The sequence below is a fragment of the Buttiauxella sp. JUb87 genome, from assembly GCF_004361975.1.
Classification (GTDB): domain Bacteria; phylum Pseudomonadota; class Gammaproteobacteria; order Enterobacterales; family Enterobacteriaceae; genus Buttiauxella; species Buttiauxella ferragutiae.
On sequence record NZ_SNVY01000011.1, the window covers coordinates 1 to 57,671 of the forward strand.

Here is a 57,671-nt window from a genome sequence, read left to right on the forward strand (position 1 = left end):
AGTCAAGCGTTTATTTTCGCTTTTCATCTGGCTGACGGGCCGGTTTGTAAGCCGTTGTGCCGTGTCAGTGGAGGCGCAGTATAGGGATTTTCTGGAGGCTGACAACCCCTATTTTCAATTTTTATTTCAACCGTCGATTTTTTATTCAAAATTGCTATGAACAGCCAGTTTTTCTAGTCTTGGGAAGCCATAACGCTGCAAAACGGGTGTTAATTGTGCAATCTCAGGAGTCAGCCCCATACAGAATGCAATATTCTCATCAGAAGATACAGCATGCGGAGATTCATGCTCTAAAAGCCATACAGTACGGCGAGCAATCGCAGCACCGGAATCTATCAGCCTTGTGCCTTCGGGTAAGACTTGTAGCAACTCTTCTTCTAATAGAGGGAAATGGGTGCAACCTAATACCACGGTATCTGGCGGCTCCTTCATTCGCAGCCATGGACGAAGAATCTTGCGTAGTTCCTCAAGATCTACAGGCTGACCATGCAGCTTGGCTTCCGCTAATTCCACCAGCTCTGCCGAACCGAGCATTTCGATTTTGCATTCCGACGCAAAGCGTGCGACCAGTTCGTGAGTATAAGGGCGGCGAACAGTGCCGCGAGTCGCCAGCAAACCTACAACGCCGTTAGTCGTCAAACGCGCTGCCGGCTTAATAGCAGGAACGACGCCCACCACAGGGAATGCGAATTTCTCACGCAGAGCGGGAAGTGAGACGGTACTTGCCGTATTACAGGCGATGATGGCGAGTGCGAGTGGGTAGCGTTCCTGAACCGCAGTAACAATTTCAACTACGCGTTCAACAATGAACTCTTCGCTTTTCTCGCCGTAGGGGAATGCTACGTTGTCGAAAGCATAAATGTAGTGCAGGTCAGGCAAAAGCTGCCGGACTTCATCATACACAGAAAGCCCACCGACACCGGAGTCAAAAACCAGTACGGTGGGACGTGTATTAGAAGGTATAGCTGCCAGAGAGATAGTATTCCCGTCCTGGGGTTTGATAGCCATAAACCGTCTCGTAATCTTTATCGAACAGGTTGGCGATTCTACCACGAACAGTGAGATGAGAGGTGACCGGATATGAAGCCGCTACATCAACTGTGCTATAACTCGGCAAAATTTGCTGAGTCGGGTTATAAGCAGAGGTGTTGTTGTCGTAGCGTTTGCCGTAATACTGCCACGCTACATCCATATTCACGTTAAACATCACCCAGTCGAGCTGGTACTTAGCCTGGCGCTTAGCGCGGCGAGCCAGCACTTCATCACTCTGGTCATCACGCGGATCCATATACTGCAACGTTAGCTTATGAGTAAAGATGCCAGTATCCACGCTACCGACCCATTCCAGTCCTTTGATAGTCGCAGATTTGATGTTGTCATAAGACCCGTCATAAGTGACCGGATCGGAGTAGTAGGTAATCAGATTTTCAATCGTGTAGTGATAAGCAGACAAACGCCAGTCCACAGGACCGGTTAATCCTTCAAGCCCAGCTTCCCATTGCTTGGATTCTTCTGGTTTCAGATTTGGATTGGAGTCGATGCCAAAGCGCGTGGAGCCATATTGTTGCCCGAGGGAAGGTGCAAGGAAACCCGTGCCATAAGAAACTGTCGCACGATACCCTTCAACGAATTCCCATCCAGCCGCGGTTTGCCATGTACCGTGCCAACCGAATTGCTCGTCGTGGTCTTCACGACCTGAAGCTTCCAGGGTCACATCGCCAAACTGCTGCTGACCACTCAAGTAGACGCCCGTGTTATCACGGTTATAACTGTCAGACATGACTGTGTCAGAAGAAGTCAGACGCTGTTGCTGCCAGTCAATACCTGCGCTGATCGAGCCATTCCCGACAACAAAGTTGTTACCCCACTGGACGTTGCGTTGGGTCATATAGTCGAGCGTCGTACCGTCGTTATAGCGGCCATACACGCTGCTATAGTTATAGTCCTTCACTTTTTGATAGCTCGCCAACAGCTGCGAAGAGTAGATCCCGGAATGGAAACGCAGGCCCGCATCGTAGTTCTGGTTATAGAGTTGATGCTCGTCTGCGCTATACGCCGGAGTATAAGGAGGCGCACCTAAATCGTAATCGCTGTTGTTGGAATAGCCATAAGTACGGAAGAAGCCGTCAAACTCCTCGCTAAACTTATGCTCCAGGCCAGCCCAATAGCTTTTGCTACGGTAACCATCTCTATCGTTATCACCGCTATAAGTAGAATGCGGCTGAACGTTAAAACCCTTAGTGGTTTCGTATGAGCCAGACACTGTCGCTACCGTATCGCCAAAACGCTGGCGCCAGGTACCGTCATATTGCTGATAGCTATCCGAACCCACACCCGCATTGATTTGCGACTTTTCTTCATCGCTCTGCGTGATGATGTTAACCACGCCGCCAATCGCGCCAGAACCGTAAACCGCGGAACGTGGGCCACGAATGTATTCCACGCGCTGCACTAAAGAAATCGGGATTTGGCTAACATCCGAGGAGTTGGAAATGCCAGGGCGGGCAAGCGGAATACCATCCACCAGCACCAATACATGGCTGGCGCTGGTGCCACGGACAGACATTGAAGAACTCTGCCCAAGACCACCATACTGAGCAATATCGACGCCAGGTAAACGACGCATGACATCGTTCATCGATTTTGCCTGCCATTGGTCGATCTCTTCCCGGGTCACAATATCAGTTGGCGCCAGAACGGTATTGACGGGTTGCTGAAAACGGTTGGCCGTTACCACCAGAGTATCGTCAGAATTGCTGTCTTGCGCCCAGCCTGAAAAAGCCGTTACGGACAGAGCCGTAAGCAGCGAAAGTTTTTTTACCATCATTTTAATAAGCATCCGCTTTCCAATAAGGATGCCGCAGACATAACCGATAGCACGCGATAGTTATGCAGATTGCGACGTATACCGGCAGGTCTTCGGGCTTGGAGGTGTGTGACTACTGGATGATGACTTCCCGCTTTGTTTAGCAGTGTCTGCACTTGGCGCTCATCCCACCGTTCCTTACCGCTGCGCGTCAGCCCCAGAGTTGCACTGGGTTCCCTTTTAACTCATGTAAAAAGGCCGGAAGTGCTATGCTACGATTTTGTTAATAAGATTGTCCAGACACATCAAAATGCAACAGCACTGGACATCATCAACCTATTCCCTACAATCGCCGCGTAGTTTGACTTTATTAACAGGTAGCAGATCATGACTCCCGAACATCTCCCAATTGAACAGTACGACGCGCAACTGGCCGAAAAAGTCGCCCGCTTGCAAAGCATGATGGCCCCTTTTGCAGCACCAGCGCCGGAGGTGTTCCGTTCGCCAACCAGCCACTATCGGATGCGTGCTGAATTTCGTATCTGGCATGATGAAGACGACCTGTACCACATCATGTTTGACCAGGAGACAAAGCAGCGCATCCGGGTTAACACCTTCCCGGCAGCCAGCTCACTTATCAACGCGTTGATGCCTGCGATGCTCGACGGCGTGCGTGATATTCCCGCCCTGCGCCACAAACTCTTCCAGATTGATTATCTGACGACGATGAGCAACCAGGCGGTTGTCTCGATGCTTTACCACCGGAAATTGGGTGAAGAGTGGCAGCAACACGCTGAAGCACTGCGCGACAATCTGCGGGCTCAGGGTTTCAATGTTCATTTAATTGGCCGTGCGACCAAAACCAAAATCGAGCTGGATCAGGATTTCATCGATGAGCGTTTGACTGTTGCCGGTAAAGAGATGATTTATCGCCAGGTGGAAAACAGTTTCACGCAACCCAACGCGGCGATGAATGTTCATATGCTGGAATGGGCGCTGGATGCCACGCACGGTTCAAAAGGCGACCTGCTGGAACTGTATTGCGGTAACGGTAACTTCTCGCTGGCACTGGCTCGCAACTTTAATCGCGTGCTGGCAACTGAAATCGCCAAGCCGTCTGTTGCTGCCGCGCAATACAATATTGAAGCGAATGAAATTGAAAACGTGCAAATCATTCGTATGGCCGCGGAAGATTTTACCCAGGCGATGAATGGCGTGCGCGAGTTTAACCGCCTGAAAGGTATCGACCTGAAAAGCTACCAGTGCGAAACCATTTTCGTCGATCCACCACGCAGTGGTCTGGATGCTGACACCGTGAAAATGGTGCAGGCGTATCCGCGCATCCTTTATATCTCCTGCAACCCGCAAACCCTTTGCGAGAACCTGGAAACATTAAGCGAAACCCATAACGTGTCACGGCTGGCGCTATTTGACCAATTCCCGTACACGCACCATATGGAATGCGGTGTGTGGCTAACACGCAAATAGCAAAACGGACGCCTCGGCGTCCGTTTTTGTTTTAGAGCAGGCTGCTATTCCGTCACCTGGGATTTACGAGCGCGGATTTTAATACCAATCCAGAACAACAATGCGACCGAAAGTACCGCTGGCAAGAAGTTGGAGCCAATAGCTGGATATTCAGCGCGTACAACTGCGCTATACAGCAACACGCCCAACACGAAACAAGCCGCTGCGATACTTGGCAAACCCACCGGCATCGTGCGGTTTTGGTAGCGTTGATGCAAACAGTACACCGTCAGCACCAGCGCGATAATTGGAAAAATGGAAAACGGCACAACCGAGCTGAACACTGCGGCAAACGTTCCGTTGATCGCAAGGCCTGCAATAAACGCTAACCCGAGCGTACCTCTATCTTGTAACTGTTTCATTGCCCTTCCTTCATTCACTCTTCAGATATTTGAGCCAATGCCATTTTTTCTTGCTCCCGGCGATACCAGTAATACGCACCTTTGGAAATCATGCGCAACTGAAGTACCAGACGCTCTTCAAGCTGACGACGCTGATCGGCATCGACGTCTAACGCTTCGGCACCAGCACTAAAAACAATCGTCACCATCGCTTCTGCCTGCGCTTCAGTAAAGCTGCGCGACATACGATTTTCGAGTTCCAGATAATCAGCAAGTTCCGCAATAAAGTGCTGAATTTCACGCGCGACGGCGGCACGAAATGCGGCTGACGTTCCAGAACGCTCACGTAAAAGCAAACGGAACGCGTTGGGATTATTACCGATAAATTCCATAAATGTTGAGACGGAGGTACGAATTACGCTTCCTCCTTTGGCAATTCTTTGGCGGGCCTGGCGCATTAACTGGCGCAGCATCAGTCCACTCTCGTCGACCATTGTCAGCCCAAGCTCATCAACGTCACGGAAATGGCGATAAAACGATGTTGGCGCAATACCAGCCTCACGAGCGACCTCGCGCAAACTCAGGCTGGCAAAACTTCGTTCAGCACTTAACTGGCTAAACGCGGCTTCTACCAGAGAACGCCTGGTTTTTTCTTTTTGTTGCGCTCTTACACCCATCATGTTGCCTGAATCCCTTAAATCGAGCCCGCACTATACCAGAGAATAACTTAACTGCTTTTATACAGGATTGTGAATGATTGTTTACGCGACCCTCCTCGCGTTACGCAGTAAAAAGCACAACGACAATTGGGTTATCCCGGCGTTGATGTTACCATCGTGTTGCTTTTATGTATAAGAACAGGTAAGCCTTACCATGTCACACACCTACGATTATGACGCAATAGTAATTGGTTCCGGTCCTGGCGGCGAAGGCGCTGCAATGGGGCTGGTGAAACTTGGAGCAAGGGTAGCTGTCGTCGAGCGCTACCATAATGTGGGTGGCGGTTGTACCCACTGGGGAACCATCCCCTCGAAAGCCCTCCGCCACGCCGTCAGCCGCATTATCGAATTTAATCAAAACCCTTTATACAGCGACCACACCCATCTTCTCCGTTCTTCCTTCGCCGACATTCTTAATCACGCTGACAGCGTTATTAACCAACAAACTCGCATGCGCCAAAGCTTCTATGAACGCAACCGCTGCGAGATGCTGCAGGGCGATGCACGTTTTGTAGATGAACACACCATCTCGCTGGAATGCCACGATGGCTCGGTAGAAATGATCACCGCCGATAAATTTATTATCGCCTGTGGTTCACGCCCTTATCGTCCACCAGAAGTCGATTTCAGCCACCCACGCGTGTACGACAGCGATTCCATTCTTAACCTGCACCACGAACCACGCCACGTCATTATTTATGGTGCTGGGGTAATTGGTTGCGAGTATGCGTCGATTTTCCGTGGCATGAACGTTAAGGTTGATTTGATTAACACCCGCGATCGCCTGCTGGCGTTTCTCGATCAAGAGATGTCCGATTCGCTCTCTTATCACTTCTGGAATAGCGGTGTCGTTATTCGCCACAACGAAGAGTTCGAGAAAATCGAAGGTGTGGAAGATGGTGTAATTGTCTCGTTGAAATCAGGCAAAAAAGTGAAAGCTGACTGCCTGCTTTATGCCAACGGACGCACCGGTAATACCGATTCATTGTCACTGGAAAATGTCGGGCTGGAAGCGGATGGCCGTGGTCTGTTGAAGGTCAACAGCATGTACCAGACTGCACAGCCGCATATTTATGCCGTGGGCGATGTGATTGGTTATCCAAGCCTGGCATCTGCGGCCTACGATCAGGGGCGAATTGCCGCGCAAGCGATGGTCAAAGGCGAAGCGACTGCTCATCTGATTGAAGATATTCCGACCGGTATTTATACCATTCCGGAAATCAGCTCCGTCGGCAAAACCGAACAGCAATTGACCTCGATGAAAGTGCCGTACGAAGTAGGACGGGCTCAGTTCAAGCACCTGGCTCGTGCACAAATTGTTGGCATGAACGTGGGTACGCTAAAAATTCTCTTCCATCGCGAGACAAAAGAGATTTTAGGTATTCACTGCTTCGGTGAGCGCGCGGCTGAAATTATTCACATCGGCCAGGCGATTATGGAGCAGAAAGGTGGCGGCAACACGATTGAGTACTTTGTTAACACCACCTTCAACTACCCGACCATGGCGGAAGCCTATCGGGTTGCGGCACTAAACGGCTTGAACCGCTTGTTTTAACGCTGGCTCAAAATGGCCATCCATGTGTGTACGGATGGCCTCTGCGAGTTGCTCATAGCGACCACGCAGCGGAGAACCCGGACGATAAACCAGGCCGATAGTCCGGCGCGGTTCTGGTTTATAACATGGCAGATAGACGACACCATCACGGCAACGCTCATTCGGCACGGCCAGCGCAGGTAATAATGTAATTCCACTGCCTGCCGCAACCATGTTACGCAGCGTTTCAAGGCTAGTTGCACGGAAATGCGTATCTTCGTCTGCACCCGCTTCAAAACAGAAACCCAGCGCCTGATCGCGCAGGCAATGCCCGTCTTCCAGCATCAGCAGCTTTTCACCCGCTAAATCAGACAACGGGACGCGATCGCGCTCGGCCCATGGGTGATCCTGATAAATCGCCAGCATCATCGGCTCGTCGAATAACGGTACTTCAATAAACGCTTCGCTCTCTTTCACCAAAGCCAGAATCGCACAATCAAGCTTGCCGCTATCAAGCTGCGCAAGCAGTTGATGGGTTTGCGCTTCGTGAAGATACATTTCTAGTTTGGGGAAAGTTTTATGCAGCATCGGGATAATCTGCGGCAGCAGATAAGGCCCAACGGTTGGGATCAAACCAATGTGTAGCGGCCCGGACATCGCTTCGCCTTGTTGGCTCGCCATCTCTTTCAGGACTTTAACTTCGCGCAACACAGTACGCGCCTGATCCACCAGCAGTAAACCTGCCTGAGTGAACAATACTTTTCGGCTAGTGCGCTCAAGCAACATTACGCCGAGCTCATCTTCAAGTTTACGAATCTGGCCGCTCAGCGTTGGCTGACTGACGTGGCAGGCATCCGCTGCCCGGCGAAAGTGACGATGTTCAGATAACGCCACCAGGTATTCAAGATCACGAATATTCATTCTCTATCCTCCGGCGCCATGATAGACCATGGCGATAGAAATCATAGCAACGAACGATTATCCCTATCAACCATTGATGTTCAATAATAGCCATCAACAGCACAAACCATCTACGACTCTGGAATGTGTTGTGAGAACTCAGTTCTCCGAATGACCTACTGAAGCCAACGTGAATCATTTAGCGGACATTATGTCCGCTCTTTTTTTATCCCTTATAAACAAACAAGCCCGGCACAAGGCCAGGCTCTTCTTATCTTGCAGATAACGTTAAACCAGACGCTGTTTCGCGTCGACAATCGCCTGTGCTACCTGTTTCGGAGACACGCCGCCTTTGGCTGAACGTTTATCCAGGCAAGATTGCAAAGACAGAATCGGGTAAACATCGTCACCAATCGTCGCACTGAATTTTTGCAAATCGGCGAGCGACAAAGCTTCCAGCGCCTTGCCCTGACGAATCGCTTCCACTACGGCCTCACCCACAATGTGGTGCGCTTCACGGAAAGGAACCCCCTTCGCGACCAGGTAATCAGCCAGTTCAGTTGCGTTGGCATAACCCTGCTCGGCAGCTTCTTTACAACGCGGGCGCTTCACCTGAATGCCATCCAGCACCAACACGGACATATGCAGGCAATCGAGCCAGGTATCAAGCGCGTCAAACAAGCCCTCTTTGTCTTCCTGCATGTCTTTGTTGTACGCCAGCGGCAGACCTTTCAGGGTCATCATCATGCCAGTCAGCGCACCCTGCACACGGCCACATTTGCCACGAATAAGCTCCAGCGCATCTGGGTTTTTCTTCTGCGGCATCAGGGAAGAACCTGATGTCACGCGGTCAGATAACTCAACAAAGCCCGCTTCACCCGTGTTGAAGAAAATCAGGTCTTCAGCAAAACGCGATAAGTGAACCATGCCGATAGACGCGTCAGAAAGCAGTTCCAGGACGTGGTCACGATCGGACACGCTATCGAGGCTGTTACGGGTGGCCGAGGCAAAACCTAACCAGCCCGCCAGTTGATCACGGTCGATTTCATAAGCCGTGCCTGCCAGTGCGCCGCTACCCAAAGGGCTAACGTCCAGGCGTTCGAGCGTGCTCTGTAAACGGCTTTCGTCACGCGCCAGCATTTCAACATAAGCCAGGCACCAGTGCGCAAACGTCACTGGCTGCGCACGTTGCAAGTGCGTGTAACCCGGCATCACGGCATCTTGGTTGTTTTCAGCGGTTTCAATCAGCGCCTGTTGCAATTGGCGAGTCGCCCCCAGCAATTCGCTGATTTGCATTTTGCACCACAGTTTAAGATCGGTGGCGACCTGGTCATTACGGCTACGGCCCGTGTGGAGTTTTTTACCAAGCGCACCGACTTTATCGATGAGCTTCCCTTCCACCCAGCTATGAATATCTTCCGCATCGCTCTCAAGAATGGCTTGCGGATTCGCCTGAACTTCTTCAAGCAGGAAATTAAGCGCTTGCTCAAGCTCCTGTTGTTCAGCAACGGTCAGAACACCAACGGTAACCAACGCTTTGGACCAGGCGACAGAACCGACAATGTCTTGCTCAGCCAGTCGGTAGTCAAAACGTAATGAGTCATTGAACGATTTGAACCGCTGATCTGCTGCCTGAGTAAAACGTCCACCCCAAAGTGCCATATTGATGCTCCATTAAATTCTTTTGTTCCCTTCTCTGAATGAGAAGAGTTAAACCATTCTGATCCCCTCTCCTAAGGGAGAGGGTTAGGGTGAGGGGAAATTTTGACTACAGACGCCCTCACCCCGGCCCTCTCCCCCAGGAGAGGGAGGCTATTGATTACTTCTTCAGTTCGTTCAGTGCACGAATACGTGACGACAGCGAGAACAGACGGATAAAGCCGCCCGCGTGGCTATGGTCATACACTTCGTCTTCACCAAAGGTCGCGAACTCTTCGCTGTACAGGCTGTCAGGAGATTTTTTCTGCGTCGCGGTGACCTGGCCTTTATACAGCTCCAGCACCACTTCGCCGTTCACTTCTGCTGCCAACGATTCAGCAGATGCCTGCAAAGATTTACGCAACGGCGCGAACCAACGGCCATCGTAAACCACGTAAGACATTTCCAGGCCCAGTTGCTCACGCCATTTGAAGCTATCGCGATCCAGAACCAACTGCTCAACACCACGCAGTGCCGCCATCATAATGGTGCCTCCTGGGGTTTCGTAGCAGCCACGGGATTTAATCCCCACCAGACGGTTTTCTACGATATCGATACGGCCAATGCCGTGTTTAGAGCCAATCTTATTCAGCGTTTCCAGGCACTGATAAGGCGTCATGGTTTCGCCGTTAACCGCAACCACTTTGCCTTGCTTAACAGTAACCGTCACTTGCTCTGCCTGGTCTGGCGCTTCTTTAGGGTCAACAGTCCACACCCAGCAATCTTTGTTTGGTGCATTCCATGGGCTTTCCAGCACGCCGCCTTCAGTGGAGATGTGCCATGCGTTTTCATCACGGCTGTAGATTTTCTCAAGTGACGCGGTGGTCGGAATATCACGCTCTTTCAGGTAATCCAGCAACGCTTCACGGGAACGCAAATCCCACTCACGCCATGGTGCAACCACTTTCAGATGTGGAGCCAGTGCAGCCCAGGTGGATTCGAAACGGACCTGGTCGTTACCTTTGCCGGTCGCACCGTGGCACAGCGCATCGGCGCCCACTTTAGTGGCGACATCAACCAGTGCTTTCGCAATCAGCGGACGCGCCATAGACGTACCCAGCAGGTAGCTGCCTTCGTACAGTGCGCCAGTCTGCAATACTGGATAGACGTAATCGCTGATGAATTCTTCACGCGCATCAACGATATAACACTCAGTTGCGCCAGAGCGCAGTGCTTTTTGCTCAACACCTTTCAGGTCTTCACGATCCTGGCCGATATCCACCACACAAGCGACCACTTCACAGCCGCCGTAGTTTTCTTTCAGCCATGGAATGATGGCTGAAGTATCAAGGCCGCCAGAATAAGCGAGAACGATTTTTTTGATGCCGTGATTTTGCATTGTCTTATCCTTTCAAAACTAAGCCAGAATACGGGTGCCAATGGCCACGCCGTTAAATAAAGAAGGTAACTGCTCCGCGTGACGCCATGACGCAATATCCACCGGGCGACCCAGCGTACGTGCTGCATCCAGCGCCGCGTTAACCTTAACAATCATGCCGTCGGTAATAATGCCTTGAGCGATCAACTGCTCGGCTTTTGCCGCCGTCATTTCCGCAATACGTTGCCCTTTGCCATCCAGAATACCGCTGACGTCTGACAGCAGAATGAGATCCGCGCCGAGCGTGGCAGCCAGTGCCGTAGCGGCCTGATCGGCATTGACGTTCATCAGCTCGCCTTCAGCGGTAACGCCAATAGAGCTAACAATCGGCAGGAAACCGGAATCCAGCAGCGTGGTAATCAGCTTAGCTGAACCTGGCTTTGCAAGGCCGACATGGCCCAATGCTTCATCGAGTTTGGTCACCGTGACGCTGTCGCCATCGCCGAGGCAAAGACCGACACCATTGATGTCATGTTTTTTGGCCCACGCCAACAACGTTTTGTTCGCCGTACCCGCCAGCGCACCGGTAATAATGTCAATCTGGTCAGCAGGCGTAACACGTAGGCCGTTTTTCTTGGTCACCGGTAAGGAGAGCTTTTTCATCAGCTCATCAACCACACAGCCACCACCGTGAACAATCACCAGCGGACGTTGATGGGACTGACGATAGTTCACCAGCGCGGTAAACAAGCGCTCCAGCGCTTCTTCGCTATCCAGCAGTACGCCGCCTAATTTGATAATTAATGGATTCATCATTCACCCAGCCGATTAAATAAGAGACTGCGTTTCGGCAAAGCCAAAACGAATATTCAGGCACTGCACAGCCTGGGCCGACGCGCCTTTCAGAAGGTTATCTTCGGTCGCGACGACAATCAGATGCTCGCCCTGCACTGCGAAACCAATATCGCAGAACGGCAGGCCAACCACGTTTTTCAGTGCTGGCACGCCTTTGTCATACAGGCGCACTAACGGTTTATCTTGATAAGCCTGATTAAACACCTCGACGACTTGCTGCTGGGTCACCCCGGCTTTCAGGCGGCAAGTAATGGTCGCCAGAATCCCGCGCGGGAAATTGCCCAAGTGTGGAGTGAAAATCACTGGAGTCCCGAGATGCGTGACAATTTCTGGATGATGGCGATGATTAAAAATGCCATACGGTTGCAGGCTCACTTCGCAGAAACTGTTAGAGATCGCCGCTTTGCGCCCTGCACCGCTCACACCGCTGGTTGCGTTAATCACCGGCCACTGGTTTAAATCCAGCAAACCCGCTTCAATCAGAGGTTTTAACGCCAGTTGGGAGGCCGTTGGATAGCAGCCTGGCACAGAAATTAAACTGGTTTCTTTTATTCTGTCGCTCTGCCATTCCGCGAGGCCATAAACCGCCTGCTCAAGCAATTCAGGGTGCTGATGCGTAAAGCCGTAATAGAGTTGATAAAACTTAGCATCGTTGACGCGGAATGCACCGGACAAGTCAATGACAACGCAGCCTTTCGCAAGAAACTGCGGTGCCAGGTCATGGCTGACTTCATGGGCTGTGGCAAGAAAAACAACATCCACACCATCGGTAAATTCGCTGATATCCGACATTGGCAGTAACGGCATGTCCACGATACCTTTTAATTGCGGATGCAAATCAGATATCAATTTTCCTGCGTCATTACTTTGCGCTGAAACCGTCAAAGCGGTTATGTTCATATGAGGATGGCGATTCAAATAGGTCACAAGCTCTGCGCCTGCATAACCGCTGGCACCAACAATCAGCGTATTCAACATCTCGGCTGTACACCTTCTTAGGTTGTGTCTGCTAAAGGTGTCAGCTGAAAGCCATCACCCAACGTACAACGACGTGGTTCAATCCACCGGAACCAGGGGTTCCATCGCGGCAGGTAATAATGTATTTTTATTCAATATTACTGCATGATTATGTATACCAACCTGAGCTAAGGCCTGTCAACAGTGAAGATGAAATTACCTCCTTTTATCGAGATTTACCGCGCATTGATCGCCACCCCTTCCATCAGCGCTACCGACAGTGCGTTGGATCAGAGCAATCAGTCTTTAATCAATTTGCTGGCGGGCTGGTTCCGCGATCTTGGCTTTAATGTCGAAATACAACCCGTACCAGGTACACGTAATAAATTCAATATGCTGGCGAGCACCGGTACCGGTGCCGGTGGGTTGTTGCTGGCGGGTCACACGGATACCGTTCCGTTCGACGATGGCCGCTGGACACGCGATCCGTTCACGCTGACCGAACATGAAAATAAACTGTACGGCCTCGGCACTGCCGATATGAAAGGTTTCTTCGCCTTTATTCTCGATGCGCTGCGCGATGTGGATGTGACGACGCTTAAAAAGCCGCTCTATATTCTGGCGACCGCCGATGAAGAAACGACTATGGCGGGCGCACGCTATTTCTCTGAAAACACCAGCATACGCCCGGACTGCGCCATTATTGGTGAGCCGACTTCGTTGCAGCCAGTGCGCGCCCACAAAGGCCATATCTCTAACGCGATTCGCATTCTAGGCCAGTCCGGTCACTCCAGCGATCCCGCTCGGGGCGTGAACGCTATCGAACTGATGCACGACGCAATCGGCCACATCATGTCGCTGAAAAACACGCTGAAAGAGCGTTATCACCACGATGCCTTCACCGTGCCGTATCCAACGCTAAACCTCGGCCATATCAGCGGTGGCGATGCCGCCAACCGTATTTGTGCCTGTTGTGAACTGCATATGGATATTCGCCCGCTTCCGGGCCTTACGTTAAATGATCTTAACGGTTTGCTTAACGAAGCGCTGGAACCGGTAAGCCAGAAATGGCCAGGCCGCCTGACGGTTTCTGAACTTCACCCGCCGATTCCGGGCTATGAGTGCGCCAAAGACCACCAACTAGTACAAGTGGTCGAAAAATTATTGGGCGCGCAAACAGAAGTGGTGAACTACTGCACCGAAGCGCCATTTATTCAGACCATTTGCCCGACGCTGGTTCTGGGGCCAGGTTCTATAAACCAGGCACACCAGCCGGACGAATACCTCGAAACACGGTTTATCGAGCCAACTCGCAAACTCATTACACAGGTTGTGCATCATTTTTGCTGGCATTGAAAAATAGCGATTCAGGGGGTTTTGCCCCCTTTTTCAGCTGCTTTTTAGCGGATCCTCATAAGAAACGCTTATCCACGAAGTTAGTAATTAAATTTCATGAATTAGCGCCATTTATTCGTTTGCTGAAACGATTTCGTAGCAATTGACGAATGATAACTTACGTGGCTTTATAAAGACGGTGTTGAACCTTCACGGGTGAAATTAAGTTACATAAAAAGATGGGGTGTGTGGGACTACAATGAACGAACAATATTCCGCTTTGCGAAGTAATGTCAGTATGCTCGGCAAGTTGCTCGGGGATACCATCAAAGATGCATTAGGTGAAAACATCCTTGACCGGGTAGAAACAATCCGTAAGTTGTCGAAATCGTCACGAGCGGGCAATGAAGCGAACCGTCAAGAGTTGCTCACCACGTTACAGAACCTGTCTAATGACGAACTACTCCCTGTAGCCCGTGCATTCAGCCAGTTCCTGAACCTGGCCAACACCGCCGAGCAATATCACAGTATTTCCGCTAATGGCGAAGCCGCCAGCAATCCCGAAGTTATCGCTAAGACACTCCAAAAATTAAAAAATCAGCCGGATATTAGCGAAGATGCCGTTCGTGATGCTGTTGAATCGCTGTCATTAGAATTAGTTCTGACCGCACACCCAACCGAAATCACCCGCCGCACCCTGATTCACAAGCTGGTTGAAGTAAACAGCTGCCTGAAACAACTCGACCATAGCGACATTGCCGATTACGAACGTAACCAGATTATGCGCCGTCTGCGCCAACTGGTGGCACAGGCCTGGCACACCGATGAAATCCGTAAATACCGCCCGTCCCCTGTAGATGAAGCGAAATGGGGTTTTGCGGTAGTTGAAAACAGCCTGTGGGAAGGGGTTCCTAACTACCTGCGCGAACTGAACGAGCAACTCGAAGACAATCTGAATTACAAACTGCCGGTCGATTTCGTCCCGGTACGATTCACCTCCTGGATGGGCGGCGACCGCGACGGCAACCCGAACGTGACCGCCGATATTACCCGCCACGTGCTGTTGCTCAGCCGCTGGAAAGCCACCGACCTGTTCCTGCGCGATATTCAGGTGCTGATTTCTGAGCTTTCGATGGTGGAATGCACGCCTGAACTGAGCGAACTTGCAGGCCCGGACGCCGCACAAGAGCCGTACCGTTGCATCATGAAAGGCATTCGTCAGCAATTAATGGTGACTCAAGCCTGGCTGGAAGCACGCCTGAAAGGCCAGCATCTGCCAAAACCAGAAGGTTTACTGACGCAAAACGAACAGCTTTGGGATCCGCTCTACGCGTGTTACCAGTCGCTACAAGCTTGCGGTATGGGCATTATCGCTAACGGTCAGTTACTCGACACCTTGCGCCGCGTGAAATGCTTCGGCGTTCCGTTGGTGCGCATTGATGTCCGCCAGGAAAGTACTCGCCATACCGAAGCGCTGGGCGAGATGACTCGCTACCTGGGCATTGGTGATTACGAAAGCTGGTCCGAGGCGGACAAACAAGCCTTCTTGATCCGTGAATTGAACTCTAAGCGTCCACTTTTGCCGCGCCAGTGGGAACCGAGCGAAGAAACTCGCGAAGTGCTGGATACCTGCAAAGTCATTGCCGAAGCTCCACGTGGTTCAATCGCGGCTTACGTGATTTCGATGGCAAAAACGCCGTCGGACGTGCTGGCGGTTCACCTGTTACTCAAAGAAGCGGGCTGCACTTTCGCGCTGCCTGTGGCTCCACTGTTCGAAACCCTCGACGACCTGAACAACGCCGACGACGTAATGACTCAGTTGCTGAATATCGACTGGTATCGCGGCTTTATTCAGGGCAAACAGATGGTCATGATTGGCTATTCTGACTCGGCAAAAGACGCAGGCGTGATGGCGGCATCCTGGGCGCAGTATCAGGCACAAGATGCGCTGATCAAAACCTGCGAGAAAGCCGGAATTACCCTGACGCTGTTCCACGGACGCGGCGGTTCTATTGGTCGTGGCGGTGCGCCAGCGCATGCAGCTCTGCTTTCTCAACCTCCGGGCAGCCTGAAAGGCGGCCTGCGCGTGACTGAACAAGGCGAGATGATTCGCTTCAAATACGGTCTGCCGGAAATCACTATCAGCAGCCTGTCGCTCTACACCAGTGCGATTCTTGAAGCTAACCTGCTGCCGCCGCCAGAGCCGAAGAAAGAGTGGAAACATATCATGGAGGATCTGTCTGCGACCTCCTGTGATATGTATCGTGGGTATATCCGCGAAAACGAAGACTTCGTGCCGTATTTCCGTTCAGCAACACCAGAGCTGGAACTGGGTAAACTGCCGCTGGGTTCACGCCCTGCGAAACGTAAACCTAACGGTGGCGTTGAGTCTCTGCGAGCCATTCCATGGATTTTCGCCTGGACGCAGAACCGTCTGATGCTTCCAGCCTGGTTGGGCGCGGGTGCCGCGTTACAAAAAGTTGTCGAAGATGGCAAACAAGATGTGCTGGAAACGATGTGCCGCGACTGGCCATTCTTCTCGACACGCCTTGGGATGCTGGAAATGGTATTTGCCAAAGCTGACTTGTGGTTGGCGGAATACTACGACCAACGTCTGGTGAAACCGGAACTGTGGAAGCTAGGTAAACAGCTACGCGACCAACTGGAAGCGGATATCAAAGTGGTGCTGGATATCGCCAACGATTCCCATCTGATGGCCGACTTGCCGTGGATCGCCGAATCTATCCAGTTACGTAACATCTACACCGATCCGTTGAACGTATTGCAGGCTGAATTGCTGCACCGTTCTCGTCAACTGGAAGAGAAAGGTGAGGAACCAAATGCGCAGGTAGAACAGGCGCTGATGGTGACCATTGCCGGTGTTGCGGCAGGTATGCGTAACACGGGTTAAGCCCGAAATCAGGCAGTTTTCAAACCCCGCGCAAGCGGGGTTTTTGTTTTTACCCCTATGCGGTGCCACCCACGATATTAACTGCCAGTCTGCGAAACGATCACCCTGCCGTTAGATGTAGCTCAACAAATACTCAACACCCCTACGGTAGAGTCAGTAGTAGTGAAGTTCGGGCAAGACTCGACTCACGGACTTGACCCTATCCACTTATAAGGGAAATAAAGTATGGATCGCATCATTCAATCACCGAGTAAATACATCCAGGGTGCCGATGTCATTACAAGACTAGGAGAATATCTGAGCCCACTGGCCGAACGTTGGCTGGTCGTGGGTGATAAATTTGTATTAGGTTTTGCGCAGGAAGCATTAAGCAAAAGCATGAAGGATGCCGGATTAGCGCTAGAAGTCGCGCCATTTGGCGGTGAATGTTCGCAAAATGAAATAAATCGTTTACGCGCCGTGGCAGAAAAAATGCAGTGCAGTGCAATACTGGGTATCGGTGGCGGAAAAACGCTCGATACCGCAAAAGCACTGGCGCACTTTATAGATGTTCCGGTCGCGATAGCTCCGACCATTGCCTCCACAGACGCTCCATGTAGCGCCCTTTCCGTTATTTATACCGATACCGGCGAATTCGACCGTTATCTGCTGCTCCCCAACAACCCCGAAATGGTTATTGTCGACACTAAAATCGTCGCCGGTGCGCCAGCTCGTTTACTGGCTGCAGGGATTGGTGATGCTCTGGCGACCTGGTTTGAAGCCCGCGCCTGTTCCCGAAGCGGAGCGACGACCATGGCGGGTGGCCGTTGCACTCATGCCGCGCTTGCTCTGGCAGAATTGTGCTACAACACACTGCTCGAAGAGGGTGAAAAAGCGATGCTTGCAGCAGAGCAGCATGTTGTTACGCCAGCACTGGAACGCGTCATCGAAGCCAACACCTATTTGAGCGGCGTCGGTTTTGAAAGCGGCGGCCTCGCGGCGGCTCATGCAATTCATAACGGTTTGACCGCAATTCCAGATGCGCATCATTTCTATCATGGCGAAAAAGTGGCTTTCGGTACGCTGACCCAGTTAGTGCTGGAAAACGCCTCGCAAGAAGAGTTCGAAACCGTTGCCGCACTGTGTCACTCGGTGGGTTTACCGCTCACGCTGGCACAGCTGGATATCAAAACTGAAGTTGCAGAAAAAATGCGCATTGTTGCGAGAGCTGCCTGTGCAGAAGGCGAAACTATCCACAATATGCCTGGCGGTGTGACAGTTGTTCAAGCCATTGCCGCGCTGTTAGTTGCTGACCAGTACGGTCAGCGCCTGTTAGAAGCCTGGGAATAATACCCATAAAAAATCCCCGCACTTACGCGGGGATTTTCATGTCAGATAGCAGATTATTTCAGGTCAAAGCGATCCAGATTCATCACTTTCACCCAGGCTGCAACAAAGTCTTTCACAAACTTCTCTTTAGCATCGCCACTGGCATACACTTCCGCCAGCGCACGCAGAACCGCATTGGAACCAAAGACCAGGTCTGCACGAGTCGCCAGATGTTTCACCTCACCCGACTGACGATCGCGGCCTTCAAACAACTCAGAAGAGTCATCGGTCGCTTTCCATTCGGTGCGCATATCCAGCAGGTTGACAAAGAAATCGTTACTGAGCACGCCAAGACGATCGGTGAATACACCTTGTTTACCGCCATCAAAATTCGCACCCAGCGCACGCAAACCACCTACCAGCACGGTGAGTTCTGGTGCGGTCAGCGTCAGTTGCTGTGCTTTATCAATCAGCAGGGATTCTGTTGTCGCCGCATCCACGCGAGCACGGTAGTTACGGAACCCGTCTGCCGCTGGCTCAAGCAGGTTGAACATCTCGATATCGGTCTGATCCTGGCTGGCGTCCACACGCCCCGGAATAAACGGAACACGTACGCTGATGCCAGCCGCTTCCGCTGCCTGCTCAACACCCACCACACCGGCCAGTACAATGATATCGGCCAAAGATACTTTACCAGAGGCTTTCTGAATCGCTTCCAGCGCTGGCAGAGCACGCGCTGCCGTCGCATTCACATCCCAGCTACGCTGAGGTGCCAGTGCCAGGCGCGCACCATTAGCACCGCCACGTTTATCGCCGCCACGGAAAGTAGAGGCCGATGCCCAGGCGACAGACACCAGTTCACTCACTGACAAACCGGAACGGGCAATTTCTGCTTTCAGGTGGTCGATATCTGCTGGTGTTGGGCTGAATGTCGCTTTCGGCAACGGATCCTGCCAAATCAGTTCTTCTCTTGGCACTTCCGGGCCGATATAACGCGCTACTGGCCCCATATCGCGGTGAGTCAGCTTGAACCATGCGCGGGCAAAGGCTTCATTGAATGCCTGAGGATCATTAAGGAAACGACGTGAAATTTTCTCGAATTCTGGGTCAAAACGCAGCGTCAGGTCGGTAACCAACATTGTTGGCTTACGTTTTTTCGAGGGGTCAAAAGGATCAGGAATGATTTCTGGCGCATTTACAGCTTCAAACTGAATGGCACCAGCCGGGCTGCGCGTCTGTACCCATTCAAATTTGAACAGGTTCTCGAAGAAGTAGTTACTCCACTGCGTTGGCGTTTGTGACCAGACGACTTCCAGGCCAGAAGTAATCGCATCAGCACCTGCACCTGAGCCGTGGCTGCTCGTCCAGCCTAAACCCTGCGCTTCAATTGGCGCGGCTTCCGGATCGACGCCCACATGGGTTGCTTCCGCCGCACCGTGGGTTTTACCCAGCGTATGACCACCCGCGATAAGCGCGACAGTCTCTTCGTCGTTCATCCCCATATTGCCAAAAGTCGCACGAATGGCAGCGGCCGCGGAGAGCGGTTCACCACTGGCATTTGGCCCTTCCGGGTTAACATAAATCAGCCCCATTTCGGTCGCGGCCAATGGGCGTTTGGCGAGCGCTTCAGGATCACGATGCTCAAGCCAGGCTTTTTCATTACCCCAGTTCACATCAAGGTCTGGCTCCCAAACGTCTTCACGCCCAGCGCCAAAACCGAAGGTACGGAAACCGGAGTTTTCCAGCGCCACGTTCCCCGCTAACACATAAAGATCGGCCCAGGATATTTTCTGACCATATTTCTGTTTAATAGGCCACAGCAGGCGACGGGCTTTATCAAGGCTAACGTTATCCGGCCAGGAATTAAGAGGAGCAAAACGCTGCTGACCACGGCCTGCGCCACCACGACCATCGACTGAACGATAGGTGCCAGCACCATGCCAGGCCATACGAATGAACAGCCCGGCATAGCTGCCCCAATCAGCAGGCCACCATGGCTGAGAATCGGTTAACAGGGCTTTGAGGTCGCCTTTCAGAGCAGAATAATCAAGTTTGCTGAATTCTTTGCGGTAGTCAAAATCTTCGCCCAGGGGGTTTGAACGGTTAGAGTGCTGATTGAGGAGGTCAACACGGAGTTGTTTTGGCCACCAGTCACGAGTGCTTGTACCCGCTCCTGCGCTTACATCCTGACTGCCCTGATGAAACGGGCACTTTCCTGCTGACAACGTATTATGATCGTTTTCGTTCGTACTCATCTTCCTGCTCCCTTTCACTGTTGTAGTACCAGGATATACATCTCTGCAGATAAGTTATAGATGAAAAAAACTACAGATTTGATAGTTATTACCTTCTGACCAGAGGCAAGGTAGCAAAAGTTTTTTTAACAAAACGTCGACAACCCCATAAACTTTCAAAATTAAGAATTAAAAGTTCGAAGGAAATCAGGAGAATGGATGTGAGTTTACTGCGGAGAAAGTCATGGCCCTTGCGGGCCATTTTCTTCAATCAGATAGTCGGGCGAACACCCAGCGTGTGGCAAATTGCGTAACTCATCTCTGCGCGGTTTAGCGTATAGAAGTGGAAGTCTTTCACGCCTTCACGGCTGAGAATTTTCACCATATCCATCGCAATATTAGCACCGACCATTTTGCGAGTTTCCGCGTCGTCATCCAGGCCTTCAAACATTTGCGCCATCCAGTGCGGAACGCGCACATTGGTCATGGTGGCAAATTTGTGTGCCTGCTTGTAGTTACTGACCGGCAGAATACCCGGCACGATTTCAACGTCGATACCCGCAGCGGCGCAGCGGTCGCGGAAGCGTAGATAACTTTCTACATCGAAGAAGAACTGAGTAATAGCGCGGTTTGCACCGGCATCAATCTTGCGCTTCAGGTTGATAAGATCAGCCTGCGCACTTTTCGCTTCAGGATGAACTTCCGGGTAAGCGGCGACAGAAATATCAAAGTCACCGACATCTTTAAGTAACGTCACCAGATCAGAAGCGTACATATCCGGTTTGCCGCCGCCCGGCGGTAAATCACCGCGCAGAGCCACGATATGACGGATACCGTTATTCCAGTAATCCTGCGCGATAGCACGCAGTTCATCGCGCGTTGCATCAATACAAGTGAGGTGCGGTGCCGCTTCCAGACCGGTGCGGTCTTTAATGCCTTTGATGATGCTATGCGTGCGGTCACGTTCGCCCGAGTTTGCGCCGTAAGTCACGGAGACAAATTTTGGCTTCAGGCTGCTGAGTCGATCAATTGAGCTCCACAGGGTTTGTTCCATTTCACTGGTGCGCGGCGGGAAAAATTCAAAGGAAACGTTAATTTGCCCGGCGACTTCGGCCAGACTCTGATTCAGTGCTTCCCGCTGGTTGGCGTGAAAAAAGCTCATACCCTTACCTCATTAATCGCATTTTATTATGTGATGTTGTGTTTTGTTGCTATCCAGACGTTTAGACGTCCAGATAGCAAGATGAAGGAAAAGCGTGACGTCGTCAACAGAAAATTCAACACAAGAAATGAGGATTTCTCACTCAAGTTGAAATTTATTCATGTTCGAGGAGGAGGATGAAAAAAGGCCAGCTAAAGCTGGCCTCGGTATTTCTGTCACTGCACCGTTTACAGCAACTGCGCCAAACGGTTGAGATCCGACTGAATAGCGCCAGCCGTCACATCCCGACCAGCGCCAGGCCCACGAATCACCAGCGGGTTATCGCGATACCAGCGGCTTTCGATGGCGAAAACGTTATCGCACGGCAGCAGCGAAGCCAACGGGTGCTCAGGGCGCACCGCCTCCACGCCGACACGCGCTTTACCATTGGCATCGAAACGCGCTACGTAACGTAACACCAGACCCATTTCCTGAGCCGCTTCAAAACGCTGAACCATCTGTTCGTTCAGCTCATCGCCATTTTCAAAGAAATGGTCAATTGAACCAGTTTCACTACCGTTTGTTACCAGCGATTCAACGCGCACCTGATCTGGCTCGATGTCATAACCTGCTTCACGGGCAAGAATCACCAGCTTGCGCATCACGTCTTTACCGGAAAGATCAACGCGCGGGTCTGGTTCAGTCAACCCTTGCTGCCAGGCCTGGTCCACCAAATCGGTAAACGGCACCGTGCCATCGAATTGCAGGAACAGCCAGGAGAGCGTACCGGAGAAAATACCGCTGATGGCAAGAATTGAGTCACCGCTTTCACGCAGGTCACGAACGGTATGGTTGACCGGCAAACCTGCACCCACGGTGGCGTTATACAACCAGTGGCGGCCTGTCTTGGTAAAGGCGTTGCGAATTTCACGGTACTTCTGGCTGTTGCTGGCACCGGCCAGTTTATTGGCGCTGATCACGTGGAAACCGTGGCTGGCGAAATCAAGATACTGATCGGCCAATTGCTCACTCGCCGTCACATCCAGAACCACCAAGTCGTCATACGGATGCGAACGCATCCACTGGAACAGGGATTCTTCATCCTGCTCTACCGCTTCGTCGTTAAAGAAAGCGAGCGCGCGGCTGGCATCCAGCCCTTCGTAATTCAGCAAACTGCGGCGGCTATCTACAACACCCGCCAGAACGAATTCAAAACCGGTACGCGCAGAAATAGTTTCTTGCTCACGGGCGAACAATTCCAGCCAGCGAGAACCAATATTCCCTTTACCGAAAAGCACCAGACCAACACGTTTTTCAGCGCGGAACAGGGACTTATGCAGACCCTTGATGAGATTTTCAGTTGGGCCAACACGCAGTACCGCAACCAAACTAATTCCGTCTTCAGACTGCCAGATAAACTCAACAGGCTGGTCTTTCAACTGCTGCCAGAAGCGGTGGCTATGCAGCGGGTTACGACATACGCCTGCGCCCACCATCGCCACCAGCGCCAGGCCTTCACGCAGACGTAATTCGCCCGGCAGGTTAGCTTTCGTGAGCGTTTCTAACACGCTGCCGGCAACTTCTGAGGTATAGCAAAGTTGCAGCAGGTTACGATCGGGATGAACGCCAACAGACAGCGGGCGAATCTGGGCACGTTTTAACAACGTATCCAGCTCTTTGTGTGCCAGCTTAAAATCTTGCTGCGGGGAAACCTGCAGTTCAATCAGGCAGACATCATCGTGGCTGGTGACGATACGTGCGCCAGTACCGGAAGCCAGCACACGCTCGATACGTGTTGAACCTTGTTCTGGTGAATAGCTGCAACGTAATTGCAGGTCGATATCGCTACCGGAAACAGGCTGCAAGGTACGGGCGTGTAGGACAGGAGCGGCCAGGCGAGCCAGCTCACTCGCTTCATCCAGGCGCAAAAGAGGCAGCAAGCACGCATCTTTCACTTTACGTGGGTCAGCGCTGTAAACCCCGGCAACGTCACTCCAGATGGTCACGCGGGAAACCCCAGCCAATGCACCAATTTGAGTGGCGGAATAGTCAGAACCATTACGGCCAAGCAGCACGGTTTCACCCGCATCATTACGGCAAATAAAGCCGGTAACGACGAGGCGCTTATGCGGATGTTGCGCCATAAGTTCTTGCAGCAAAGGCCAGGATAAGCCTTCGTTAACTTGTGGTTGAGCAGCACGTTCAGCGCGCATAAATTCACGCGCATCCAGCCATGCAGCCGGGTGACCTAACTGATTCAGCACCGCAGACATCAGGCGTGCAGACCAAATTTCACCATGCCCTACGACTTCGGCATACACTGCGTCAGTCATTTTGCCATCCAGCAAAGCCGCCAGACGCTCAAGATCCTGAATGAATGCACCGATCAGAGCATCAGCAACCTCAGGAGCCACAAGGCCGCTAATCAACTCGCTCTGATAACGACGCAGCGCTTGTTGAACCTGATGAGCAGAAAGACGATCGCTTTGGCTCAATTTTAGCCAGTTAATCAACTGGTTGGTCGTGCTACCGGCGGCGGAAACCACCATCATGTCGCCAGGATGAGAATACTCGGACATGATCCCTGCAACGCGCAGGTAACACTTCACATCTGCCAGACTACTGCCACCAAATTTATGCAGTTGGCGAACCGGCGCCGCTGCTGGTGCTGAAACACTCATGCTTACCCCTCGGCTGCAACCCGGAACGCATTTTCCAGGTCAGCAATTAAATCTTCACTATCTTCAATGCCAGTCGAAATACGCAGCAAGGTTTCTGAAATCCCTGCTGCTGCACGCGCTTCTGGCGCCATGCCCGCATGGGTCATCGTCGCCGCGTGTGAAATCAAACTTTCTACTCCACCCAGCGATTCCGCTAACGTGAAGAGAGTCAGGCTACTCAGGAATCGACGCAGCGTTTGCTCGTCGCCATTAAATTCAAAACTCAGCATCGCGCCAAAACCTTTTTGCTGACGAGCAGCAATTTCATGGCCCTGGTTTTCTGGCAGCGAAGGATGATACAGCTTTTTCACCAGCGGTTGCGTTTGCAGGAAATCGACAATCGCCTGGGCATTTCGTTGCGCCACTTCCATACGTGGTGAAAGTGTACGCAGGCCACGCAGCAGCAAGTAGCTATCGAAAGCACTGCCGGTTACGCCAATGTTGTTTGCCCACCAGGCAAGCTCGGTGACGGTTTCCGCGTCTTTCGCAATCACCACACCGGCAACCACATCTGAGTGACCATTCAGGTATTTAGTACAAGAGTGCAGAACCAGATCTGCGCCCAATGCCAGCGGGTTTTGCAACGCCGGGCTCAGAAAGGTGTTATCCACTACACTGATTGCCCCGGCTTCACGCGCGGCGGCGCAGATTTTCGCAATATCTACCACTCGTAACAAGGGATTACTTGGGCTTTCGACCAGCACGAGTTTTGGGTTTTCGTTAAGTGCTGCCGCTAAAGCAGCTTCATCACCTTGATCGACAAACAAAACACGGTATGCACCGCGTTTTGCCAGGCTGTCAAACAGACGATAACTGCCGCCGTAACAGTCATGCGGAGCCACCAGCAGATCGCCAGGCTTCAGGTAAACAGTCGTCACCAGATGGATTGCTGACATGCCGGTATTTGTCAGCACTGCGCCCGCACCACCTTCCAGTTCGGCCAGCGCACGCTGTACGACATCACGCGTAGGATTGCCACGGCGCGAGTAATCATGCGCGCGCGGTTCATTAAATCCGGTGAAATTATAAGTACTGGAAAGATGGATAGGGGGTACAACGCAGCCGTATTGCTCGTCATCGTTCAAACCGCTACGTACTGCGATAGTTGCCTGTTTACGCGTCATGGCTCTCGAATCCTTGCTGGTCGAATAAAAGTCAGAGACCAGAGTAAACACTGCCGAGTTAGACGTCAATACATCTGGACATCTAAACTTCTTTGCGTATAGATTGAGCAAACGCGCAATAGCCGTTAAAATTATACGCTTTAGGGTGATAGCGCCGCAGACCGCGGATCAATAAACGCTGTACACTACGTCCAGAAAATCGCTTCTGTCGTGTGTTGTCCGATTGAAGCACATTTATATTGATAAGAGGATTAAGTATCTCATGGCTGAATGGAGCGGCGAATATATCAGCCCTTACGCTGAGCACGGGAAGAAGAGTGAGCAAGTAAAGAAAATTACGGTTTCCATTCCTCTGAAGGTGTTAAAAATCCTCACCGATGAGCGTACCCGTCGCCAGGTGAATAACCTGCGTCACGCAACCAACAGTGAGCTGCTATGTGAAGCATTTCTGCATGCGTTTACTGGCCAACCGCTGCCAAACGATGCGGACCTGCGTAAAGAACGTAGTGATGAGATTCCTGAAGCAGCGAAGGTGATCATGCGCGAGTTGGGGATTGATCCAGAGACCTGGGAATACTAGTTACAGAAATTATCCTTATTCCCTATAGCATTCGAGTCGTAGGTAGGCGGCAAGGGAGCAAATCCCCGGGAGCTTACTGAAGTAAGTGACTGGGGTGAGTGAGTGCAGCCAACACCCCTACGGCTTGAATGATGACGGGAATAACAAAAAAGGCGCCGTTAGGCGCCTTTCTCTTACCGTCGGCGAATTACTTCTTCGCGCCTGGAACGCTGAAACGCTTGTTGAAGCGGTCAACGCGGCCACCGGTAGCAACATCACGCTGCTTGCCAGTGTAGAACGGGTGGCATTCGCCACAGACGTCCAGGTTCAGATCATGACCCACGGTAGAGCGAATCTTGATAGAATTACCACATGAGCAGTTTGCAGTAATTTCTGCGTAGTTCGGGTGAATATTCTTTTTCATGGAAAACCTCTGTATAAGGCCGCGTCGCTCTTCCAGCCCTAACGCCAGACACCACGCGAAGTTGATAAATTAGGTTTTTTGATACCAAAAACTGCGCATCAAAGGCGGCGAATCATACAGAACCCCGCGAATGGATGCAAACTGATCCGCATTTTCTGGAACACACAGTGTACACTATCTCGTCATTTTTATCAGCCTGGATGCATTCATGCCTGTCGCCCACGTCGCTTTGCCGGTTCCCCTTGCCCGTACTTTTGACTATTTCGTTCCTGATGGAATGCAGGTGGAATCAGGCTGTCGCGTCATGGTGCCGTTTGGTAAACGCCAGGCTGTCGGGATTGTTGTCGCCGTTAGTGAACACAGCGAATTGCCGATTAATGAACTAAAACCTGTTGCTGAAGTTCTGGATGGCGCTTCGTTGTTTCCTGTTTCACTGTGGCGCGTTCTGCTGTGGGCTGCTGAGTATTATCACCATCCGCTTGGCGATGTGCTTTTCCACGCGCTGCCCATTTTGCTGCGCCAGGGGAAACCCGCACACCACGCGCCGTTGTGGTACTGGTTTGCCACTGAAGAAGGTAAAGCCACCGATCTTAATAGCCTGAAACGTGCACCTAAGCAGCAACAGGCTTTGGCGGCAGTTCGACAAAATATCATCTGGCGGCATCAGGTGAGCGAGCTGGAAATCAGCGAAACAGGGCTACAAGCGCTGCGCGCTAAAGGTTTATGCGGCCTGAAAAGTGCCGCGCCTTCAACGCAAGACTGGCGCGATAGCTATTCCGTCGAAGGTGAACGTTTACGCCTGAACACCGAGCAAGCCACTGCAATCGGTGCGATTCACAGCTCAGCCGAAAGCTTTGCAGTCTGGCTTCTGGCGGGTATTACCGGTTCAGGCAAAACGGAAGTGTATCTCAGCGTGCTCGAAAATGTGCTGGCACAAGGCAAGCAGGCGCTGGTTCTGGTGCCGGAAATTGGCTTAACGCCACAAACTATTGCCCGTTTCCGTGAGCGTTTTAACGCACCGGTAGAAGTTCTGCACTCCGGGCTTAACGACAGCGAACGTCTTGCCGTGTGGCTAAAAGCGCGCAGTGGCGAGGCCGCGATTGTGATTGGCACACGCTCGTCGCTGTTTACGCCGTTTTGCCGGCTCGGCGTGATCGTGATTGATGAAGAACATGACAGCTCCTACAAACAGCAAGAAGGCTGGCGCTATCACGCACGCGATTTAGCGGTGTATCGCGCACATGCGGAGGATATTCCCATTATCCTTGGCTCCGCGACCCCCGCTCTGGAAACGTTGCACAACGTGCATTTGGGGAAATATCGGCAGTTGCGCCTGACAAAGCGCGCCGGTAATGCGCGCCCGGCAACGCAACAAGTGGTGGATTTAAAAGGACAACCGCTGAAATCCGGCCTGGCACCTGCGCTTATCAAGAAAATCGGCCAGCATTTGAAGGCTGATAACCAAGTGATTCTGTTCCTTAACCGTCGTGGATTTGCACCCGCCCTGCTGTGCCATGAATGCGGCTGGATAGCGGAATGCCCACGTTGCGATCACTACTACACCTACCACCAGGGCCAGCGCCATTTGCGCTGCCACCATTGCGACAGCCAAAGACCGGTTCCTCAGCAATGCCCGAGTTGTGGTTCCACTAATCTGGTTCCGGTCGGCATGGGGACGGAGCAACTTGAGCACAGTCTTGCGCCGGAATTCCCGGGCGTGCCGATTTCGCGTATCGACCGCGATACCACCAGCCGTAAAGGGGCGCTTGAACAGCAACTGGCGGAAGTTCATCGTGGCGGCGCACGCATTTTAATTGGTACGCAAATGTTAGCGAAAGGGCATCACTTCCCGGACGTGACGTTGGTGGCTTTGCTGGATGTTGATGGCGCGCTGTTTTCCGCTGATTTCCGCGCAGCAGAACGCTTTGCCCAGCTCTATATTCAGGTTTCCGGGCGCGCTGGACGAGCAGGCAAACCAGGCGAAGTCCTGCTACAAACGCACCATCCAGAGCATCCCTTATTACAAACATTGCTCACCAAAGGTTATGACGATTTCGCCAGCCAGGCTTTGAAAGAGCGCCAGACGGTGTTCTTGCCACCGTTTACCAGCCACATCATGTTCCGTGCGGAAGACCAAAATAACCATCAGGCCCCCCTGTTTTTACAGCAGTTACGAAATCTGCTGGAATCCAGCCCGTTAAGGGATGACCAACTGTGGATAATGGGGCCAGTGCCTTGTTTACAGCCCAAACGCGGGGGCCGTTTCCGCTGGCAAATTCTGCTGCAACACCCTTCGCGCGCACGCCTGCAACGGCTGGTTAGCCATTCGCTGAAACTGGTTAATACGTTACCTGAATCACGCAAAGTGAAATGGATGCTGGATGTTGACCCGATAGACGGGTAGCACAAAGCGCTACGGATATGCGAAGCGGATCGAAAAATTCAACAACCATCACACTTTTAATGAAATAACTGTAACCAACGGGTCTCAATTTCTGCTAAGAATGTGAGCATGGTCAGACACCAGGGACGTTGTCAGCACCTGTAAAGTGCACGCGAGGAGAAGAAGTTGAAGCCGAAGAATCAGGTTGCCAATGCAACCATGAAAGATGTTGCAGTGCAGGCGAAAGTCTCAACTGCAACAGTGTCCAGGGCCTTAATGAACCCGGATAAAGTATCGCAAAGCACTCGTAATCGTGTGGAACAAGCGGCTATAGCCGTAGGTTACTTACCCCATTCATTGGGGCGAAATTTAAAGCGTAATGAATCACGCACCATTCTGGTTATTGTCCCGGATATCTGCGATCCCTTCTTTAGCGAAATCATTCGCGGTATTGAAGTGACGGCGGCGGAACAAGGCTATTTGGTGTTAATTGGTGATTGCGCTCATCAAAACCAGCAAGAAAAAACGTTCATCAATCTGATTATCACCAAGCAGATTGACGGGATGCTATTGCTCGGCTCGCGCCTTCCTTTTGATGCCAGCATCGAAGAGCAACGCAATTTACCGCCGATGGTGATGGCGAATGAATTTGCGCCTGAACTGGAACTGCCAACCGTTCATATTGATAACCTGACGGCCGCATTCAACGCCGTTTATTATCTGCAACAGCTTGGCCATCAAAAAATTGCCTGTATTGCTGGCCCTGAAGAGATGCCGCTTTGTCACTACCGCTTGCAAGGGTACGTGCAGGCATTGCGCCGCACGGGAACGGTGGTCGATCCACATTACATCGCACGTGGAGACTTCACCTACGAAGCCGGTGCGGCGGCGTTATCGAAATTACTGGCACTACCAAATCCACCAACCGCTGTGTTCTGTCATAGCGACGTTATGGCGCTGGGCGCATTGTCTCAGGCCAAGCGCAGTGGCTTGCGCGTGCCAGAAGACTTATCAATCATGGGCTTTGATGACATCGCTCTGTCACAGTTCTGTGACCCACCTCTCACCACTGTGGCGCAACCCCGTTTCGATATTGGGCGAGAAGCTATGCTGTTGCTATTGGATCAGCTTCACGGGCAAGCCGTGAGTAGTGGTTCGCGTTTGCTGGATTGTGAGCTCATTGAACGAGGCACCACCAGCGCACCTGGCAGTAGAAAATGAACCGCTTTAGGACACTGGATTCTGGTCAAAGGGATGTCCATTAAGTAACATGGCGGGCTGATAAACGTAAAAAATATAGCGAATCGATAGTGGCACAACGAGATTATGTACGCCGCGGGCAATCGGCAGGTACGCGGCGTAAGAAAAGTAGCACCCGCAGCAAGCAACGCAGCCTACCGTCTGTCTCGCCGACAATGGTCGCCATTGCGGCCGCCGTTCTGGTGACCTTTATTGGTGCCCTGTACTTCATTACTCATCATAAGAAAGATGAAAGCGAAACCCTGCCTGGACACAAAGTCACAGGTAACGGCCTGCCACCTAAACCGGAAGAACGCTGGCGTTACATCAAAGAACTGGAAAATCGCCAGACCGGTGTGCGTAGCCCTACTGAGCCGACTGCCGGTGGCGAAGTGCAGAATAAAGATCAGCTCACCAGCGAGCAGCGCCAGTTGTTGGAGCAAATGCAGGCGGATATGCGCCAGCAGCCGACTCAGTTGAATGAAGTGCCATGGAATGAGCAAACGCCAGAACAGCGCCAGCACACACTCCAGCGCCAGAAAGCTATTCAACAGCAACAGTTCACCGCTCAACAAGTTGCACCGCAACCAAGAGCTGTGCAGCCGCAGCCGGTAACGCAGCAGCCACGTCCAGTGCAGCAGCAACCGCGAACGACGACGTCAACGCAGCAGCCGTATCAAGATTTGTTGCAAACCCCGCCGCATACCCAGCAGCGTGCAGCGACAACAACGACACAACCCAAAGCGGCTCAACCGGCAGCACCGATCGAAGCGGTCAAACCCGCTCCGGCACCACAGGAAAAGCCGAAAGACGAAAAACGCTGGATGGTACAGTGTGGTTCCTTTAAAGGCAGTGAGCAGGCGGAAACCGTCCGTGCGCAGTTGGCTTTCGAAGGTTTTGATTCGCGCATTACCACCAACAATGGCTGGAATCGTGTGGTGATTGGGCCAATCAAAGGTAAAGAGAATGCCGATGGTACGATCAACCGTCTGAAGATGGCGGGTCACTCTAACTGTATTCGTCTTGGCTCCGGGGGTTGAAACCCCCAAAATCCCCCCCATCTATAATTGCATTCAGCCCCGAACATATTTTGGGGATCATATTTCTACCCTAAATAATTCGGGTTGAAGGAAGGCGGCAAAAGAAGGAATCCCGATGAGCTTACTCAAGTAAGTGATTCGGGTGACTGAAAGAAGCCAACGCACCTACAACTTGAATTATGAAGGGTACAGCTGATGCAATAAGGGGTCTGCTCGTGACAACAATAGTAAGTGTGCGCCGTAACGGCCATGTCGTAATCGGTGGTGATGGTCAGGCCACGCTCGGCAACACCGTAATGAAAGGCAACGTTAAAAAAGTGCGTCGTTTGTATAACGACAAAGTGATTGCCGGTTTTGCTGGCGGCACGGCGGATGCCTTCACCCTATTCGAACTGTTTGAGCGCAAGCTAGAAATGCACCAGGGCCACCTGGTGAAAGCGGCGGTTGAACTGGCAAAAGACTGGCGTACCGACCGTATGCTGCGCAAGCTCGAAGCGCTATTGGCTGTCGCCGATGAAAATGCCTCGCTGATCATTACCGGTAATGGTGATGTTATCCAGCCAGAAGATGATCTGATTGCGATTGGTTCAGGTGGCCCTTATGCACAGGCCGCAGCGCGTGCACTGCTTGATAACACCGAACTGGGTGCTCGTGACATCGTAGAGAAATCGCTGGGGATCGCCGGTGATATCTGCATCTACACCAACCATTTCCATACTATTGAAGAATTAGCGTCTAAGGCGTAAGGAATCCCCATGTCTGAAATGACCCCACGCGAAATTGTCAGCGAACTGAACAAACACATCATTGGCCAGGACAATGCCAAGCGTTCCGTGGCGATTGCGCTGCGCAACCGCTGGCGCCGTATGCAGCTTGATGAAGAGCTGCGCCATGAAGTTACGCCAAAAAACATTCTGATGATCGGCCCAACCGGTGTCGGTAAAACCGAAATTGCTCGTCGTCTGGCGAAACTCGCCAACGCGCCGTTCATCAAAGTTGAAGCCACCAAATTCACCGAAGTTGGTTATGTTGGTAAAGAAGTGGATTCTATCATCCGCGATCTGACTGATTCTGCGATGAAAATGGTGCGTTTGCAGTCCATTGAAAAGAACCGATTCCGCGCCGAAGAAATGGCCGAAGAGCGCATCCTTGATGTTCTGCTGCCACCAGCTAAAAACAACTGGGGCCAGGCTGAAGCGCCACAAGAACCTTCTGCGGCTCGCCAGTCTTTCCGTAAGAAATTGCGTGAAGGCCAGTTAGACGATAAAGAAATTGAAATCGATCTGGCTGCAGCACCGATGGGTGTTGAGATCATGGCTCCTCCTGGCATGGAAGAAATGACCAACCAGTTGCAGTCTATGTTCCAAAACCTGGGTGGCCAGAAGCAAAAGCCACGCAAGTTGAAAATCAAAGACGCGATGAAACTTCTGATTGAAGAAGAAGCTGCGAAGCTTGTGAATCCAGAAGAGCTGAAGCAAGACGCGATTGATGCGGTTGAGCAACACGGCATCGTGTTTATCGATGAGATCGACAAAATCTGTAAGCGCGGTGGCAACAGCTCCGGCCCGGATGTTTCTCGTGAAGGCGTTCAGCGTGACTTGCTGCCACTGGTTGAAGGCTGCACCGTTTCTACTAAACACGGTATGGTCAAAACTGACCACATTCTGTTTATTGCATCTGGTGCATTCCAGGTGGCAAGCCCGTCAGACCTGATCCCTGAATTGCAGGGGCGTCTGCCAATTCGTGTGGAATTGCAGGCACTGACGGTTGAAGATTTCGAACGCATTCTGACCGAGCCTAACGCGTCTATCACTGTGCAATACAAAGCGCTGATGGGCACTGAAGGCGTGACTATCGACTTTACCGCAGATGGTATTCGCCGTATTGCTGAGGCCGCATGGCAGGTGAACGAATCCACCGAAAACATCGGTGCGCGTCGTCTACACACGGTGCTGGAGCGCCTGGTTGAAGACATCTCTTATGATGCCAGCGATCTGAGCGGCCAATCCATTCTGATCGATGCCGAATATGTTAGTAAACATCTGGATGAGTTGGTAGCAGATGAAGACTTGAGCCGTTTTATCCTATAATCGCGCTCAACGTATTTTCTTCATTACAAATGGAGGGCTTATGCCCTCCATTTTTTATATCTAACAGAGAGAACTATGAGCGAATCGCACTCTGTAAGCACCACTCAGGCCTGGCTTGAAAGCTTGCGCCCCCGCACTTTACCGCTGGCTTTTGCCTCTATCGTTTGTGGTTCTGCGTTGGCTTTTTGGCAAGGCGTGTTTAATCCGGCTATTGCGTTACTGGCGTTGCTGACTGCGGGGCTACTGCAAATCCTCTCGAATCTGGCTAATGACTACGGCGATGCGGTAAAAGGCAGCGATAAAGAAGACCGAATAGGGCCATTGCGCGGAATGCAGAAAGGTGTGATTACCCAGGCGCAAATGAAAAAAGCGCTGATCATTAGCGTGGTATTAATTTGCTTGTCTGGCATGGCATTGGTCGCTGTCGCCTGCCACACACTGGCCGATTTCCTCGGTTTCATGGCGCTGGGTTTGCTGGCAATCATCGCCGCAATTACCTACACCGTAGGTACACGTCCATATGGATACATGGGGCTTGGCGATATTTCAGTGCTGGTCTTTTTTGGCTGGCTGAGTGTCGCGGGAACCTGGTACTTGCAGGCGCATACTCTGGCACCTTTGGTCTTTTTACCCGCCACGGCGTGCGGATTGCTCGCAACAGCGGTGCTGAACATCAATAATTTACGCGATATCGACAGCGACCGGGAAAACGGTAAAAACACGCTGGCGGTGCGATTAGGCCCAGTGCTGGCACGTCGTTATCATGCCTGCCTGTTGATTGGAGCGCTGGTGTGCCTCGCAGTATTCAATCTTGTCTGGCTGCAAAATTTGTGGGGATGGTTGTTTGTCCTGGCCGCGCCGTTGCTCATTAAACAGGCGCTTTATGTGTTAAATGAAATGGAACCTGTCGCCATGCGCCCGATGCTTGTACGCACAGTGAAAGCCGCATTGCTCACTAACTTGTTGTTTGCGGTAGGAGTTGTGCTCAGCACGGTTTCGTTTTAGCTGACAAATATCAATTAACAATTGATGATTTTGCCAACAGTTAATATTAAGCGATATACTGACAACTCGTGCAGCAACAGAATCTTAATCCTATGAAATATGATACTTCCGAGCTTTGCGACATCTATCAGGAAGATGTCAACGTCGTTGAACCGCTGTTTTCCAATTTCGGTGGGCGGTCGTCCTTTGGCGGGCAAATCATCACGGTGAAATGTTTCGAGGACAACGGATTGTTGTATGATCTGCTCGAACAAAATGGCCGTGGACGTGTTTTGGTGATCGATGGCGGCGGCTCTGTACGCCGTGCTTTGATTGACGCAGAACTTGCCCGTCTGGCGGCTCAAAATGAGTGGGAAGGCATTGTGGTATACGGTGCCGTGCGTCAGGTTGATGACCTGGAGGAACTGGATATTGGTATTCAGGCAATTGCCGCCATTCCTGTTGGCTCTGCTGGTGTTGGCGTTGGCGAAAGTGACGTGCGCGTTAACTTTGGCGGCGTGACATTCTTCTCCGGCGACCATCTGTATGCGGATAACACCGGCATTATCCTTTCCGAAGATCCCCTCGATATTGAGTAACAAAATCGAATAACAAAACGGGCGCCCTGGGGCGCCCGTTTTTATTGAAGCTGTGGTCTTACACTTCTTCCATTTTACCCAGCAGGGCGTGCAGACGATCCTGCCACACATGCTGTTGCTCTTTCAGAGAATTGTTTTCGCGTACTAATTCTTCATGATTGCTCTGAGATTGCTGAACTTGCTGAGACAGATTGGTGTTCGTCTCTTTCAGTTCTTCGATTTCCATCTGCAGCAGGGTAATGGTATCAATCGCCTGCTGTACTTTTGCTTCCAGTTTCTCAAACACTTCAAATGACATTTCGAACCTCTCCTGAATTGCAAGGCGTTGATGGATGTCTAAATCCCCGTCCCGGATATTCCCCGAAGACACCTTATGAATATATGCGCACCACGCAGCGTGTCTCGATTGTAAGTAGCGTGAGTAGCCGTGTCCAGCGAGTTGAAGCGCTCTTTGCGTAACATAACGTTTTTCGGCATATACCGAATGGCGGCATGTCTTAAAATCACTATTTGTTAACGCATTAATTGCGGTTATGAATGTCGAAGTTATCTTCTCTGGGTGATAATGCGCACAAATTGGCGCGAGATCGCTCATTTTTATGACGAGACACGCAAATTTAAAGTTCGATATTTCTCGTTTATGTTCGTTAACGATAAATTAACACAACGCCTACATGGCACCTGCGCGGCAGGGAATGCCCGAACAAACAATAAACATTAATTTTGCCTTCAGGACCCTATTATGAGTCAGACAGCTCCATCAACCTTGAAAGGTCAGTGCATCGCCGAGTTTATGGGTACCGCGTTGTTGATTTTCTTTGGTGTAGGATGTGTAGCCGCCTTAAAAGTGGCGGGCGCAAGCTTCGGGCAGTGGGAAATTAGCGTCATCTGGGGGTTAGGGGTGGCGATGGCTATCTACCTGACCGCAGGGGTTTCCGGCGCGCATCTCAATCCTGCGGTGACCATCGCATTATGGCTTTTCGCCTGTTTTGAAAAACGCAAAGTGGTGCCATTTATTGTGTCGCAGGTTGCAGGTGCGTTCTGTGCCGCAGCTTTGGTGTATGGCCTGTATTACAATTTATTCCTCGATTACGAGCAGACGCATCACATGGTGCGCGGCAGCGTAGAAAGCCTGGATTTGGCGGGGATCTTCTCAACCTATCCAAACCCACACATTAATCTGGTACAGGCCTTTGCCGTAGAGATGGTGATTACCGCCATTTTGATGGGCGTTATCCTGGCGCTGACGGACGATGGCAACGGTGTCCCTCGTGGCCCGTTAGCCCCGCTGCTGATTGGCTTGTTGATTGCGGTTATCGGCGCATCAATGGGACCATTGACCGGTTTTGCCATGAACCCAGCGCGTGACTTTGGCCCGAAACTTTTCGCCTGGTTAGCAGGCTGGGGTGACGTCGCCTTTACCGGTGGCCGTGATATTCCTTACTTCCTGGTACCGGTGTTTGGCCCGATTGTAGGCGCGGCGTTAGGTGCCTTTGGTTACCGTAAGCTGATTGGTCGCCATTTACCTTGTGATGTTTGCGTGGCAGAGGAAGAAAAATCCAGCGCCGCCAAACAACAAAATGCTTCTTTGTAAGACTGACTTCAGGACAAAATTATGACTCACGAAAAAAAATACATTGTCGCACTCGATCAAGGAACCACCAGCTCTCGCGCCGTCGTCCTGGATCACGATGCCAACGTCGTTAGCGTTTCGCAGCGCGAATTTCAGCAAATCTACCCAAAAGCAGGATGGGTAGAACATGACCCGATGGAGATTTGGGCAACTCAAAGCTCCACACTAGTAGAAGTGCTGGCGAAAGCAGACATCAACTCAGACCAAATTGCCGCCATTGGTATCACCAACCAACGTGAAACCGCGATTGTCTGGGAAAAAGAGACCGGTAAACCGATTTACAACGCCATCGTCTGGCAGTGCCGCCGTACCGCAGAAATCTGCGAGCAACTCAAGCGCGACGGTCTGGAAGAGTACATCAAATCGGCAACCGGCCTGGTGGTTGACCCGTACTTCTCCGGTACCAAAGTAAAGTGGATTCTTGATCACGTTGAAGGCTCGCGTGAGCGCGCTCGCCGTGGTGAATTACTGTTTGGTACTGTCGATACCTGGTTAATCTGGAAGATGACTCAGGGACGCGTGCACGTTACTGATTACACCAACGCCTCACGAACCATGCTGTTTAACATCCATGATCTGACCTGGGATGATCGCATGCTGGAAGCGCTGGATATTCCGCGCGCCATGCTGCCAGAAGTGCGTAAATCCTCAGAAGTGTATGGCCAGACCAACATTGGTGGTAAAGGCGGTACGCGTATTCCTATCGCCGGGATCGCCGGTGACCAGCAGGCTGCACTCTTCGGTCAGTTGTGCGTAAAAGAAGGGATGGCGAAAAACACCTACGGTACCGGCTGCTTCATGTTGATGAACACCGGCACGCAGGCCGTTAAATCCACTCACGGTTTGCTGACCACGATTGCTTGCGGCCCACGCGGTGAAGTGAATTATGCGCTGGAAGGTGCAGTATTCATGGGCGGCGCTTCTATCCAGTGGCTGCGCGACGAGATGAAACTGATCAGCGACGCGACGGATTCCGAATACTTTGCCACCAAAGTAAAAGACACCAACGGCGTGTATGTCGTCCCGGCATTTACTGGCCTGGGCGCGCCTTACTGGGACCCGTATGCTCGAGGCGCAATCTTCGGCCTGACTCGCGGCGTGAACGCAAACCACATTATCCGCGCCACACTTGAGTCCATCGCTTACCAAACACGCGATGTGCTGGAAGCGATGCAGGCTGACGCTGATATTCGCTTACACGCTTTGCGTGTTGATGGCGGTGCGGTGGCGAATAACTTCCTGATGCAGTTCCAGGCGGACATTTTGGGGACTCGTGTTGAACGCCCTGAAGTTCGCGAAGTGACAGCATTGGGCGCCGCTTATCTGGCAGGCCTGGCCGTTGGCTTCTGGCAGAACCTGGACGAAGTCAGCGAGAAAGCGGTTATCGAAAAAGAGTTCCGTCCGGGTATCGAAACAACCGAACGTAATTACCGTTACGCTGGCTGGAAAAAAGCCGTTAAGCGTGCGCTGGCCTGGGAAGATCACGAAGAAAGTTAATTGCCCTCACCCACCGGGAGCTGTCTCTTATACACAACTTACCCTGGCAATTTTGTCAGGGTAAGATCTGTAAGCCTCGCAGGTTTTCCGTTCACCCGTGAGTTCAGTTATCTCTGTAAGTCCCGCAAACGGTTAACGTATCAAGGGGTTAACGCCAACCCCTTGATAATCCAGGCGCCCGGCAAATCAATCGCGACATAAACATGCTGTCACCTGGTGAACGGAACCTTCTCCGGCTCGGCAGGAACCAGTCCTCAAAGATGTGACTAAGAGACAGCCCACCGGGAGAGGGGATCACCCTACCCTGCCTGTGCTAAACTCCGTCGCAATTGGGCTTGCTAAATGAGTGTGCAATGAGACGAGAACTGGCGATAGAATTTTCCCGCGTAACTGAAGCCGCAGCGTTGGCTGGTTATAAATGGTTGGGACGTGGCGACAAAAATACGGCTGACGGTGCTGCCGTTCACGCGATGCGTATTGTGCTTAATCAGGTCAATATTGACGGCCAGATTGTGATTGGCGAAGGGGAAATCGACGAAGCACCCATGTTGTACATTGGTGAAAGAGTCGGTACCGGCCAGGGCGACGCAGTAGATATCGCCGTTGACCCGATTGAAGGCACACGCATGACCGCCATGGGCCAGGCAAACGCGCTGGCAGTATTGGCCGTTGGCGACAAAGGCAGCTTCCTGAACGCTCCCGACATGTACATGGAAAAGCTGATTGTCGGCCCTGGCGCTAAAGGCATTATCGACCTGAATCTTCCGCTGGCAGAAAACCTCTATAACGTCGCCGTAGCGCTCAATAAACCGCTCAGTGAACTCACCGTCACCATTCTTGCTAAACCTCGCCACGATGAAGTCATTGCCGAAATGCAAAAGCTTGGGGTGCGCGTGTTTGCGATTCCTGATGGCGATGTTGCAGCATCTATTTTGACCTGCATGCCGGATAGCGAAGTCGATGTGATGTACGGTATTGGCGGCGCACCTGAAGGCGTGATTTCTGCGGCGGTTATCCGCGCGCTGGACGGTGATATGCATGGCCGCCTGTTGGCTCGTCACCACGTAAAAGGTGACAACGAAGAAAACCGTCGAATCGGTGAGCAAGAGATAGCCCGCTGCACAGCAATGGGCATTGAAGCAGGCCTGGTGTTGAAGCTCGATGACATGGCGCGCAACGACAACGTTATTTTCTCGGCAACTGGTATCACCAAAGGCGATTTGCTGGATGGGATCACCCGTAAAGGGAATATGGCGACCACTGAAACTCTGCTGATTCGTGGTAAATCACGCACCATTCGTCGCATCAAATCTATTCACTACCTTGACCGTAAAGACCAGGAAGTACAGACCCATATTCTGTAAGCCCATCGTTTGTCTGATTGAGCTTTCCAGCTTTAACCAGCTGGAAATCTCTCACTTTTCTGGTGAAGATAGGAAAAACACAACACAGGGGAATGAACATCATGGCGGAATGGGTCAAAGGTAAAGTTGTCCAGATTGAAAACTGGACTGACGCTCTTTTTAGTCTCACTGTTCATGCGCCTGTCGCCCCTTTCACCGCCGGGCAATTCACTAAACTTGGGATGGAAATTGACGGCGAACGCGTACAACGTGCTTATTCCTACGTCAATGCACCCAGCGATCCGAACCTCGAGTTTTATCTGGTCACCGTGCCTGAAGGCAAGCTCAGCCCACGTCTGCATGCTCTGCAGCCTGGGGATGAAATTATGCTGGTGAGCGAAGCGGCTGGATTCTTTGTGCTGGATGAAATCCCGGATTGCCAGACATTATGGATGCTGGCAACGGGAACAGCACTCGGCCCGTATCTTTCGATTTTGCAGGAAGGTAAAGGCCTTGAGCGCTTCGATAACATCGTTTTGCTTCATGCCGTGCGTTATGCGCAGGATTTGAGTTATTTGCCATTGATGCAAAAACTCCAGCAGCAATATGAAGGGAAATTACGCATTCAGACGGTCGTTAGTCGGGAATCAATTCCTGGTTCGTTAACCGGCCGCGTGCCTGCACTTATCGAAAGCGGCGAACTGGAAGCGGCTGTTGGCCTGCCAATGAACATTGAGACCAGTCATGTGATGTTATGCGGAAACCCGCAGATGGTACGAGATACACAGCAGTTGCTGAAAGATACCCGGCAGATGACCAAACATTTACGCCGCCGACCGGGCCATATGACTGCAGAACACTATTGGTAACTTTATGGGTAATACTAGCGGTACTTCACTTCGCTGGTGTCTTTGCCAAAGCGGTTTTCACCCTGGGTGCCAACAAACGCGCCCAGGTCCATAATAACCATCACCAAAATCAGCGTTGGGATAAAACGGCCAAGCCCCCACTGCGCTAACGTTCCGAAAGTTTCCCAATTACCTGCAAGCAACAGCCACGCAGGAATAAACAGCAGCGCCCACCAGCCTTTTTTATTACGGTCATGCAGACGTTTGACGATCACGGCGGCAGTCGGAATCAACGAACCCGAAAGAAAGAAGCCGGCAGTGGAGTAAGGCATAATTTCAGCACCCGCGAGGGTGAAGAGAATGATCAGCGCAATTAGCCAGACGCCAATCCAAATCCAGAAGTCACGACGTCCAATACGTCCGTTAAAAGAGAACAGCCATTGCTGTATGGTCATGGTAAGGTCCATTTTATTGTTTAGCGCCGTAGTGTACCCCAGCTATGATGGGTTTTGACAAGCCAACGGAATGCCGATTTAATCGGAAAGCAGAATTCACAGGAGAATTTGTCGATGAGACATCTGGTTGCAGGTCTGGCTTTGCTGATACTACCCGTTACGGTGGTGTGGGCTGATCCGCCTTCAGATTCCACCTCAACGCTACAAGTTGCTCCCTATTTATTGGCAGGCGCCCCAACGTTCGACATGAACATTACGCAGTTTCGGGAAAAATTCACGACTGCAAACCCGTCTTTGCCCATCAATGAGTTCCGTGCCATCGACTCCAATTCCGATGAAGTGAACCTGATGCGTGCCGCCAGCAAAATCAACGAAAACCTCTACACATCAACTGCGTTAGAACACGGCACTCTGAAAATAAAATCTATCCAGATAACGTGGTTGCCGATTCAAGGGCCTGAGCAAAAAGTGGCGCGAGCAAAAGCGACAGAGTACATGGCCGCGCTGATTCGTACCTTTACGCCCTCGCTTTCAAAGCCACAAAGCGTAGCAAAACTCACCAGGTTGCTCAGTAACGGAAAGAACAAACGTTACTACACACAAACCGATGGCGCGATCCGCTATGTTGTCGCAGACAACGGTGAAAAGGGGCTGACCTTCGCTGTTGAACCGATTAAGCTAACGCTATCTGAGACACTGAACACCAACTAAACATACCCGTTAGCATTCCAGTCGCAGGTAGGCGGCCAGGGAGCTTATGCCGATGAGCTTACTTCAGTAAGTGATGCGGGTAAGTGAGTGCAGCCAACACCCCTGTGACTTGAAGGATGACGGGTATATATGACAAAAAGCAAAGCCTTTCGCTTGCTGAGTCTCTATACTGTTTCACAGACAATGCTGCCCTGACTGGCAGCGATTCTTTTATTAGTTTGACCTTGTGGAGAATTAAGATGCGACATCCTTTGGTGATGGGTAACTGGAAACTGAACGGCAGCAAGCACATGGTACACGAGCTGATTGCTGGCTTACGCAAAGAGCTGGCTGGCGTTGCTGGATGTGGCGTTGCTATCGCTCCTCCAACTATGTATCTGGATCTGGCTAAACACGCTGCATCTGGTAGCCACATCATTCTTGGTGCTCAGAACGTAGACCTGAACCTGTCCGGTGCTTTCACTGGTGAAGTTTCTGCAGAAATGCTGAAAGATGTTGGCGCTAAGTACATCATCATCGGTCACTCCGAGCGTCGTACTTACCACGCAGAGTCTGATGAACTGATTGCTAAAAAATTCGCAATTCTGAAAGAAGTTGGTCTGATCCCAGTTCTTTGCATCGGTGAAACTGAAGCAGAAAACGAAGCTGGCAAAACTGAAGAAGTTTGCGCACGCCAGATTGATGCAGTGCTGAAAACTCAGGGCGCAGCAGCTTTCGAAGGTGTGGTTATCGCTTACGAACCAGTATGGGCAATCGGTACTGGCAAATCAGCCACTCCTGCTCAAGCTCAGGCTGTTCACAAATTCATTCGTGACCACATTGCTAAAGCTGATGCGAAAGTAGCAGAGCAAGTGATCATCCAGTACGGCGGTTCCGTAAACGATAAGAACGCAGCAGAGTTGTTTGCTCAGCCGGACATCGACGGCGCGCTGGTTGGCGGTGCATCTCTGAAAGCAGACGCGTTTGCCGTTATCGTTAAAGCTGCGGCTGAAGCGAAAAAAGCGTAAGTTTCTCGCTTAAACATATACAGGCCCTGCCAGCAATGGCAGGGCTTTTTTATTTCAGTAACCCACAGTCGTGATCTTGTAGTTGCTCAGAAGAAGCCAGATTCAAACGCAGTAAATTCCGCTCCGTCGCCAACGCTACCCATTCCCCATCGGCCAGTTTAGCCATCGCCAGACTATAACGCCCCATATGCTCCCGAGCCTGTGGAACCTGAGTCGCCAACATCATGAATGGGCTACGTTGTGAAAATTCAGCTGCGCCGACTTTTCTGGCGATGTATGAGTTTCCAGCCAGATCAACCGGGAACGCCTGCCATTCGTTATTTAACGTTTTCGCATACCGATCCAATTCCCCGCGCACATCAGCGCGTAAACAAGAAATGTGGATATGAAGCTGATTTTGCGAGCGACCTGTCGCAGAGTTAATAGTGAGTGAAATAATATCGTCAGGAATCTGAGATCCCCGGCGCAGACTCAAAATAGTGCGCTGTTGCCAGGCTAGCCAGAAGAAATTAGCAGTTTTTGGCTGCAACAATTCCGGGCTTTCCATGCCGCTTATTTTTGCTGTTGGCAACAGCAGATATTGCAGCGGGCCATTGATATCTTTTAGCAGCACGTATCCCGACGGCAAATCCACTTTGGCACATGGCTCAGGGTTCTGATTGTCACGCTGATTGGGAACACATTGCTGGCTGACAATACGCCACAGCGCATCAGGATGATGCAGGTATTGCCGGAGACTGAAGCCGATCACCACAGCAATGGCCAACAACAGGAGAAGGAGAACTAACTTGCGTCGACACCACTGCATTGAAACCTCAGAAACCATAAGAGGGTCGCTCAGCGTAACGCAAACTCTGAAATCCCAAAAGCAAAACGGCCCTTTTCAGGGCCGTGAATACGATTAACGCTGACTAATTTGGTCGAAGGTTCCACCGTTCGAGAAGTGTTCTTTCTGCGCTTTTGTCCAGCCGCCAAACTCTTCATCAATAGTGAACAATTTAATTTTCGGGAAGGCATTCTCATACTTCTTCGCGACCGCTGCGTCACGTGGACGATAGTGGTTTTTCGCCGCAATCTCCTGGCCTTCTGGCGAGTAGAGGTATTTCAGGTAAGCTTCTGAGACTTCCCGAGTCCCTTTCTTGTCGACGACTTTATCCACCACCGATACAGTAGGTTCGGCGAGAATAGATTCACTTGGCGTGACAACCTCAAACTTGTCTTTGCCCAATTCGTTGGTTGCCAGTAACGCTTCGTTTTCCCAGGCAATCAACACGTCGCCGATTCCACGCTCAACGAAAGTACTGGTTGAACCACGAGCGCCGGAATCCAACACTTCAACGTTCTTATACAACGCCTTCACGAAATCCTGAGCTTTGGCTTGATCGTTGTTGTTGTGATGTAGGGCATAACCCCAGGCCGCCAGATAGTTCCAGCGCGCTCCGCCAGAGCTTTTTGGATTCGGAGTGATAACAGAAACGCCTGGTTTAATCAGGTCATTCCAGTCATGAATTTGTTTCGGGTTGCCTTTACGCACCAGGAAAACGATGGTCGAAGTGTAAGGCGCAGAGTTTTCTGGCAGGCGTTTGATCCAGTTTTTGTCGATACGGCCACGCTCAGCAATCGCATCCACATCGTATGCCAACGCCAGGGTCACCACATCAGCCTCAATGCCGTTGATAACAGAGGTCGCTTGTTTGCCAGAACCACCATGAGACTGCCGAATAACTACGTTGTCGCCGGTTTGTTGCTTCCAGTGAGCGCTGAAGGCTTTGTTGTACTCGTCATAAAGTTCGCGAGTGGGATCATAAGAGACATTAAGTAACTGAATATCTTTCGCCAGCACACTGCCAGACGCCAACAGTAATGTAAGTCCAACTCCCCACTTATTCATTTTTCGCTCTCTTTAATCAGATTTGATAAAAGCAGCGTGCCAGAAAGTTATCCATTCATTAAAGAATAAAAAAAGATTTGCTATAACTATTGAGCATATAACAAACAACAAAAAGCCGGGTTTCCCCGGCTTCAATTTTCACAGAAAGTGAATTAGTACAGTTTCTTAGCGCAATCCAGCCAGTCACCTTTGAACGGACGCTTCATGTTTTCGATAGCGTCGATGATGTCATGGTGAACCAGCTTCTCATTCTGAATACCTACGCAACGACCGCCGTGACCTTGCAGCAGCAGTTCGATGGAGTAAGCGCCCATGCGGGAAGCCAGAATGCGATCGTAAGCAACCGGTGAACCACCACGCTGAATGTGGCCCAGAACCGTTGCGCGGGTTTCGCGTTTGGTTTCCGTCTCGATATATCGGGCCAGTTCGTCGATGTCACAGATGTGCTCAGTGATAGCCACGATAGCGTGCTTTTTACCTTTAGCGATACCCGCTTTGATTTCTTCAACCAGGTCTTCGCGATTAAACTCAACTTCTGGCAAGACAACAAACTCACAGCCACCAGCGATGGACGCAGCTAAGGTCAGATCGCCACAGTAACGGCCCATCACTTCCACGATAGAAATACGCTGGTGGGAGGAAGAGGTGTCACGCAGGCGGTCGATTGCTTCCACGACTGTTTCCAGAGCGGTGAAGAAACCGATAGTGTAATCGGTGCCTTTGATATCGTTATCAATGGTACCTGGCAGGCCGATGCATGGGAAACCCATTTCGGTCAGGCGCTTAGCACCCATATAGGAACCATCACCGCCGATAACAACCAGTGCATCAATACCGCGATTTTTCAAATTCTCGATAGCCACTTCACGGACTTTCTCGTCCCGGAATTCCGGGAAACGAGCTGAGCCCAGGAAAGTACCGCCACGGTTGATCATATCGGACACGCTGTATCGGTCCAGGTTAACCATGCGGTCTTCATACAATCCCAGATAGCCATCATAAATGCCCGCGACTTCCAGACCTTCCGACAATGCCGCCCGCACCACACCACGAATCGCAGCGTTCATGCCCGGAGCATCACCGCCACTCGTCAACACACCAATTTTTTTGATCATGACTACCTCTGAACTTTTGAATGCAAATTAATCCTGTTGCCGGAAACGGCCTTCGGCATGCCGAGGCATCGACTCTGCTACAAATAGTATAACAACCGCTTCTTGCTGAATTGATTCAGGTCAGGCCATTTATCGGTATTCTATCCAAAAAATATCGACTCTGTCTGACTTTACAACGAAATATTAAAGCTCAAAATGCCCTTGCTGCTGCGTCGGGACAACCGAGCAGGGGTCCTGGTGAATAATCACATCTGACCCAGGGAAACGACGCAAAATCGCCTGTTCAACCTGGTCGGCAATCACATGCGCCTGAACCAGTGGCAGGTTGTCTTCCATTTCGATATGGACTTGAATAAAGCGGGTCGGCCCTGACTGCCGCGTTCGTAGATCATGCGCCCCTTTAACGCCGGGCCATGAATTGATGATCTCAATAATTACCTGTCGCTCATCATCTGGTAAAGCACGATCTAAAAGAGATTGCACAGCTTCATAACCCATGCGCAGTGCGCTATACAAAATATAGACGCCAATCCCTAACGCAAATATTGAATCTGCGCGATGCCAGCCATACCAGGACAACGCAAGAGCAACAAGAATTGCTCCATTCATCATAACATCAGACTGATAATGAAGCATATCTGCTCGAACTGCCTGACTTTGCGTTTTCCGCACCACCCAGCGCTGAAAAGTCACCAGAATTAACGTGCTGAACAACGCAATGACGGTAACCACCACACCCACTAAAGGCTGTTTCATTGGTGACGGTTCAGCTAAATGCTGAATGCCAGTCAAAAACAGGAACAGTGCAGAACCGGAAATAAACATACTTTGTGCCAGTGCTGCCAGCGATTCCGCTTTGCCATGACCAAAGGTGTGTTCTTCATCTGCGGGTTGTAGCGAATAACGTACGACAAGAAGGTTAGTTAGCGACGCGGCAATGTCCACTAGCGAATCGACCAATGCAGCCAGAATACTGACCGAGCCGGTGTACCACCAGGCGAAAATCTTAATCAAAAGTAACAGTGAGGCCATTACCGTCGCAGCAATTGCTGCGCGGCTAACCAGCTTCCCATATTGTTGATTCATAGGGGCTCCAGCAAATGATTGCTGGCTAGTATAGCGGATTCATCTGAACCATCAGGCAAAAAAAACCCGCCGGTTAAGGCGGGGAAGACAGGGATGGTGTCTATGGCAAGGAAAACAGGGTTTGTTACTGGTTACTACGCTTACTGCTACTACTCAGTGCTTGCAACGAAGACTTCTGTTGCAGATCCGCCAGTTCACGAAATTGATCCATGCGCTGTTGGTGTTTGTCGTTTAAAACGGCCTGCTGTTCAGGGCTTAACAAGCGGTACATTTGGTTGCGTACTTTCGCCATTTCAACCTGGCGAGCCACTTGTTCTTGTGCCATTTTTTCAGCCTGGGCACGCACTGCCGTTTCATCAAAATTTTCAGCGATGACCAGATTATGCATGGTCTCCATTTCGCTTACATTCACGGGTGGGCTATCATGCCGTGCCCGGTGCATTAGATCGCGCATTTGTTGGCGCTGTTGTTCGGTCAGGTTTATCCCTTCGAACATATGGCTCTGAAGGTTATTTCGCTTAACTAAGCCTTCACCGCCTTGGTACCAGTTATCGCTTGCCTGACTGGACAGGGTAATCAGAGTCAATGTAGAGGCCATGACGGCAGCGGTAACATTGCGCATCACTTGCTCCTGAAATCATCTGTGCTGCGATTCAACGAGATTCAGTCTACGATTCCCGCTGCAAACTAGCGTCAGGGGGTGTAAAACAACGTAAAGTCATAGATTAGCGCGCCTTGATGACGTAATTTCTGCCTCGGAGGTAATTTAACAATGAATAAAATTCTGCTAGTTGATGATGACCGAGAGCTTACTTCCCTGTTGAAGGAACTGCTCGACATGGAAGGTTTTAACGTAATTGTCGCCCATGATGGCGAACAAGCGTTGGAGCTTCTTGATGACACCATTGACCTTTTATTGCTCGACGTAATGATGCCAAAGAAAAATGGCATTGATACTTTGAAAGAGTTGCGCCAGTCACACCAGACTCCAGTCATTATGCTAACAGCACGAGGAAGTGAGCTAGATCGTGTTCTCGGCCTTGAACTGGGTGCAGATGACTATCTACCTAAACCATTCAACGATCGTGAACTGGTGGCCCGTATACGCGCTATTTTGCGTCGTTCACATTGGAGTGAGCAGCAGCAAAACAGCGACAGCGGTTCTCCGACGGTCGAAGTGGACGGTTTGAGCCTGAATCCTGGTCGCCAGGAAGCAAGCTTTGATGGGCAAGCGCTTGATTTGACCGGCACTGAATTCACCCTGCTCTATTTGTTGGCTCAGCATTTGGGACAGGTGGTTTCACGCGAACACTTAAGCCAGGAAGTTCTGGGCAAACGCCTGACACCTTTCGACCGTGCAATCGACATGCATATTTCCAATTTGCGTCGTAAGTTGCCGGACCGTAAAGATGGTCATCCGTGGTTTAAAACATTACGTGGCCGCGGCTACCTGATGGTGTCTGCTTCATGATAAGTAGCCTTACCGCGCGTATTTTTGCCATCTTCTGGTTGACGCTGGCGTTAGTGCTGATGCTAGTGCTGATGCTGCCTAAACTGGATTCGCGTCAAATGACCGAATTGATGGAGAATGAGCAACGTCAAGGCATCATGATTGAACAGCATGTCGAAGCGGAACTTGAAAACGATCCACCAAACGACCTGATGTGGTGGCGTCGTTTGTTCCGGGCCATTGATAAATGGGCACCACCGGGACAGCGTTTGTTGCTCGTGACCAGCGAAGGGCGAGTTATTGGCGCCCAGCGCAATGAAATGCAGATTATTCGTAACTTTATCGGCCAGTCTGATAACTCCGATCATCCGCAAAAGAAAAAGTATGGCCGCGTTGAATTAGTGGGGCCGTTTTCGGTACGCGATGGTGAAGATAATTACCAACTTTACCTGATCCGCCCTGCAAGTAATTCCCAATCTGATTTTATTAACCTGCTGTTTGATAGACCTTTACTGTTACTCATTGTCACTATGCTGGTCAGTTCACCGCTGCTGTTATGGCTGGCGTGGAGCCTGGCAAAACCGGCGCGTAAGTTGAAAAATGCTGCTGATGAAGTGGCTCAGGGGAATTTGCGTCAGCACCCTGAACTCGAATCCGGGCCGCAAGAATTCCTCGCAGCCGGTGCCAGTTTTAACCAGATGATTACCGCGCTGGAAAGGATGATGACAACCCAGCAAAGGCTGTTGTCTGACATTTCGCATGAACTACGTACTCCGCTCACTCGTTTGCAATTAGGTACAGCGTTGCTGCGCCGTAAAACAGGTGAAAGCAAGGAACTGGAGCGCATTGAAACGGAAGCTCAGCGTCTGGACGGTATGATCAACGACCTGTTGGTGATGTCCCGCAACCAGCAAAAAAATGCGCTGGCGAGCGAAACCATGAAAGCCAATCAAATTTGGTCAGAAGTGCTGGATAACGCCGCCTTCGAAGCTGAACAAATGGGCAAATCGCTGGAGGTGACTTATCCACCAGGTCCATGGTTGATGTACGGTAATCCCAACTCACTGGAAAGTGCGCTGGAAAATATTGTCCGTAACGCATTACGCTATTCGCACACAAAAATTGCCGTCAATTTCTCCGTTGATAATCAAGGTATTACTATCACCGTCGATGATGATGGCCCAGGCGTCAGCCCGGATGATCGTGAGCAAATATTCCGTCCTTTCTATCGTACAGACGAAGCGCGCGATCGTGAATCTGGCGGGACTGGGTTGGGGTTAGCGATTGTTGAAACTGCTGTTCAGCAACATCGTGGTTGGGTGAAAGCCGATGACAGCCCGTTGGGCGGATTGCGGTTAGTGCTTTGGCTGCCGCTTTATCATCGTTAATTTTTCGCCATAAAGAACAGGTCCTTCGGGGCCTGTTTTCCTTCCTGCTATAAATTGATATTCTGCGCGCCAGTCTTATGGGGGCAGTATGCTAAATATCGTTTTGTTTGAACCAGAAATCCCACCCAATACCGGGAATATCATCCGTTTATGCGCCAATACCGGCTTCCGGTTGCACATCATCGAGCCAACAGGTTTTGGCTGGGATGATAAGCGCCTGCGCCGTGCAGGTCTGGATTATCATGAGTTCGCAGCCGTGAATCGCCATCATAACTACGATGCATTTTTGGCGGCTGAAAACCCGCAGCGAATCTTTGCGCTGACCACAAAGGGAACGCCTGCGCACAGCGCAGTGAGCTATCAGGATGGGGATTATTTGGTGTTTGGCCCGGAAACACGTGGCCTGCCAGCAACGATTCTTGATGCTTTGCCTGCTGAGCAAAAAATCCGTATTCCAATGATGCCGGACAGCCGCAGCATGAATTTGTCGAACGCAGTATCGGTGGTGGTATATGAAGCGTGGCGCCAGCTTGGGTACCCCGGCGCCGTTCTGAGAAGCTAGATTCCGTCGCCGTACTCGAAGCCGTTGTTAGCACCGTTAAAGTGCTGATCCATATCGATGGCAGGCATATCGCTTTCAGGCTTGCCGACAATTCGCGCCGGAACGCCAGCTGCCGTGGTATGAGGCGGAACGGGTTGTAACACCACTGAACCTGCACCAATTTTCGCACCGCGCCCAATTTCAATGTTGCCGAGGATTTTCGCCCCGGCACCAATCATCACGCCTTCACGAATTTTCGGGTGGCGATCGCCGCTGGTTTTGCCAGTACCACCAAGCGTTACAGACTGCAAAATCGACACGTCGTTTTCAACGATAGCCGTTTCACCGATCACAATACCAGTCGCGTGATCGAGCATGATCCCACAACCAATTTGGGCTGCCGGGTGAATATCCACCTGGAATGATACTGAAACTTGGTTTTGCAGGAAAATAGCTAACGCCCGCCGCCCTTCTTTCCACAGCCAGTGGCCGATACGATAGGACTGCAGCGCATGAAAACCTTTCAGATATAACAGCGGGGTCGAATACTTATCGACTGCCGGGTCACGGGTGCGCACAGCCTGAATGTCGCAAGCCGCTGAGGCAATCATTTGTGGTTCCGCCGCGTAAGCTTCTTCGACAACTTCACGAATGGCGATAGCAGGCATAATCGGCGAGGCTAGCTTGTTGGCGAGCATATAGCTCAGCGCGCTGCCGAGGTTTTCATGCTTGAGGAGAGTTGCGTGGTAAAAACTGGCCAACATCGGTTCACAATCGGCAAGCGCTCGTGCTTCGGCTTTAATGTTGTTCCACACCAGATCCAGTTCTTCAGACGACATTGCACTCTCCAGATAGAAAAACAGCGCCCGGCACAAAGTACCGGAACGCTTCAGTTATCGCGGTTATGTTGTTCCATCAATTGCAACTGAACTAGTTGCCGCTCCGTTCATCCTTGCGTGTACGACCAAGCAACGTTAATGCTGCCTCGCGAGCGTTTTTTCCGCAATACAATACCTGATAAATTTCCTCGGTTATTGGCATTTCGACGCCAAAACGCGCCGCCAATTCCCGCACTTCTTTGGTATTGCGATAACCTTCAACCACCTGGCCGATTTTCTGCTGCGCAGAGTCAACATCGGCACCCTGCCCCAGCGCCATGCCGAAGCGACGGTTACGTGATTGGTTATCGGTACACGTCAGTACCAGGTCGCCTAAGCCAGCCATTCCCATGAAAGTTTCAGGGTCAGCGCCTAAAGCGGTACCAAGACGCGTCATTTCCGCAAGACCACGAGTAATCAACGCGGTACGAGCATTCGCACCGAAGCCAATACCGTCAGACATTCCCGCGCCAATCGCAATCACGTTTTTCACCGCGCCACCCAACTGCACGCCAATGAAATCAGGGTTGCTGTAGACACGGAAGCTCTTGCCGCAGTGCAGCAATTGCTGGAGATCCTGAGCAAAGGTTTCGTCGGTTGCCGCCAGTGCAATTGCCGTCGGCAAACCCGCAGCCAGCTCTTTGGCAAACGTCGGGCCGGAAATCACCGCTAATGGGATTTCGTCACCGAGAGCTTCACGCGCAACGTCTTGCAACAGGCGTCCGGTTTCCGCTTCCAGCCCTTTAGTCGCCCAAACGATACGCGCGTCTTTGCGCATAAGCGGTTTGATTTGGCGCAGAACTTCGCCAAAGACGTGGCTCGGCACTACGACCAGAATATTACGGCTGGCAGATAATGCTTTCGCTAAATCGCTTTCAAGGTGAAGTGTGTCAGGGAAAGGAACGTCCGGAAGAAACGCCGCATTACAGCGATCGGCCTGCAATACAGCAAGGTGTTTAGGGTCATGGCCCCACAGTACAACGTGGTGGCCATTACGCGCCAGAGTGATGGCAAGAGCGGTGCCGTACGAACCGGCACCGATCACAGTCATTGAAGCATTAAGGCTGTTCATCAGGCATCCTGATGGTTTTCAGCACCTTCGCCTTCGCCAGATTGCTGCTGCAGATAGCTCATGAACAGCGCATCGAAATTAACCGGTGCAAGGTTCAACTGCGGGAAGGTACCACGAGAAACCAGGCTAGTGATTGCTTCACGTGCATAAGGGAACAGAATGTTCGGGCAGTATGCACCCAGGCAATGTGCCATCTGCGGACCTTCGATCCCACCGATGGAGAAGATACCAGCCTGCTGAACTTCACACAGGAATGCAGTATCTTCGCCCAGTGTTGCGGTCACGGTTACACGCAACACAACTTCATAAACGTCGTCTGCCAGTTGGCTGGAAGCGGTATCAAGATCCAGCTTCACTTCTGGCTGCCAGTCTTTCTGGAAAACGTGTGGTGCATTTGGTGCTTCGAAAGAGATGTCCTTGGTGTAGACACGCTGAATCTGGAAAGCCATTTCTGTGTTGTTTTGTTCTGACATTGTTAAACCCTTAAAAAATTAATACGTCCTTAAACGACAGTAAGCGACAAAGGAGCTGCTCTAGCGCAGCAGGGGATCGAGTCCACCACGAGCATCAAGTGCATACAAGTCATCGCAACCACCAATGTGCTGTGCATCAATAAAAATCTGCGGCACTGTGGTTCGCCCACTGCGTTTAATCATCTCTTCGCGCTTAACAGCGTCGCCATCAATCGCTAACTCCTGAAACTCGACCCCTTTGCTTTGCAAGAGGTCTTTTGCACGATGGCAAAACGGACAGGTTGCTTTAGTGTAGATTTCAATATTCGCCATGGTTTTACCCCAGTGTGCGTATCAATTTATTTACCGCGAACTAATGGCAGGTTTTCCCCGCTCCAGCCAGCAATCCCTTCTTTCAGTAAGGTCACTTTTTCGAAACCGGCTTTTGTCAGCAGTGCGGCTGAATCTTGAGAGGAAACGCCATTGCCACAAACCACGATTACAGGCTGTGATTTATGTTTTTCCAGCTCACCGAAGTTACCACTTTTAATATCAGCTGGCAGTACATTCAGTGAGTTAGCAATATGGCCCTTGCGGTAATCATCACGAGAACGCACATCAACAACAACGGCATCTTCTTTGTTGATGAGGCGTGTCGCTTCACCACGGGTGATCACCTTAACCTTAGAGGTCAAACCTTTAAAAGTCATGAAAAGTACGGCGGCAAACAAGCCAACCCACGCCAAACTAAGTATGGGATGACGACCAATGAATTGCATAATTTCTTGCATGGGGGGGTGTAGCTCCCGACTAAGTAATATGAAAAAACCAAGTGAGGAGTATACATTTGCGTTGTGCCAAATACAGCCAGTCTGCGTTAGGTTATGTTGATTCTGCGGACTGTTACGAAAAAAATTACCTTAACGACGTAAAACCGATCACAATCCAACCCGTTTCTTTGATCTTCTGCGGCTATTTACCCCGTGGCCTGTAGTAAAATTACGCAAATTTTGTCTTTGACTTAGAGGTTATCGCAATGTCAGTTACTAAAAAACCTATGGTTCTGGTGATTCTGGATGGCTATGGTCACCGCGAAGAGCAGCAGGATAACGCTATTCTGAATGCTAAAACCCCGGTTATGGATAACCTGTGGGCACAGCGTCCACATACTTTAATCAACGCATCAGGTATGGAAGTCGGTCTGCCAGATGGCCAAATGGGTAACTCCGAAGTCGGTCACGTAAACCTTGGTGCTGGCCGCATCGTTTACCAGGATCTGACTCGTCTGGACGTTGAAATTAAAGAACGTACTTTCTTCGCTAACCCAACGCTGACTGCAGCTGTAGACAAAGCTGTTGCTGCTGGCAAAGCAGTGCACATCATGGGCCTGGCTTCAGCCGGTGGCGTTCACAGCCACGAAGAACACATTCTGGCGATGATTGAACTGGCCGCTGAACGAGGTGCTGAAGCCATTTACCTGCACGCGTTCCTTGATGGCCGCGATACACCGCCACGCAGCGCAGAATCTTCTCTGAAGAAATTTGCCGATAAGTTTGCTGCACTGGGTAAAGGACGCGTTGCTTCGCTGATTGGCCGTTACTACGCAATGGACCGCGATAACCGCTGGGATCGCGTTGAACTGGCTTACGATCTGCTGACTCAGGCTAAAGGCGAATACCAGGCAGAAACCGCTGTTGCGGGTCTGGAAGCTGCATATGCTCGTGATGAAAACGATGAATTCGTTAAACCAACTGTGATTCGTGCAGAAGGCGAAGCTGACGCTGCCATGAACGACGGCGACGCGCTGATCTTCATGAACTTCCGTGCAGACCGCGCGCGTCAAATCACCCGTACTTTTGTTAACGCTGACTTCGACGGTTTTGCCCGTAAGAAAGTGGTTAACTTCGGTGATTTCGTGATGCTGACTGAATACGCAGCAGACATTAAAGCCGCTTGCGCTTACCCACCAGCGTCACTGACCAATACCTTTGGTGAGTGGATGGCGAAGCACGACAAAACTCAGTTACGTATCTCCGAAACTGAAAAATATGCTCACGTTACCTTCTTCTATAACGGCGGCGTTGAAGAACCGTTTGCTGGCGAAGACCGTATTCTGATCAACTCCCCGAAAGTTGCTACTTACGATCTGCAACCAGAAATGAGTTCAGTAGAATTGACTGAAAAACTGCTGGCAGCTATCAACAGCGGCAAATACGACACCATCATTTGTAACTATCCAAATGGTGACATGGTCGGGCATACCGGCGTTTTCGAAGCGGCTGTTGCTGCAATCGAAGCACTGGATAACTGTATTGCTCAGGTGGTTTCTGCAGTAGAAAACGTGGGTGGGCAGTTGCTGATCACCGCTGACCACGGTAATGCAGAACAGATGGCTGACCCGGCAACTGGTCAGGCGCATACCGCGCATACCAGCCTGCCAGTTCCATTGATTTATGTAGGTTCCCGTAGTGTGAAAGCGGTTGAAGGCGGCAAGCTTTCTGATATCGCACCAACTATGTTGAACCTCATGGGCATGGAAATCCCGCAAGAGATGACTGGCAAGCCGCTGTTCATCGTGGAATAATCCCTCCCCATGAGGGGAAAGGCGATTTTTTCAATAACATGGGCCGTGAAACCGAAAGCGTTTTCAGTCAGGCCTATGATCTACGCCAGCGTTCTAAGCGCTGGCGTATTGTTATGCCCGTTTCCCAGCCATGCAGACGATCGCGCCGATTTGAAATCTATCCAGCAGGATATTGCAACGAAAGAACGCGCGGTACGCCAGCAACAGCAGCAACGTTCCGCCTTGCTTGCTCAACTCCAGGCACAAGAAAAAGCGATTGCCGAAGCCAGCCGCAAACTGCGCGAAACGCAAAACACGCTTGCCGATCTGAATCGCCAAATTGCCACCATGAATGCTTCCCTCGCGAAACTGCAAAAACAGCAGGCATCGCAGGAACGTAATCTGGCCGCTCAACTCGACGCCGCATTCCGCCAGGGGCAACATACTGGCATCCAGCTGATTTTAAGCGGTGAAGAAAGCCAGCGCGGGCAACGCTTGCAGGCATACTTCGGCTACCTGAACGCCGCGCGTCAGGAAACTATTGAACAGCTTAAGCAGACTAAAGCGGAAGTTGATGAGCAAAAAGCCAGTCTGGAGTCTAAGCAAACCGAACAACAGACGCTGCTTTACGAACAGCAAGCTCAACAAAGCAAGCTTGAAGGTGCGCGTAACGAACGTAAAAAAACGCTCTCCACTCTCGAATCCTCTTTGCAACAAGATCAGCAAAAGCTGAGCGAAATGCGCCAGAACCAGGCGCGCCTTCAGGGGCAAATTGCCCGTGCAGAAGCCGCTGCCAAAGCGAGAGCGGAAAAAGAAGCCCGTGAAGCTGAGCAAGTTAAAACTCGCCAAAAGGAAGCAACCAGCAAAGGCAGTACCTATAAACCAACAGAAAGCGAACGTTCTTTGATCTCGCGCACTGGTGGCCTGGGTGCACCGCGTGGACAAGCCTTCTGGCCGGTTCGCGGTTCAATCCTGCATCGCTATGGCGAACAGCTTCAAGGTGAGCTACGTTGGAAAGGGATTGTTATCTCCGCAGGTGAAGGCACTGAAGTTAAAGCTATTGCTGATGGGCGTGTAATCCTTGCCGATTGGCTACAGGGATACGGCCTCGTGGTTGTCGTTGAACACGGTAAAGGCGATATGAGTTTGTATGGTTATAACCAGAGCGCACTGGTTAATGTTGGAACACAAGTTCGCGCCGGCCAGGCTATTGCACTGGTAGGCAACAGTGGCGGTCAGGGCCGCCCGTCACTTTATTTCGAAATTCGTCGCCAGGGCCAGGCCGTCAATCCACAACCGTGGTTGGGAAGATAAGTTTTGCTTCAATTCCGTCGTGTGTTTTTCTCTCTCGTCAGCACACTCATGCTGACAACCCCCGTTTACGCTGGAAAGCTGGCAATTGTAATAGATGACTTCGGTTATCGCCCCGCGCAAGAAAACAAAGTTATCGCCCTGCCTGCCAACATTTCCGTCGCAGTTTTACCCAATGCTCCTCACGCCCGTGAAATGGCCACTAAAGCGCATAATGCCGGGCATGAAGTCCTGATTCATTTGCCGATGGCCCCCCTGAGTAAACAGCCGCTGGAAAAAGACACGCTGCGCCCGGATATGGGCAGCGGCGAAATCGAGCGTATTATCCGCGAAGCTGTCAATGATGTTCCCTATGCCGTGGGGTTGAATAACCATATGGGTAGCGCGATGACATCCAGCCTGTTCGGCATGCAGAAAGTGATGCAGGCATTAGGGCAATACAATCTCTATTTTCTTGACAGTATGACGATAGGAAATAGCCAGTCGATGCGGGCGGCGGCCGGTACTAACGTCAAAGTGATCAAACGTAAAGTGTTCCTGGATGACACTCAAAACGAAGCCGATATTCGTTTTCAGTTTAATCGTGCGGTGGAGTTGGCCCGTCGAAATGGCTCAGCGATTGCCATTGGTCATCCTCATCCGTCGACCGTGCGTGTTCTGCAACAGATGGTCTATAGCTTACCGGCAGATATCACGCTGGTGCGCCCGAGTAGCTTGCTCAATGAGCCTCAGGTGGATACCTCAAGACCAAATAACACGCGTCCTGTAGCGCCAGGCAAACCAGCTGAACAACCGCGTAATCCGTTCAAAGGTGTGAATTTATGTAAGCCTAAACAACCTTTGCAACCCGTCTATGCAACGACATTCTTTAGCGTGATCGGCGAAAGCATCAGCCAAAGCCAGTTGTTGAAGTACATGCAACACCAGTGGCAAGGCTGGGATAAATCGTTAAAGGCTACTCAATCCTGATTTTGTGGGCGTGCAGAGGAAGGATTTTCTCTGCACGTATTGCTGTTTAATTTTCCGTCCCAATACCAGGCCTTGAAGTATTTTAGAAAACTATAGAAAGTGGCATACAAACCTGTAACAAGCCCCACTCGCCCTTTCCTCCACGCCCCACTGAACAAATACCATTTAAAAAATGCACCGATGGCACTTATTATGCCCCTCAGCAATGAGGGCTTGATTTTTTTATTTATGACCAGGCGAGTCGTATAAGTGTTTAATTTATTGAAAACCTCATGAATAGTATAAAAGGTATCATGGCGAACAAAACCAGGAATAACAGATGAGTTAATAAACCCCTCAGCTTGATCATCTACCGGACGATCGTTAAATCGCGTCTGCCGACGGTTATACAAACGCACCGGGAAGTCCGGTGAGGATATGGGATAAATGGTTCGCACCTGTTCTCCGAGTACAAACCAGTAGCGCGAAAAACGCCATGCCTGCCCTTGTTCAGGTTCTTCACCCTGCTTGAGCTTAAGGATAAAAGCGGTTGTCTGCTCATCAAGAATTTCATCACTATCCATACATAACACCCAGTCATGGCTCGCAAGCCCGGTAGCATGGTTCATTTGTTCACCGTGCGTGTTAAATGGGTGATATATAGGTTCAATACCATAACCACGAGAAATATTAATAGTTTCATCACTACTCCCCGAATCCACAATAATGATTTCAT

Annotated in this window: 52 protein-coding genes, 1 pseudogene and 1 riboswitch (1 of these 54 running past the window's edge); of the genes and pseudogenes, 26 read left to right on the plus strand and 27 right to left on the minus strand. The window is 51.2% G+C overall.

Annotation, left to right across the window (positions count from 1 at the left end):
* Positions 1-141 precede the first annotated feature (141 nt).
* Positions 142-1,008 carry a glutamate racemase gene (gene murI, locus EC843_RS21780; protein ID WP_074388500.1) on the minus strand — a complete coding sequence of 289 codons (867 nt, stop codon included), beginning with the start codon at positions 1,006-1,008 and terminating at the stop codon, positions 142-144.
* Positions 953-2,824 carry a TonB-dependent vitamin B12 receptor BtuB gene (btuB, locus tag EC843_RS21785; RefSeq protein ID WP_083963239.1) on the minus strand — a complete coding sequence of 624 codons (1,872 nt, stop codon included), beginning with the start codon at positions 2,822-2,824 and terminating at the stop codon, positions 953-955. Before btuB ends, murI begins: the two co-directional genes overlap by 56 nt.
* A 68-nt stretch (positions 2,825-2,892) precedes the next feature.
* Positions 2,893-3,084: riboswitch (cobalamin riboswitch) on the minus strand.
* Positions 3,085-3,193: 109 nt separating this feature from the next.
* Between btuB and trmA the strand changes: the two genes are divergently transcribed.
* Complete coding sequence (gene trmA, locus EC843_RS21790; RefSeq protein WP_133523055.1) at positions 3,194-4,294, plus strand: tRNA (uridine(54)-C5)-methyltransferase TrmA; 1,101 nt, start codon at positions 3,194-3,196, stop codon at positions 4,292-4,294.
* A gap of 44 nt (positions 4,295-4,338) precedes the next feature.
* On the opposite strand, the gene EC843_RS21795 is transcribed toward trmA, so the two are convergent.
* On the minus strand, positions 4,339-4,695 hold the full coding sequence (locus tag EC843_RS21795) for a YijD family membrane protein (RefSeq protein ID WP_064541639.1): 357 nt from the start codon (positions 4,693-4,695) through the stop codon (positions 4,339-4,341).
* Positions 4,696-4,709: 14 nt separating this feature from the next.
* Complete coding sequence (fabR, locus tag EC843_RS21800) at positions 4,710-5,354, minus strand: HTH-type transcriptional repressor FabR (protein ID WP_074388501.1); 645 nt, start codon at positions 5,352-5,354, stop codon at positions 4,710-4,712.
* Positions 5,355-5,547: 193 nt separating this feature from the next.
* Here fabR and sthA point away from each other — a divergent pair, with 193 nt between their 5' ends.
* A complete protein-coding gene (sthA, locus tag EC843_RS21805; RefSeq protein WP_064541645.1) occupies positions 5,548-6,948 on the plus strand; it encodes a Si-specific NAD(P)(+) transhydrogenase in 1,401 nt (466 codons plus the stop codon).
* Here sthA and oxyR read toward each other — a convergent pair.
* From oxyR to argC, 5 genes are all read right to left on the minus strand, one after another.
* Positions 6,922-7,848: a DNA-binding transcriptional regulator OxyR gene (oxyR, locus tag EC843_RS21810; protein WP_064541648.1), complete on the minus strand. Its 927-nt coding sequence runs from the start codon at positions 7,846-7,848 to the stop codon at positions 6,922-6,924. The genes sthA and oxyR overlap by 27 nt on opposite strands.
* 267 nt (positions 7,849-8,115) lie before the next feature.
* Positions 8,116-9,489: an argininosuccinate lyase gene (argH, locus tag EC843_RS21815; protein ID WP_064541651.1), complete on the minus strand. Its 1,374-nt coding sequence runs from the start codon at positions 9,487-9,489 to the stop codon at positions 8,116-8,118.
* A gap of 157 nt (positions 9,490-9,646) precedes the next feature.
* Positions 9,647-10,864, minus strand: a complete 1,218-nt coding sequence (locus EC843_RS21820; protein WP_133523056.1) for an argininosuccinate synthase — start codon at positions 10,862-10,864, stop codon at positions 9,647-9,649.
* A gap of 18 nt (positions 10,865-10,882) precedes the next feature.
* On the minus strand, positions 10,883-11,659 hold the full coding sequence (gene argB / locus EC843_RS21825; protein ID WP_121814596.1) for an acetylglutamate kinase: 777 nt from the start codon (positions 11,657-11,659) through the stop codon (positions 10,883-10,885).
* A 12-nt stretch (positions 11,660-11,671) separates the two neighbouring features.
* On the minus strand, positions 11,672-12,676 hold the full coding sequence (gene argC, locus EC843_RS21830) for an N-acetyl-gamma-glutamyl-phosphate reductase (RefSeq protein ID WP_133523057.1): 1,005 nt from the start codon (positions 12,674-12,676) through the stop codon (positions 11,672-11,674).
* Positions 12,677-12,859: 183 nt separating this feature from the next.
* On the opposite strand from argC, the gene argE reads away from it, so the two are divergent.
* The 4 genes and pseudogenes from argE (at position 12,860) to EC843_RS21850 (ending at position 18,230) form a co-directional block, all read left to right on the plus strand.
* On the plus strand, positions 12,860-14,011 hold the full coding sequence (gene argE / locus EC843_RS21835; RefSeq protein ID WP_064541663.1) for an acetylornithine deacetylase: 1,152 nt from the start codon (positions 12,860-12,862) through the stop codon (positions 14,009-14,011).
* Between the two features lie 238 nt (positions 14,012-14,249).
* Positions 14,250-16,901: a phosphoenolpyruvate carboxylase gene (gene ppc, locus EC843_RS21840; protein ID WP_064541666.1), complete on the plus strand. Its 2,652-nt coding sequence runs from the start codon at positions 14,250-14,252 to the stop codon at positions 16,899-16,901.
* Between the two features lie 90 nt (positions 16,902-16,991).
* Positions 16,992-17,114: pseudogene (locus tag EC843_RS21845) on the plus strand (fructose-6-phosphate aldolase); the annotation flags it as partial.
* Positions 17,115-17,126: 12 nt separating this feature from the next.
* Positions 17,127-18,230, plus strand: a complete 1,104-nt coding sequence (locus EC843_RS21850; protein WP_133523058.1) for a glycerol dehydrogenase — start codon at positions 17,127-17,129, stop codon at positions 18,228-18,230.
* A 53-nt stretch (positions 18,231-18,283) separates the two neighbouring features.
* Here EC843_RS21850 and katG read toward each other — a convergent pair whose 3' ends face one another.
* The 4 genes from katG to metB all read right to left on the minus strand — a co-directional run bounded on the left by katG (position 18,284) and on the right by metB (position 25,428).
* Positions 18,284-20,464 carry a catalase/peroxidase HPI gene (gene katG, locus EC843_RS21855; RefSeq protein WP_064541673.1) on the minus strand — a complete coding sequence of 727 codons (2,181 nt, stop codon included), beginning with the start codon at positions 20,462-20,464 and terminating at the stop codon, positions 18,284-18,286.
* 250 nt (positions 20,465-20,714) lie between these two features.
* A complete protein-coding gene (gene metF / locus EC843_RS21860; protein WP_064541676.1) occupies positions 20,715-21,605 on the minus strand; it encodes a methylenetetrahydrofolate reductase in 891 nt (296 codons plus the stop codon).
* 227 nt (positions 21,606-21,832) lie between these two features.
* A complete protein-coding gene (locus tag EC843_RS21865; RefSeq protein ID WP_133523059.1) occupies positions 21,833-24,265 on the minus strand; it encodes a bifunctional aspartate kinase/homoserine dehydrogenase II in 2,433 nt (810 codons plus the stop codon).
* Positions 24,266-24,267: 2 nt separating this feature from the next.
* Positions 24,268-25,428, minus strand: a complete 1,161-nt coding sequence (gene metB / locus EC843_RS21870) for a cystathionine gamma-synthase (RefSeq protein ID WP_064541682.1) — start codon at positions 25,426-25,428, stop codon at positions 24,268-24,270.
* Between the two features lie 262 nt (positions 25,429-25,690).
* Here metB and metJ point away from each other — a divergent pair, with 262 nt between their 5' ends.
* On the plus strand, positions 25,691-26,008 hold the full coding sequence (gene metJ, locus EC843_RS21875; protein WP_034461414.1) for a met regulon transcriptional regulator MetJ: 318 nt from the start codon (positions 25,691-25,693) through the stop codon (positions 26,006-26,008).
* A 187-nt stretch (positions 26,009-26,195) separates the two neighbouring features.
* Here the strand turns inward: metJ and rpmE are convergent, their stop codons facing one another.
* Positions 26,196-26,411: a 50S ribosomal protein L31 gene (gene rpmE, locus EC843_RS21880; RefSeq protein WP_034500060.1), complete on the minus strand. Its 216-nt coding sequence runs from the start codon at positions 26,409-26,411 to the stop codon at positions 26,196-26,198.
* A gap of 208 nt (positions 26,412-26,619) precedes the next feature.
* On the opposite strand from rpmE, the gene priA reads away from it, so the two are divergent.
* From priA to rraA, 7 genes are all read left to right on the plus strand, one after another.
* On the plus strand, positions 26,620-28,815 hold the full coding sequence (priA, locus tag EC843_RS21885) for a primosomal protein N' (protein ID WP_133523060.1): 2,196 nt from the start codon (positions 26,620-26,622) through the stop codon (positions 28,813-28,815).
* 165 nt (positions 28,816-28,980) lie between these two features.
* Entirely contained in the window at positions 28,981-30,015 is a 1,035-nt protein-coding gene (cytR, locus tag EC843_RS21890) for a DNA-binding transcriptional regulator CytR (RefSeq protein ID WP_064541688.1), read from the plus strand.
* A gap of 89 nt (positions 30,016-30,104) precedes the next feature.
* Positions 30,105-31,073 carry a cell division protein FtsN gene (gene ftsN, locus EC843_RS21895; protein WP_121814601.1) on the plus strand — a complete coding sequence of 323 codons (969 nt, stop codon included), beginning with the start codon at positions 30,105-30,107 and terminating at the stop codon, positions 31,071-31,073.
* A gap of 215 nt (positions 31,074-31,288) precedes the next feature.
* The gene (gene hslV / locus EC843_RS21900; protein ID WP_064541694.1) at positions 31,289-31,819 is read left to right on the plus strand and encodes an ATP-dependent protease subunit HslV; all 531 of its coding nucleotides are present in this window, start codon (positions 31,289-31,291) and stop codon (positions 31,817-31,819) included.
* A 9-nt stretch (positions 31,820-31,828) separates the two neighbouring features.
* A complete protein-coding gene (hslU, locus tag EC843_RS21905; protein ID WP_064541697.1) occupies positions 31,829-33,163 on the plus strand; it encodes an HslU--HslV peptidase ATPase subunit in 1,335 nt (444 codons plus the stop codon).
* A 75-nt stretch (positions 33,164-33,238) separates the two neighbouring features.
* On the plus strand, positions 33,239-34,168 hold the full coding sequence (menA, locus tag EC843_RS21910) for a 1,4-dihydroxy-2-naphthoate polyprenyltransferase (RefSeq protein ID WP_064541699.1): 930 nt from the start codon (positions 33,239-33,241) through the stop codon (positions 34,166-34,168).
* Between the two features lie 92 nt (positions 34,169-34,260).
* On the plus strand, positions 34,261-34,746 hold the full coding sequence (rraA, locus tag EC843_RS21915) for a ribonuclease E activity regulator RraA (RefSeq protein WP_064541702.1): 486 nt from the start codon (positions 34,261-34,263) through the stop codon (positions 34,744-34,746).
* 58 nt (positions 34,747-34,804) lie between these two features.
* On the opposite strand, the gene zapB is transcribed toward rraA, so the two are convergent.
* Positions 34,805-35,044 carry a septal ring assembly protein ZapB gene (gene zapB, locus EC843_RS21920; RefSeq protein WP_064561531.1) on the minus strand — a complete coding sequence of 80 codons (240 nt, stop codon included), beginning with the start codon at positions 35,042-35,044 and terminating at the stop codon, positions 34,805-34,807.
* Between the two features lie 444 nt (positions 35,045-35,488).
* Between zapB and EC843_RS21925 the strand changes: the two genes are divergently transcribed.
* The 4 genes from EC843_RS21925 (at position 35,489) to fpr (ending at position 40,088) form a co-directional block, all read left to right on the plus strand.
* Positions 35,489-36,340 (plus strand): MIP/aquaporin family protein, encoded by an 852-nt coding sequence (locus EC843_RS21925; RefSeq protein ID WP_064541709.1) that lies wholly within the window; start codon positions 35,489-35,491, stop codon positions 36,338-36,340.
* A gap of 21 nt (positions 36,341-36,361) precedes the next feature.
* The gene (gene glpK, locus EC843_RS21930) at positions 36,362-37,876 is read left to right on the plus strand and encodes a glycerol kinase GlpK (RefSeq protein WP_064541712.1); all 1,515 of its coding nucleotides are present in this window, start codon (positions 36,362-36,364) and stop codon (positions 37,874-37,876) included.
* 353 nt (positions 37,877-38,229) lie between these two features.
* Positions 38,230-39,240, plus strand: a complete 1,011-nt coding sequence (glpX, locus tag EC843_RS21935; RefSeq protein WP_064541715.1) for a class II fructose-bisphosphatase — start codon at positions 38,230-38,232, stop codon at positions 39,238-39,240.
* Positions 39,241-39,341: 101 nt separating this feature from the next.
* Positions 39,342-40,088, plus strand: a complete 747-nt coding sequence (gene fpr, locus EC843_RS21940) for a ferredoxin--NADP(+) reductase (protein ID WP_133523061.1) — start codon at positions 39,342-39,344, stop codon at positions 40,086-40,088.
* A 14-nt stretch (positions 40,089-40,102) separates the two neighbouring features.
* Here fpr and EC843_RS21945 read toward each other — a convergent pair whose 3' ends face one another.
* Entirely contained in the window at positions 40,103-40,522 is a 420-nt protein-coding gene (locus EC843_RS21945) for a DUF805 domain-containing protein (RefSeq protein WP_034500043.1), read from the minus strand.
* Positions 40,523-40,636: 114 nt separating this feature from the next.
* Between EC843_RS21945 and EC843_RS21950 the strand changes: the two genes are divergently transcribed.
* Together EC843_RS21950 and tpiA are read left to right on the plus strand one after the other, a co-directional pair.
* A complete protein-coding gene (locus EC843_RS21950; RefSeq protein ID WP_064541721.1) occupies positions 40,637-41,233 on the plus strand; it encodes a YiiQ family protein in 597 nt (198 codons plus the stop codon).
* A gap of 239 nt (positions 41,234-41,472) precedes the next feature.
* Positions 41,473-42,240: a triose-phosphate isomerase gene (gene tpiA, locus EC843_RS21955; protein WP_034461430.1), complete on the plus strand. Its 768-nt coding sequence runs from the start codon at positions 41,473-41,475 to the stop codon at positions 42,238-42,240.
* Positions 42,241-42,289: 49 nt separating this feature from the next.
* Here tpiA and EC843_RS21960 read toward each other — a convergent pair whose 3' ends face one another.
* From EC843_RS21960 to cpxP, 5 genes are all read right to left on the minus strand, one after another.
* Entirely contained in the window at positions 42,290-43,048 is a 759-nt protein-coding gene (locus tag EC843_RS21960) for a CDP-diacylglycerol diphosphatase (RefSeq protein WP_133523062.1), read from the minus strand.
* Between the two features lie 93 nt (positions 43,049-43,141).
* Positions 43,142-44,131 carry a sulfate ABC transporter substrate-binding protein gene (locus EC843_RS21965; protein WP_064541724.1) on the minus strand — a complete coding sequence of 330 codons (990 nt, stop codon included), beginning with the start codon at positions 44,129-44,131 and terminating at the stop codon, positions 43,142-43,144.
* Between the two features lie 152 nt (positions 44,132-44,283).
* The gene (gene pfkA / locus EC843_RS21970; RefSeq protein WP_064541727.1) at positions 44,284-45,246 is read right to left on the minus strand and encodes a 6-phosphofructokinase; all 963 of its coding nucleotides are present in this window, start codon (positions 45,244-45,246) and stop codon (positions 44,284-44,286) included.
* 183 nt (positions 45,247-45,429) lie between these two features.
* Positions 45,430-46,332: a CDF family cation-efflux transporter FieF gene (gene fieF, locus EC843_RS21975; RefSeq protein WP_121814607.1), complete on the minus strand. Its 903-nt coding sequence runs from the start codon at positions 46,330-46,332 to the stop codon at positions 45,430-45,432.
* 124 nt (positions 46,333-46,456) lie between these two features.
* Complete coding sequence (cpxP, locus tag EC843_RS21980; RefSeq protein WP_064541733.1) at positions 46,457-46,954, minus strand: cell-envelope stress modulator CpxP; 498 nt, start codon at positions 46,952-46,954, stop codon at positions 46,457-46,459.
* A 150-nt stretch (positions 46,955-47,104) separates the two neighbouring features.
* Here cpxP and cpxR point away from each other — a divergent pair, with 150 nt between their 5' ends.
* The 3 genes from cpxR (at position 47,105) to trmL (ending at position 49,732) form a co-directional block, all read left to right on the plus strand.
* Positions 47,105-47,803, plus strand: coding sequence for an envelope stress response regulator transcription factor CpxR (gene cpxR / locus EC843_RS21985; RefSeq protein ID WP_034461436.1), 699 nt, complete (start codon positions 47,105-47,107; stop codon positions 47,801-47,803).
* Positions 47,800-49,170 carry an envelope stress sensor histidine kinase CpxA gene (gene cpxA, locus EC843_RS21990; RefSeq protein WP_064541736.1) on the plus strand — a complete coding sequence of 457 codons (1,371 nt, stop codon included), beginning with the start codon at positions 47,800-47,802 and terminating at the stop codon, positions 49,168-49,170. The genes cpxR and cpxA overlap by 4 nt, the downstream gene beginning before the upstream one ends.
* 88 nt (positions 49,171-49,258) lie before the next feature.
* On the plus strand, positions 49,259-49,732 hold the full coding sequence (trmL, locus tag EC843_RS21995) for a tRNA (uridine(34)/cytosine(34)/5-carboxymethylaminomethyluridine(34)-2'-O)-methyltransferase TrmL (protein WP_064515046.1): 474 nt from the start codon (positions 49,259-49,261) through the stop codon (positions 49,730-49,732).
* On the opposite strand, the gene cysE is transcribed toward trmL, so the two are convergent.
* From cysE to EC843_RS22020, 5 genes are all read right to left on the minus strand, one after another.
* Entirely contained in the window at positions 49,729-50,550 is an 822-nt protein-coding gene (gene cysE, locus EC843_RS22000; protein WP_064541738.1) for a serine O-acetyltransferase, read from the minus strand. The two genes, trmL and cysE, sit on opposite strands and share 4 nt — an antisense overlap.
* 91 nt (positions 50,551-50,641) lie before the next feature.
* A complete protein-coding gene (gene gpsA, locus EC843_RS22005) occupies positions 50,642-51,661 on the minus strand; it encodes an NAD(P)H-dependent glycerol-3-phosphate dehydrogenase (RefSeq protein ID WP_121814608.1) in 1,020 nt (339 codons plus the stop codon).
* A complete protein-coding gene (gene secB / locus EC843_RS22010) occupies positions 51,661-52,134 on the minus strand; it encodes a protein-export chaperone SecB (protein ID WP_034461441.1) in 474 nt (157 codons plus the stop codon). The genes gpsA and secB overlap by 1 nt, the downstream gene beginning before the upstream one ends.
* Before the next feature lie 60 nt (positions 52,135-52,194).
* Entirely contained in the window at positions 52,195-52,446 is a 252-nt protein-coding gene (gene grxC, locus EC843_RS22015) for a glutaredoxin 3 (RefSeq protein WP_064541744.1), read from the minus strand.
* Between the two features lie 26 nt (positions 52,447-52,472).
* Positions 52,473-52,904 carry a rhodanese-like domain-containing protein gene (locus tag EC843_RS22020; protein ID WP_064541747.1) on the minus strand — a complete coding sequence of 144 codons (432 nt, stop codon included), beginning with the start codon at positions 52,902-52,904 and terminating at the stop codon, positions 52,473-52,475.
* A 245-nt stretch (positions 52,905-53,149) separates the two neighbouring features.
* Between EC843_RS22020 and gpmM the strand changes: the two genes are divergently transcribed.
* The 3 genes from gpmM to EC843_RS22035 are packed head-to-tail and all read left to right on the plus strand — an operon-like array spanning position 53,150 to position 56,956.
* On the plus strand, positions 53,150-54,697 hold the full coding sequence (gpmM, locus tag EC843_RS22025) for a 2,3-bisphosphoglycerate-independent phosphoglycerate mutase (RefSeq protein ID WP_064541751.1): 1,548 nt from the start codon (positions 53,150-53,152) through the stop codon (positions 54,695-54,697).
* Between the two features lie 9 nt (positions 54,698-54,706).
* Positions 54,707-55,990 carry a murein hydrolase activator EnvC gene (envC, locus tag EC843_RS22030; protein WP_064541754.1) on the plus strand — a complete coding sequence of 428 codons (1,284 nt, stop codon included), beginning with the start codon at positions 54,707-54,709 and terminating at the stop codon, positions 55,988-55,990.
* A gap of 48 nt (positions 55,991-56,038) precedes the next feature.
* Complete coding sequence (locus EC843_RS22035) at positions 56,039-56,956, plus strand: divergent polysaccharide deacetylase family protein (protein WP_121814609.1); 918 nt, start codon at positions 56,039-56,041, stop codon at positions 56,954-56,956.
* On the opposite strand, the gene EC843_RS22040 is transcribed toward EC843_RS22035, so the two are convergent.
* Positions 56,947-57,671, minus strand: partial view of a glycosyltransferase family 2 protein gene (locus EC843_RS22040; RefSeq protein ID WP_121814610.1) — the 3' portion only. It continues 85 nt past the right edge of the window; 725 of the gene's 810 nt are visible here — the last part of the coding sequence; its start codon lies off the right edge, out of view; its stop codon occupies positions 56,947-56,949. The genes EC843_RS22035 and EC843_RS22040 overlap by 10 nt on opposite strands.

Bases quoted from the DNA above. Each gene is read 5' to 3' on its own strand.
- murI (WP_074388500.1), bottom strand. From the start codon at position 1,008: ATGGCTATCAAACCCCAGGACGGGAATACTATCTCTCTGGCAGCTATA.
- btuB (WP_083963239.1), bottom strand. From the start codon at position 2,824: ATGGTAAAAAAACTTTCGCTGCTTACGGCTCTGTCCGTAACGGCTTTT.
- trmA (WP_133523055.1), top strand. From the start codon at position 3,194: ATGACTCCCGAACATCTCCCAATTGAACAGTACGACGCGCAACTGGCC.
- EC843_RS21795 (WP_064541639.1), bottom strand. From the start codon at position 4,695: ATGAAACAGTTACAAGATAGAGGTACGCTCGGGTTAGCGTTTATTGCA.
- fabR (WP_074388501.1), bottom strand. From the start codon at position 5,354: ATGATGGGTGTAAGAGCGCAACAAAAAGAAAAAACCAGGCGTTCTCTG.
- sthA (WP_064541645.1), top strand. From the start codon at position 5,548: ATGTCACACACCTACGATTATGACGCAATAGTAATTGGTTCCGGTCCT.
- oxyR (WP_064541648.1), bottom strand. From the start codon at position 7,848: ATGAATATTCGTGATCTTGAATACCTGGTGGCGTTATCTGAACATCGT.
- argH (WP_064541651.1), bottom strand. From the start codon at position 9,489: ATGGCACTTTGGGGTGGACGTTTTACTCAGGCAGCAGATCAGCGGTTC.
- EC843_RS21820 (WP_133523056.1), bottom strand. From the start codon at position 10,864: ATGCAAAATCACGGCATCAAAAAAATCGTTCTCGCTTATTCTGGCGGC.
- argB (WP_121814596.1), bottom strand. From the start codon at position 11,659: ATGATGAATCCATTAATTATCAAATTAGGCGGCGTACTGCTGGATAGC.
- argC (WP_133523057.1), bottom strand. From the start codon at position 12,676: ATGTTGAATACGCTGATTGTTGGTGCCAGCGGTTATGCAGGCGCAGAG.
- ppc (WP_064541666.1), top strand. From the start codon at position 14,250: ATGAACGAACAATATTCCGCTTTGCGAAGTAATGTCAGTATGCTCGGC.
- EC843_RS21850 (WP_133523058.1), top strand. From the start codon at position 17,127: ATGGATCGCATCATTCAATCACCGAGTAAATACATCCAGGGTGCCGAT.
- katG (WP_064541673.1), bottom strand. From the start codon at position 20,464: ATGAGTACGAACGAAAACGATCATAATACGTTGTCAGCAGGAAAGTGC.
- metF (WP_064541676.1), bottom strand. From the start codon at position 21,605: ATGAGCTTTTTTCACGCCAACCAGCGGGAAGCACTGAATCAGAGTCTG.
- EC843_RS21865 (WP_133523059.1), bottom strand. From the start codon at position 24,265: ATGAGTGTTTCAGCACCAGCAGCGGCGCCGGTTCGCCAACTGCATAAA.
- metB (WP_064541682.1), bottom strand. From the start codon at position 25,428: ATGACGCGTAAACAGGCAACTATCGCAGTACGTAGCGGTTTGAACGAT.
- metJ (WP_034461414.1), top strand. From the start codon at position 25,691: ATGGCTGAATGGAGCGGCGAATATATCAGCCCTTACGCTGAGCACGGG.
- rpmE (WP_034500060.1), bottom strand. From the start codon at position 26,411: ATGAAAAAGAATATTCACCCGAACTACGCAGAAATTACTGCAAACTGC.
- priA (WP_133523060.1), top strand. From the start codon at position 26,620: ATGCCTGTCGCCCACGTCGCTTTGCCGGTTCCCCTTGCCCGTACTTTT.
- hslU (WP_064541697.1), top strand. From the start codon at position 31,829: ATGTCTGAAATGACCCCACGCGAAATTGTCAGCGAACTGAACAAACAC.
- menA (WP_064541699.1), top strand. From the start codon at position 33,239: ATGAGCGAATCGCACTCTGTAAGCACCACTCAGGCCTGGCTTGAAAGC.
- rraA (WP_064541702.1), top strand. From the start codon at position 34,261: ATGAAATATGATACTTCCGAGCTTTGCGACATCTATCAGGAAGATGTC.
- zapB (WP_064561531.1), bottom strand. From the start codon at position 35,044: ATGTCATTTGAAGTGTTTGAGAAACTGGAAGCAAAAGTACAGCAGGCG.
- EC843_RS21925 (WP_064541709.1), top strand. From the start codon at position 35,489: ATGAGTCAGACAGCTCCATCAACCTTGAAAGGTCAGTGCATCGCCGAG.
- glpK (WP_064541712.1), top strand. From the start codon at position 36,362: ATGACTCACGAAAAAAAATACATTGTCGCACTCGATCAAGGAACCACC.
- glpX (WP_064541715.1), top strand. From the start codon at position 38,230: ATGAGACGAGAACTGGCGATAGAATTTTCCCGCGTAACTGAAGCCGCA.
- fpr (WP_133523061.1), top strand. From the start codon at position 39,342: ATGGCGGAATGGGTCAAAGGTAAAGTTGTCCAGATTGAAAACTGGACT.
- EC843_RS21945 (WP_034500043.1), bottom strand. From the start codon at position 40,522: ATGACCATACAGCAATGGCTGTTCTCTTTTAACGGACGTATTGGACGT.
- EC843_RS21950 (WP_064541721.1), top strand. From the start codon at position 40,637: ATGAGACATCTGGTTGCAGGTCTGGCTTTGCTGATACTACCCGTTACG.
- tpiA (WP_034461430.1), top strand. From the start codon at position 41,473: ATGCGACATCCTTTGGTGATGGGTAACTGGAAACTGAACGGCAGCAAG.
- EC843_RS21960 (WP_133523062.1), bottom strand. From the start codon at position 43,048: ATGCAGTGGTGTCGACGCAAGTTAGTTCTCCTTCTCCTGTTGTTGGCC.
- EC843_RS21965 (WP_064541724.1), bottom strand. From the start codon at position 44,131: ATGAATAAGTGGGGAGTTGGACTTACATTACTGTTGGCGTCTGGCAGT.
- pfkA (WP_064541727.1), bottom strand. From the start codon at position 45,246: ATGATCAAAAAAATTGGTGTGTTGACGAGTGGCGGTGATGCTCCGGGC.
- fieF (WP_121814607.1), bottom strand. From the start codon at position 46,332: ATGAATCAACAATATGGGAAGCTGGTTAGCCGCGCAGCAATTGCTGCG.
- cpxP (WP_064541733.1), bottom strand. From the start codon at position 46,954: ATGCGCAATGTTACCGCTGCCGTCATGGCCTCTACATTGACTCTGATT.
- cpxR (WP_034461436.1), top strand. From the start codon at position 47,105: ATGAATAAAATTCTGCTAGTTGATGATGACCGAGAGCTTACTTCCCTG.
- cpxA (WP_064541736.1), top strand. From the start codon at position 47,800: ATGATAAGTAGCCTTACCGCGCGTATTTTTGCCATCTTCTGGTTGACG.
- trmL (WP_064515046.1), top strand. From the start codon at position 49,259: ATGCTAAATATCGTTTTGTTTGAACCAGAAATCCCACCCAATACCGGG.
- cysE (WP_064541738.1), bottom strand. From the start codon at position 50,550: ATGTCGTCTGAAGAACTGGATCTGGTGTGGAACAACATTAAAGCCGAA.
- gpsA (WP_121814608.1), bottom strand. From the start codon at position 51,661: ATGAACAGCCTTAATGCTTCAATGACTGTGATCGGTGCCGGTTCGTAC.
- secB (WP_034461441.1), bottom strand. From the start codon at position 52,134: ATGTCAGAACAAAACAACACAGAAATGGCTTTCCAGATTCAGCGTGTC.
- grxC (WP_064541744.1), bottom strand. From the start codon at position 52,446: ATGGCGAATATTGAAATCTACACTAAAGCAACCTGTCCGTTTTGCCAT.
- EC843_RS22020 (WP_064541747.1), bottom strand. From the start codon at position 52,904: ATGCAAGAAATTATGCAATTCATTGGTCGTCATCCCATACTTAGTTTG.
- gpmM (WP_064541751.1), top strand. From the start codon at position 53,150: ATGTCAGTTACTAAAAAACCTATGGTTCTGGTGATTCTGGATGGCTAT.
- envC (WP_064541754.1), top strand. From the start codon at position 54,707: ATGAGGGGAAAGGCGATTTTTTCAATAACATGGGCCGTGAAACCGAAA.
- EC843_RS22035 (WP_121814609.1), top strand. From the start codon at position 56,039: ATGCTGACAACCCCCGTTTACGCTGGAAAGCTGGCAATTGTAATAGAT.